This is a genomic window from Amycolatopsis mediterranei, assembly GCF_026017845.1.
Lineage (GTDB): Bacteria > Actinomycetota > Actinomycetes > Mycobacteriales > Pseudonocardiaceae > Amycolatopsis > Amycolatopsis mediterranei.
This window is the reverse complement of record NZ_CP100416.1, coordinates 8,022,112-8,078,149: the sequence shown is the minus strand read 5'-3', so window position 1 is coordinate 8,078,149 and position 56,038 is coordinate 8,022,112. Positions and strand designations below refer to the sequence as shown.

The following is a 56,038-nucleotide window of genomic DNA, read 5'->3' as shown; positions in this document are numbered from 1 at the left end:
AGGCGGCGATCTCCTCCAGCCTGCCCAGCGCGCCGAGCGGCTTGACCAGGCCGTCGAGCCGCTCCAGGGCGGCGGTGCGGGCGGCGGGGTCGGGCACGGGTACGTCGAACACGGGCGCCTCCTGGCTACAGGTCGAGCGCCCGGCCCGCGACGACCAGCACGACCCGGTCGGCGTCGGCGGACACCCGGTTGTTCAGTGCGCCCAGCACATCACGGAACAGCCGTCCGGACGACGTTGCGGGCACCACACCGCTGCCGACCTCGTTGCTCACCGCGACCACCGGCACACGCGCCGCGGCCCACGCGGCCAGGAAGTCCTCGAGCCGGTCGTCCAGGCGGTGCTCCCAGCCCGGCTTCTGCCGCCACGCGCCGACGTCGTCCAGCACCCGGGACAGCCAGGTGCCGAGGCAGTCGATCAGCAGCGGCTCGGTCGCCGCGCGCAGGACGCCGGCCAGGTCGGTGGTCTCGACGGTCTTCCAGTTCGCCGGCCGCCGCGCCTGGTGCGCGGCCACCCGCGCGGCCCATTCGGGGTCGTCTTCGCCCGCGGGCAGGCCGGGCGCGACGTAGACGAGGTGCGGGTGGTGGGCGACGAGCCGCTCGGCGTGCCGTGACTTCCCCGAGCGGACGCCGCCGAGGACCAGCACCTTGTCTTCGTCGCGCCCGTACCGGCGGAGGGCGCGAGCCAGGGTTTCGAGATACCCGGCGAGCCGGTGCGTCAGCCCCGCCGACGGACGTTTCTTCGCGGAGGCGGCATTGGGCACAGTCATACCCGGCATTCTGGTGCACGCGCTACCGTGCGCCACGTGCCACTCCGTCTAGGGACAACCGCGGCCGGACTCGTGACCGGATACGTAACCGACGCTCTGTTCGGTGACCCCCGAACGGGCCATCCGGTCGCCCTGTTCGGGACCGCCGCGGCCCGCCTCGAACACCGTCTGTGGGCTGATTCGAAGCCGCGCGGAGCCGCGTACGCAGCGCTGTGCACCTTCGGCGCCGTGGGCCTCGGCGCCGCGCTTCAGCTGGCGACAAGGCGACGTCCCTTCGCGCGCTTCTTGCTCACCGCCGCGTTCACGTGGGTTGTACTCGGCGGACGCGGCCTCGCCGCCGAAGGCACCGAAATGGCCCGCCTGCTCGAAGCGGGTGAAGTGCCCGAAGCACGTCAACGGCTCTCGCACCTCTGCGCGCGCGACGCGACAGCCCTCGACTCCGCCGAGCTGACCCGCGCGGCCACCGAATCGATCGCCGAGAACACCTCGGACGCCGTGGTCGCGCCCCTGTTCTGGGGAGCCGTCGCCGGGATGCCGGGCCTCCTCGGCTACCGCGCGCTCAACACGCTCGACGCAATGGTCGGATACCGCTCGCCGCGCTACCGCCGCTTCGGCTGGGCCGCGGCGCGCGCCGACGACGTCGTCAACCTGGTGCCGTCGCGGATCGGGGCGGCGCTCACGGCGTTGTGCGCGGGCGGCCGGGCCCGGGAGTCCTGGCGGGTGTGGCGTCGAGACGGCAGCCGGCACCCGAGCCCCAACGCGGGCCAGGTGGAGGCGGCGTTCGCGGGCGCGCTGGACATCCGACTCGGCGGCACGAACAGCTACGGCGGCGAAGTGGAGAGCCGCGCCCGGCTCGGCGAAGGCCGCCACCCGGAGCCGGTGGACCTGCGCCGGGCAGTGCGCTTGTCCCGGCTGGTGGGCCTGGCCGCGGTCGTCATCGCTGCCGGCGCAGCCCCCGCCACTCCCTGGGGGGCGTCCCCTGTCCAGTCTATCGGCTCCCGGTGGGGGCAAAGCCCCGCTCGGCGATCTGTGGACAACTCAGCTGTCGCCGGACTGGCTGTGCACAACTCCGCCGTCGCCGGCCTGGGTGTGGACAACCGGCGATGAGCGGGCTGCTCGTCGCCGGGACGACGTCCGATGCCGGGAAGAGCCTGGTCACCGCCGGGATCTGCCGGTGGCTTGCGCGCCGGGGGGTGCAGGTGGCGCCGTTCAAGGCGCAGAACATGTCGAACAACTCCATGGTCTGCGCCGACGGTGCCGAGATCGGCCGCGCCCAGTGGGTGCAGGCGCGGGCCGCCGGGGTGGAACCCGAAGCGGCGATGAACCCCGTGCTGCTCAAGCCGGGCAGTGACCGGCGCAGCCACGTCGTCGCGCTCGGGAAGCCGTTCGGCACCCTCGAAGCGGGGGAGTACGCCACCGGCCGGGCCGGGCTGGCCGAGATCGCCTTCGGTGCGTTCGAGGACCTCAGCGCGCGCTTCGACGTCGTCGTCTGCGAAGGCGCCGGTAGTCCGGCGGAGATCAACCTGCGTGGCGGCGACTACGTCAACATGGGGCTCGCGCGGCGGTTCGGGCTGCCGGTGCTGGTCGTCGGCGACATCGACCGCGGCGGTGTGCTCGCGGCGATGTTCGGCACCCTTGCGCTGCTGTCGGCCGAGGACCAGGCCCTGGTCGCCGGCTGGGTGGTCAACAAGTTCCGCGGCGACGTCGGCCTGCTGCGGCCGGGCCTGGACAGCCTCGAGAATGTCACCGGACGGCCGGTACTGGGCGTGCTGCCCTGGCTGGACCGGGTGTGGATCGACTCGGAGGACGCTCTCGCCGTGGCGGGCTGGCGCCGCGAAACGCCCGGTGGCCGCCTCGGTGTGGCGGTCGTCCGGTTCCCGCGCACGTCCAACGCCACCGACGTCGACGCCCTCGCCGCCGAGCCCGGGGTCACGGTGACGCTCACCGCCGACCCCGACGTCGTCGCGGCGGCGGACGTCGTCGTGCTGCCCGGGTCGCGCGCCACCGTGGCCGACCTGGCCTGGCTGCGGGAGCGCGGCCTCGACACGGCGGTGACGGCCCGGGCCGCGGCGGGCCGGCCGGTCCTCGGCATCTGCGGTGGCTACCAGATGCTCACCGAGTCCATTGTGGACGAGTTCGAATCCGGCGCGGGGGAGGTGGCGGGTCTCGGCCTGCTGCCCGGGCGGGTGACGTTCGCCGCGGAAAAGGTGCTCGCCCGGCCGGCCGGGACGTGGCGCGGGCATCCGGTGGACGCCTACGAAATCCACCACGGCTCGGTGATCGCCACGACCTCGGCGGAGTCCTTTCTGGACGGTCGGCGGGCGGGAGCGGTCTGGGGCACGATGTGGCACGGCGCGTTCGAGAACGACGCCTTTCGCCGCGCGTGGCTGACCGAAGCGGCCGCGCAGGCGGGAACCGGGTGGACGCCGGCGCCGGACGCGCCCGGCTTCGGAGACCTGCGCGAGGAAATGCTGGACAAGCTCGCGGACGCGGTCGACGAACACCTGGACACGGAGCTGCTGCGGACGCTGCTGGACCGCGGAGCGCCGCCGGACCTGCCGTTCGTGCCGCCGGGCGCGCCTTAGCGCGGCCGAAGCCCGAGTGTGGTCGGCCGGAGCTATGCCCGCCGGAGGTTGCCGACCAGAGCCTTGCCGACCAAGGCCTCGCCGCGCGGCGAGGTTGCCCAGGGCGCGCCCCGCCGTGATGCCGCCGATGGCCGGTCCGCGGCCGCGGTCGTCGGTCCGGTGGCTGCGGACCGGCTCGGCGATGCCGAAGCCCACCCGCGGCGCCGCCGTGATCCTGCAAGACCCACCCGGATCGACGGACGGGACCGCGAACCGGCCAAAACTCGGCCCGGTCAGGCGGTGATCGTGGTCCGGCGGTTCAGCGCCTTCTCCGCAAACGCGCCGAACGTCAAGCCCAACGCCAGCCACAGCGTCACCTGGGTGCCGACCGAGGCCGTCCGGAAGCTCCACAGCGTCGAGGCCGGGAAGGTGGCCGGGACCTCGTCGACCACCGGCATCAGCCAGGCCACGACGCCGATCACGGCGAGGTAGCCCGCCGCCGCGAGGAGGAAGCCGTTCCAAGCGCCCAAGCGGTCCGCCAGCTTGCGGCCGAACACCGTCGCGAAGATGCCGGCCAGCAGGGAGACCGCGACGAAGCCGAAGTACAGCTCGGTCCGCGCGCCGATCGTGCCCGGCTGGCCCACCGCGGGCGGGTTGGCCGGGTACTTCAGGAACGGGACCAGGAACACCACGGTGAACGCGCCCGCCGTGAGCAGCAGCGCCGTCAGCCGGGGGCGCAGCGAACCGAGCCTTCCCTGGGCGAACGCGAAGGCCAGTGACAGCAGGCCGCCGATCGCGACGCCGTAGACCAGCACGCCCGCCAGCAGCCCGAGCGTGCTCTGGATGTCGCGGGGGACGAGCTCTTCCGCAGAAGGAGCGGAAGCGTCGTGGGAGTGCGCGTGACCGCCGGACTCCTCGAGCCCGATGGCGGCGTTCACCGACGGCTCACCGAAGGTGTAGGCGAACCCGAACGCGAGCACACCGGCGATCAGGCCCGCGAGCATGCCGCGGACCAGCAGGGTTTTCATCATGGGAGTGCGTGCCCGCCGATCAGTGGCAGGGGAAGGCCAGCAGGTGCCGGCCGTCGTGCACGAACTCGTGCACGTAGGAGTTCGCGAACACCGCGGTGGCGCCCTGCTCGGCGCTCACGAAGTACAACGCGATCAGGGCGAGGAGCACCACGAACACCGCCCACGGCACGATCTCACGGATCGGGATGCGGATCGGGAGCGGAACGGCGGGAGCTGCCGTCTGGGTCATGGGGTGGCCTCCTCGGGCTTTCGCGGCCTCATCGGGGTCTGCACGAAGGGATCCGGGTCTGGCTTCCCCCTCGTCGGGGGTCACAGTGGCGCGACCGCGCGGACTTGCACCGCGTTCCGGAATCTCCTCGTCTGGCCGGTTGAGCGTAGGTCCGCCGTTTGGGCTGCGTCAATGTGACAATGCCGCGGTGACTCGAATGGTGGCCGCCCTCGATGTGGGCGGAACGACGATCAAGGCCGCGTTGCTCGACGAGCAGCTGCAGCCCAAGGCGGCATTGCGCGCGGAGACGGCCCGCAGCGCGGACGGGACGGCGCTGGCCGCGCAGACCGCGGACATCGTGGCCGCGCTGGCCGAGCAGGCGGGCACCGGGCAACCCGCGGCGGTGGGGGTGGTGGTGCCGGGGATCGTCGACGAGCAGACCCGCGTCTGCCACTTCTCGGCCAACCTCGACTGGCGTGAAGTCCCCTTCGGCGAGCTCCTGGAAGACCGGATCGGGCTGCCGGTCGCCTTCGGGCACGACGTCACCGCGGGCGGCATCGCCGAGTTCCGGGTGGGCGCCGGGCGCGGCGCGACGAACGCGGCGTTCATCCCGGTCGGCACCGGGATCGCCGCCGCGCTGCTGCTCGACGGCCGGATCCACCGCGCGCACGGGCAGGCCGGCGAGGTCGGGCACATCGACGTCGGCCACGCCGGCAAGTGCGGCTGCGGCGCGACCGGCTGCCTGGAGGCGATCTCGTCGGCGGCCGCGATCGCCCGCCGCTACACCGAGCGCACCGGCCGCCCGGCCGACGGCGCCCGCGAGGTCGTGGAGCTGGCTCGCCGCGGGGACGAGGTCGCGGTCGCCGTGGTCCAGGACGCGCTCGACGGGCTCGGCCACGGGATCCGGACGCTGCTGACGCTGCTCGGCCCGGAGGTGATCATCCTGGGCGGCGGCCTGTTCACCGCGGCCGACTACGTGCTGGAGCCGGTGCGCGAATGGCTGGCCGCGCACCTGACGTTCCAGACGATGCCGGAGCTGCGGATCGCCGAGCTGGGCGACGAAGCCGGGCGGCTCGGCGCCGGGCTGCTGGCGTTCGACCAGCTCGACGCCTGAGCCCTCCGAAGGCCACCACCGGGCGAACCCGGTGGTGGCCTTCGCCCCCAGCTCAGAGTGACCGCAGGAAGGCCAGCGACGGCATGAAGAAGTACTCGCCGCCCCGCAGCGTCACCGCCTGCGGCACCGGGCCGGCCGTCCGCTGCGCCGAGCCGCCCCAGTCCACGGTGTACTCCGACGACCCGCGCTCGCCCTGGCCGATCACCGGGTCCAGCCCCGGCGTGACGCCGTCGACGATCGGGAAGCCCGGGTTGTCCGCCCAGACCGCCTGGGTGAACTCGAACTGGTTGTCCAGTCGTGAGTTGAAGGCCATGAACAGCAGCCCGACGCCGCCGCTCGGCCGCGCCGCGGGCGGCACGTCGGCGTTCGGGTCGTCCGGGCGCTCACCGTACGTGACGCCCCGGCGGGCCATCAGGTGGCGCCTCTCGGCGGCCGGGTCTTCGGCGCCGCCGGAGCCGCGCGGGTTCGTCTTGCGGATGTGCGCCTGGACCGGGCACTTCAGCGCGGCGCGGTCGCTGTCGTAGGTGAAGTTGTTCGACACCGGGCTTTCCGCGCCGTCTTCCCGCTGCGTGGTCAGCGGCGTGCCGTCCTCGAAGCGGCCGATGATCATCGCGCCGGCCCGCTCGCGGTCTTCGCCGGTCAGGCCGAGGGTGTCGGCCAGATCCGCTTCGGCCTGCTTGAACCGCCGGACGTTCTGTTCCAATTTGCGGAATACGAAATAGCTGCCGAAATGCACGCCGGGATCCGGCGCCGCGGTGTCGGGAACCAGCACCTGCTCGAGCGGCGCCGCCGGATTCCACACGTTGATGCCGTCGGTGTTGTTCTTCTCCGCGTCGACGTCTTCGGTCAGGAACAGCGGCTGGCTGCGGCCGTCGACGTACCCGAAGTGCTCGATACCCTCGCCGCGCGCGTTGACGCGGCCGAGGCCGGTTTCCTCCGCGAGGACGGTGGCCGAATCCGGCAGCAGGCCGAGGATTTCGTTGCGGCGGGCGGTCATTGTTTTGTCGGTGGCGTCCCCGACGAGCACGACGGCGTGGATTTCGCCGCGGTAGCCCGGATCGAACGTCGAACGCGGCGGGTCGTTCAGCCTCCGCCGCGTGTCCGGTGTCGTCATCCCGCGCAGGAACGCCTCGTCCTGCGGCATGTTTCCGTCGACGCCGAGAGCGCGGTAGCCGGCCGCGGTGAGCCCGACGCCGACGTACGGCGTTCCCGCGCCGGTCGCGGCCTTGAACGCGCTCACCTCGTCGAGGTGTGCCTTGGCGGACTTCATCTTCCCGGTGACCGAGACGAGGAAAGCGCGCGCCTCCGCCGCGTCGCCGAAGGCGAGGAACAGGGCGGACAAGTGGTCGCGGACGTGGGCCTTGAGGATGTTCGGCTGCAGTTCGCCGAGCATCGTCGCGGCATCGCCGGTCGCCGTGGCCCAGGACAGCGTGGCGGACAGATCGACACTCATTTCGGGTCCCCTCCCGTGTGAAAAAGCCCGCCTCCCGGCGGGCACCCGGCCGGCCGAATCCCCCCACGGCCGACCGGGTCCCCTGAATACAGAGTGCAGTGCCGCAGGCGGCCGATGCCACCCGATTGCGGGTTTCACACGAAAGATTAAGTTGAGCGTGTAATAGTTTCGGGCCGGAAATAAAGGCCCGCGGAAAGAGGGTCAGCCGAGCGTGGTGGTCGCCGCCACGAGCTCGTCCAGCGCCTCGCGGACCAGTTCGGTGAACGCCCGCTCGCTGCCCGGCGCGATCCAGCGGGCGAAGCCCGTCGTGAACGCCAGGCCGCCGATTTCGGCGGCGAGGCCGGCCGTCGGGTCCGGCACTCCTCGCGCGCGCAGGGCGTCGGCCATCGCGGCCCGCAACGTCGCGAGCTTCAGCAGTTCGCGCTCGTGCAAGTCACGGTGGCCGGCGACCACCGCCTTGACCTGGCGCGCCCGCTCCCGGCGCTGCGGCCCGAACGGGGCCGTGGCGGCCGTCAGTGCCGCCGCGATCGCCTCCATCGGGGTCGCCGAGGCCGGGGCGTCCGCGATCGCCTCGGCGAAGATCCGGCTCAACAGCTCCTGGCCCGCGAAGAGCACTTCGCGCTTGTCGCTGAAGTGACGGAAGAACGTCCGCTTGGTCAGCCCGGCCCGCTCGGTGATTTCGGCGACCGTCACGCTGTCGTAGCCCCGCTCGCCGAACAGGTCGAGCGCGGCGTCGAGCAATCGCTCGCGCGTGTTCGGCTCCCAGCGGCTCATGGCCCCCAGCTTAGGCGATGACACCCGGTGTCATTGCGGTGCTATGGTGATGGCACCAGGTGTCATCACAAAGGGAGAACCTCATGCGTGTGTTCATCACCGGCGCGTCCGGCTGGATCGGCCGGGCCCTCGTCCCCGAACTCCTCGACGCGGGCCACGAAGTCCTCGGGCTGGCGAGATCGGACGAGGCGGCCGGCACCGTCGCCGCGATGGGCGCCGACGTCCTCCGCGGCGACCTCACCGACCTCGAAGTCCTGGAAAAGGGCGCGGACAGCGCCGACGGGGTCGTCCACCTCGCCTTCGGCCACGACTTCAGCCGGATGGACGCCGCGATCCGGACCGACGCGGCCGCGGTCGGCGCCATGAGCGCGGTGCTGGCCGGCAAGCCCTTCGTCGCCGCTTCGGGGACGCCGATGGTGCCCGGCCGCGCGTCGACCGAGCAGGATGATTCCGTCTTCGCGGGGCCGGTGGCCGGCCGGGGGGACATCGCCAGGGCCGTCCTCGCGACGGCGGAACACGGCGTCCGCGCGTCCCTGGTCCGGTTGCCGCGTTCGGTGCACGGCGAAGGTGATGCCCACGGCCTCATCGCCCGGCTGGTCGCCCTCGGGCGCGAGAAGGGCATCGCGGCGTACGTCGGCGACGGGACGCAGCGCTGGCCCGCCGTCCACGTCCTGGACGCGGCCCACCTGTTCCGGCTGGCGCTGGAGCAGGCCCCGGCAAAGACCGTGCTGCACGCGGTCGGCGACGAAGGCGTGCGGATCCGAGACGTCGCCGAGGTGGTCGGCCGCCGCTACAAGCTGCCGGTCGCTTCGGTAACCGCCGAAGAGCTCGGCTTCCTCGGCGCGATCCTGGCGCTCGACCAGCCGGCGTCGGCGGAAACAACCCGGGAGCTGCTCGGCTGGCGGCCCACGCAACCCGGGCTGCTGGCCGACCTCGAGCAGGGGTACTACGGCTGAGCAGTGGGACAGCGCCGGCGGAGGTGGCGACGATGACACCTCCGCCGGCGCCGGGTCTTACGCGATCGGCCGGTCCGTCGGCGCGATCGGGCGGGGCAGGACGTCGCGGCCGGTCAGGTAGGCGTCGACGCCGGCCGCGGCGCTGCGGCCCTCCGCGATCGCCCAGACGATCAGGGACTGGCCGCGGCCCATGTCGCCGGCCACGAACACGTTGTCCAAGCTCGTCTTGAACGCCTTGTCGCGCGCCACGTTGCCGCGCGCGTCCAGTTCGACGCCCAGGTCCTCGATGAGGCCCTTCTTCTGCGGCCCGAGGAAGCCCATCGCCAGCAGGACCAGCTGCGCCGGCAGCTCGCGTTCCGAACCGGGCACCGGGACGAACTTGCCGCCCTCGTTGCGCACCTCGACCAGCTTCAGCGCGCGCACGCGGCCGTCGGCGTCACCCAGGAACTCCTGCGTGTTCACCGCGTAGAGCCGCTCGCCGCCTTCTTCGTGCGCCGAGGACACCCGGTAGATCATCGGGTACGTCGGCCACGGGTGCGCGTCCGATCGCGCCTCGGGCGGCTTGGGCATGATCTCCAGCTGCGTCACCGAACGCGCGCCCTGGCGGTGCGATGTCCCGACGCAGTCCGCGCCCGTGTCGCCGCCACCGATGACCACGACGTCCAGGCCCGCGGCGTCGAAGGGAGACGACTCGAGATCCCCCGAAGCGACCCGGTTGGCCGGCGGGAGGAACTCCATCGCCTGGTGGATGCCGGCCAGTTCCCGGCCGGGGATCGGCAGGTCGCGCCAGTCGGTCGCGCCACCGGCCAGCACCACGGCGTCGTAGGACGACCGGAGCTCGGCGGCGGAGATGTCCACACCGACGTTCACCGACGTCCGGAACTCCGTCCCCTCGGCGCGCATCTGGTCGAGCCGCCGGTCGAGGCGCGACTTCTCCATCTTGAACTCGGGGATGCCGTAGCGCAGCAGCCCGCCGATCTTGTCGGCCCGCTCGAGGACCACGACGCTGTGGCCCGCGCGCGTCAGCTGCTGCGCCGCGGCAAGACCCGACGGCCCGGACCCGACGACCGCGACCTTCTTGCCTGTGAGGGCAATGGGCAGCTGCGGTGTCACCCAGCCCTCGTCGAAGGCCCGGTCGATGATCGAGATCTCGACCCGCTTGATCGTCACCGGGTCGTCGTTGATCCCGAGCACGCACGCGGTTTCGCAGGGTGCCGGGCACAACGTCCCGGTGAACTCCGGGAAGTTGTTCGTCGCGTGCAGCCGTTCGATGGCCTGCTGCCAGTCCTCGCGCCAGGTCAGCGTGTTCCACTCGGGGATGAGGTTCCCCAGCGGGCAGCCCTGGTGGCAGAACGGGATGCCGCAGTCCATGCACCGGCCGGCCTGCTTCTGCAGCTTCGTCGTGGCGAAGTCTTCGTAGACCTCTCGCCAGTCCATCAGCCGCAGGTCGACCGGACGCCGCTTCGGCTCTTCGCGGGTGGTGGTCAGAAAGCCCTTGGGGTCAGCCATGTGCGGCCTCCATGATCGCCTCGTTCACGTCGCGCCCGTCGCGCTCGGCCTGCACCTGGGCGGCGAGCACGCGCTTGTAGTCCTTCGGCATGACCTTCCCGAAGCGGTCGACGCCCGCGTCCCAGTCGGCCAGCAGTTCCCGCGCGACCGCGGATTCTGTTTCGTTGTAGTGCTTTTCCAGCGTTTCGCGCAGGAAGTCCGCGTCCTCGGAGTCGAGCGGGTCGAGGTCGACCATCTCCGGGTTGACGCGGTGCGCGGGCAGGTCCAGCACGTAGGCGATGCCGCCGGACATGCCGGCCGCGAAGTTGCGCCCGATCGGGCCGAGCACGACCATCCGGCCGCCGGTCATGTACTCGCCGCCGTGGTCGCCGACGCCTTCGACGACGGCCAGCGCGCCCGAGTTGCGCACGCAGAACCGCTCGCCGACCTTGCCGCGGATGAAGATCTCGCCGCTGGTCGCGCCGTAGCCGATGACGTTGCCGGCGATGATCTGCTCTTCGGCGGTGTACTGCGCTTCCCGCGGCGGCCGCACGATCAGCCGTCCGCCGGAGAGGCCCTTGCCGACGTAGTCGTTGCCGTCGCCGTAGAGCCGCAGCGTGATGCCCTTCGGCACGAACGCGCCGAACGACTGGCCTGCCGTCCCGGTGAAGGTGACGTCGATGGTGTCGTCCGGCAGCCCTTCGCCGCCCCACCGCTTGGTCAGCTCCGAGCCGAGCATGGTGCCGACGGTCCGGTTCACGTTGCGGACGGGCAGTTCCAGCCGCACCTTGTCGCCGGAGTTCAACGCACCCTCGGCCAGCTGGATCAGCGTGTTGTCCAAGGCCTTCTCGAGGCCGTGGTCCTGCTTCGTCTGCTGCAGGCGCAGCCCGGCCGGGGCCACGTCGGGCACGTGGAAGATCGGCGACAGGTCGAGCCCGGCCGCCTTCCAGTGCTCGACCGCCTTGCGCTTGTCGAGGAACTCGGCGTGCCCGACGGCCTCGGCGATCGACCGGAAACCCAGCTCCGCCAGGTACTCCCGGACTTCCTGGGCGATGAACTCGAAGAAGTTGACGACGTACTCGGCCTTGCCGCTGAACTTCTCGCGCAGCTTCGGGTTCTGCGTCGCGACACCCACCGGGCAGGTGTCGAGGTGGCAGACGCGCATCATGATGCAGCCCGACACCACCAGCGGCGCGGTCGCGAAGCCGAACTCCTCGGCGCCGAGCAGCGCCGCGATGATCACGTCGCGGCCGGTCTTGAGCTGGCCGTCGGTCTGCACGACGATCCGGTCGCGCAGCCGGTTGGCCAGCAGCGTCTGCTGCGTCTCGGCCAGGCCGAGCTCCCACGGGCCGCCGGCGTGCTTGATGGACGACAGCGGCGAAGCGCCGGTCCCGCCGTCGTGGCCCGAGATGAGCACGACGTCCGCGTGCGCCTTGGACACACCCGCGGCGACCGTCCCGACGCCGACCTCGGACACGAGCTTCACGTGGATGCGCGCGTTCGGGTTGGCGTTCTTCAGGTCGTGGATCAGCTGGGCGAGGTCTTCGATCGAGTAGATGTCGTGGTGCGGCGGCGGCGAAATCAGGCCGACGCCCGGCGTCGAGAACCGCGTCTTCGCGATCCACGGGTACACCTTCGCGCCGGGCAGCTGCCCGCCCTCGCCGGGCTTCGCGCCCTGCGCCATCTTGATCTGGATGTCGTCGGCGTTGACGAGGTACTCGCTCGTGACGCCGAACCGGCCGGACGCGACCTGCTTCACGGCGCTACGCCGCTCCGGGTCGTACAGCCGCTCCGCATCTTCGCCGCCTTCGCCGGTGTTGGACTTCCCGCCGAGGCGGTTCATCGCGATGGCGAGGGTCTGGTGCATCTCCATCGAGATCGAGCCGTAGGAGATGGCGCCGGTGGCGAACCGCTTGACGATCTCCGAAACCGGTTCGACCTCGTCGATCGGCACCGGCGCCCGCTTGCCGTACTTGAAGTCGAACAGCCCGCGCAGCGTCAGCAGCTTCTCGGCCTGGTCGTCGACGGCCTTCGTGTACTCCTTGAAGACGTCGTACTTCCCGGCCCGCGTGGAGTGCTGGAGCTTGAACACCGTCTGCGGGTTGAACAGGTGCGGCTCGCCCTCGCGGCGCCACTGGTAGTCCGCGCCCGTTTCGAGCTCGCGGTGGGCGGCCCGGACGCCGTCGGCCGGGAAGGCGTACTTGTGCCGCTTCGCGACCTCGTCGGCGAGCGTCTCGAAGCCGACGCCGCCGAGGCGGGACGTCGTGCCGGTGAAGCAGTTCTCGATGACCTCTTCGCCGAGCCCGATCGCCTCGAAGATCTGCGCGCCGGTGTAGGACGCGACGGTCGAAACGCCCATCTTCGACATCGTCTTGCGGACGCCCTTGCCGAGCGCCTTGATCAGGTTCTGCGTCGCCTGCTTCGGCGTCACGCCCGGGATCAGGCCCTGGTGGGCCATCTCCTCGACGGTGGCCATCGCCAGGTACGGGTTCACCGCGGCGACGCCGTAGCCGATGAGCAGCGCGATGTGGTGCACCTCGCGCGCGTCGCCGGCCTCGACGATGAGGCCGACCTGCGTGCGCGTCTTCTCGCGGACGAGGTGGTGGTGCACCGCGCCGGTCAGCAGCAGCGAGGGGATCGGCGCGTGGTGCTCGTCGACCCCGCGGTCGGACAGCACGATCAGCCGGGCGCCGTCCTCGATCGCCTCGGACACCTCGGCGCGGATCTCGTCCAGCCGCTTGATCAGCGCCTCGCCGCCGCCGTGCACGTTGTACCGGCCGAGCACGGTGACCGCCTGGAACTCCGGCAGGTCGCCGTCGTCGTTGACGTGCACCAGCTTGGCGAGCTGGTCGTTGTCGAGCACCGGGAACGGCAGCGCGATCCGGCGGCAGCTCGCGGCGTCGCCGAGCAGGAGGTTCGGCTCGGCGCCGATCTGGGTGCCGAGCGCGGTGACGAGCTCCTCGCGGATGGCGTCCAGCGGCGGGTTCGTCACCTGGGCGAACAGCTGGATGAAGTAGTCGAAGATCAGCCGCGGGCGGCTCGAGAGCGTCGCGAGCGGCGAGTCGTTGCCCATCGAGCCGATCGGCTCCGCGCCGGTGCGGGCCATCGGCTCGAGGATGGCCTCGAGCTCTTCCTCGGTGTAGCCGAACGCCTGCTGGCGGCGGACGAGCGCGGCGTGCAGCGGGACCTCGCGGTCGCGCTCCGGCAGGTCCTCCAGCTGGAGCAGCCCGGCCTCGACCCACTCGTCGTACGGGTGGGCGGTGGCCAGTTCGGTTTTGACCTCTTCGTCCTCGATGATCCGGCCTTCGACGGTGTCCACGAGGAACATCCGGCCGGGCTCGAGGCGTCCCTTCCGGACGATCGTCGCCGGGTCGATGTCGAGCACGCCGACCTCGGAGGCGAGCACGACGAGGCCGTCGTCGGTCACCCAGTACCGGCCGGGGCGCAGGCCGTTGCGGTCGAGGACCGCCCCGATCTGCGAACCGTCGGTGAAGGCGACCAGCGCCGGGCCGTCCCACGGCTCCATCAGCGTCGAGTGGAACTCGTAGAAGGCGCGTCGCGCCGGGTCCATCTCCTGGTGGTTCTCCCAGGCCTCCGGGATCATCATCAGGACGGCGTGGGGCAGCGAGCGGCCGCCGAGGTGCAGCAGCTCCAGGACCTCGTCGAAGCTCGCCGAGTCGCTGGCGCCGCGGGTGATCACCGGGTAGACGCGCTTGAGGTCGCCCGGGATCAGGTCGGTCTCCAGCAGCGCCTCGCGGGCGTCCATCCAGTTGCGGTTGCCGCGCAGCGTGTTGATCTCGCCGTTGTGCGCCACGTACCGGTACGGGTGGGCCAGCGGCCACGACGGGAAGGTGTTGGTGGAGAAGCGGGAGTGCACCAGCCCGATGGCGCTGGTGACGCGCTCGTCGGTCAGGTCGGCGAAGAACCGCTCGACCTGGGGCTCGGTGAGCATTCCTTTGTAGACGATCGTCCGCGAGGAGAGCGACGGGAAGTACACGTCGTCGTCGACGAGCTCGTGCTCCACGCGCTTGCGGACGCAGAACGCGCTGCGCTCGATGTGCAGCGGGTCCGAGTGCTCCGGCTTCGGGCGGCGCGCGGTGAGGAACAGCTGCGTGAAGTGCGGCATGGTCTCGGCCGCGGTCGGCCCGCAGTGCTCGGTGTGCACCGGCAGCTCGCGCCAGCCGAGGACGCGCATGTCCTCCTCGGCGGCGATGCGCTCGATGGTCGTCATGGCCCGGCCGCGGCGCTTTTCGTCCTGCGGCAGGAAAGCCGTGCCGACGGCGTAGGTGCCCGGCTCGGGGAGCTCGAAGTCCACGACCTCGCGGTAGAACTCGTCCGGGATCTGGATCAGGAGCCCGGCGCCGTCGCCGGTGTCCGGTTCGGCGCCACGAGCCCCGCGGTGTTCCAGATTGCGCAACGCAACCAAAGCCTTGGCGACGATCGCATGATCTCGGCGCCCGGTCAGGTCGGCGACGAAGGCGACACCGCAGGCGTCGTGTTCGTAGTCGCTCCGGTAGAGGCCCGCGGCCTCGGCGTTGCTGAGCTGCTCCCCGGACGGGGGCAGGGAACTGGCACGGTGGGTCACGGCTGGCCGCCTCCCAAGGCGTTGGCGCGGCCGGTACTCACCTCATCGAGTGGTTCGAGCTGAACCGGTTAACGAAGTGGTCCGGGATCGCGATGGTCAGTCGAGAACAGTGGCTGTTGTCGGCGTTGGTGTGTGCACGTGCAAGATGCCGCGAGGCACCGGCCGGGCGTCGCTGCTGGCCTGGTGACGCCGGAAACCGGACGCGGATCATCTGGGAGGCCGCACAACGCTGGGCAGCCGAACATGTCGGGTGCTGCAAGCGCGCACAAGCCGGCCAAGGTGGTGGGGGCCGTCCGGAGCGCGCGGTGTTACTCCCGGGTTCGCCGGGTCTTATGACGATAGTGTGAATTCGCTGTTATCGACATACGTCGTTGCGCCCGGGTGGGAAATGCCACGCTTGCGTTGACGAGTCACGGGGTAGTCCCATATGCCGGGCTGACTCTCCCGCAGAGCGGGCAATTACGCCTCTGACCTGCGGAAACGTCTGTCCGAAGTGGTCCAGGGCGGCCGTGGTACCCCCGGTCCGGGGTGGCAAGCTGGGTGCATGGCGGACTTGGCCGATGACTGATCGTTATCTCTCCGTGGCTCGGACGAGCGTCCACGAGATCGAGATCAAGCGCTCCCGGTTCCTCTGCGCGCTCGCTCCGGTGCCGTCGGAAGAGGCTGCGCGGGAGTTCATCGCGGCCCGCCGACGCGCGGAACCGGGTGCACGGCACCACTGTCACGCCTTCGTCCTCGGCCCGGACGGGCGGACGCAGCGGTCCAGCGACGACGGTGAGCCGGCGGGTACCGCGGGCACGCCGATGCTGGAAGTGCTGCGCCGTCGCGAGCTGACCGACACGGTCGCGGTGGTGACGCGGTACTTCGGCGGGGTGCTGCTCGGCGCGGGCGGGTTGATCCGCGCGTACGGTCAGTCCGTTTCGGACGCTGTGGAAGCTGTTGGTGTACTAGAACACCGGCGTCTCAGTCTCGTCGAGGTGGCGGTGAGCTACGACCGCGCGGGCCGGCTGGAGAACGACCTGCGCGCATCTCCGTACTTGCTCCGCGCGACGCGCTTCGACGAGCTGGCTCGCTTCGAGGTCGGCCTGGCTCCGGGCGAGGCTCCGGCGTTCGCGGGCTGGCTCGCGGATCTGACGAACGGCGAAGCGGCCACGACCCCGCTCGGCGACCACTGGGTGGCCAGGCGCCCCGGCAAAGGTCTTGAATGACTCATTCCTGGCGTCCGACGACATGAATGAGTCATTCAAGGCGTCTGCGGCCGGCCGGGTGGTCCACCGACCCTGAGTGGTCCGGTCGCGGAACCGGTTGGCGCACAACGAACTTTCGGTGCTTCCGCCGGCGGGTCCTGCCGTGCCACCATGTCCTGCCACCGAGTTCCGGTACCACTTCGATCCCCCTGGACGTTGACGACGCGGCGCAAGCCGCGCTGACAACGTTGTCATCACTCGTTCTGCTTGCCCGACAACGATGTCGCCCGGCGGAAGGTGCGACAAGGAGAGGAAGGGTCATGTCCAGACCATTGGCCGGCCGGGTGTTCGCGGTCGCGTTCGCCGCGGTTCTGCTGGGAGCGGGGCTCGCCGCCCCGGCGGCCGGCGCCGCGACGCTCGCCCTCACGCAGTACGTGAATCCCTTCATCGGCACCGACAACAGCAACTCGCCCAACCCGGTGCCCGGCGGCGCCGGCGGCAGCACCTACCCGGGTGCGGTCGTGCCGTTCGGCATGGTGCAGTTCAGCCCGGACACGCCGACCGCGTCCCCGTCCGGTTACCGGTACAGCGACAGCAGCATCGAGGAGTTCAGCCTCACCCACTTCAACGGGGCCGGCTGCGCCAACAACGAAGACCTCGGCCTGCTGCCGATCACCGGCGCGATCGGGACCTCGCCGGGCACCGGCTGGACCGGGTACGCGGGCCACTACACCAAGGAGAACGAGTCGGCCGCGCCCGGCTACTACAAGAACAAGCTCGACACCTACAACACGACGGTGGAGCTCTCGGCCACGCAGCGGTCCGGCTTCATGAAGCTGACCTACCCCGGCACGACGTCCGCGCGGCTGCTCGTGAACACCAGCCGCAGCGCCACCGGCAGCCGCAGCGGGTCGATCAGCATCAACGGCAGCCAGCTCACCGGTTCGGTGACCGGCGGCGGGTTCTGCGGCTCGTCGAAGACCTACCAGATCTTCTACGTCATCCAGTTCGACCGCGCGCCCAGCGGGTTCGGCACCTGGCTCGGCGGCACCGTGACCGCCGGTTCCGCGAGCACCAGCGGCACGAACTCCGGCGGGTACGTCACCTTCGACACCTCGAGCAACACCACGGTCCAGGCGAAGGTCGGCATTTCGTTCGTCAGCCTGGCCAACGCGCAGGCGAACCTCGCCGCCGAGAACCCCGGCTTCGACTTCGCCGGGGTCCGGGCCGCGGCCGACACGAGCTGGAACACCATCCTCAACCGCGTCCAGGTGACCGGTGGCGCCGCCGCGGACCTGCAGAAGTTCTACACGGCGCTGTACCACGTCTTCCAGAACCCGAACATCGCCAGCGACACGAACGGCCAGTACCGCGGGTTCGACCAGGCGGTGCACACCGCTTCCCACACCGTCTACCAGAACTACTCCGGCTGGGACATCTACCGCTCGTGGGCCGCGCTGATCGGGCTGCTCGCGCCGAACGAAGCGAGCGACATCGCGAAGTCGATGGTGCTGGACGGCCAGCAGGGTGGGTTGCTGCCCAAGTGGTCGCACAACAGCAACGAGCACTTCGTGATGACCGGTGACCCGGGGCCGATCATCGTCGGCAGCATGTACGCCTTCGGGGTGCGCGGCTTCGACACCGCGGCGGCGTTGACGCTGATGGACAAGAGCGCCGGCGGCGGCACCACGCAGGGGCAGGCGATCCGCGGCCGGGAAAGCGGCTACCTCAGCCGGCACTACGTCTACGAAGACCCGTCGGACTCGCTCGAGTACTCGGCGTCCGACTTCGCGGTGGCGCAGTTCGCGAAGGCGGTCGGCGACACCACGAAGTACAACACGTACATGCAGCGGGCCCAGTGGTGGCAGAACGTGTTCGGCCCCGATTCCGGCTACATCCAGCCGCGGGGCAGTGACGGGAACTGGGCGTGGCCGGTCGTGCCGTCGAGCAACAGCGGCTACACCGAGGGCAACCCCTCGCAGTACACCTGGATGGTGCCCTACAACTACCAGGGCGTGATCAACCTGATGGGTGGCCGCCAGACCGCCGTGCAGCGGCTCGACCACCACTTCACCCAGCTCAACGGCGGCCTCACCCAGCCGTACTTCTACATCGGCAACGAGCCGGAGCACGGCGTGCCGTGGGCGTACAACTACGCCGCCCACCCGCAGGGCACCAGCTCCGCGGTGCGGCGCGTGATGAACGAGTCGTTCACCACCGGCGCGGGCGGCGAGCCCGGCAACGACGACCTCGGCGCCACCTCGGCGTGGTACGTCTTCGCCGCGCTGGGGATGTACCCGGCGACGCCGGGCGCGGACGTGCTGGCCCTGCACGGCCCGCTGTTCCCGTCGGTGTCGATCGTCCGGCCGAGCGGGACCATCCGGATCACCGGCACCGGTGCCGGCCAGGGTGCCCAGTACGTGCAGAGCCTGAGCGTCAACGGCGTCTCGACGACGAAGTCGTGGATCCGCTACGGCGACATCGCGGGCGCGTCCACGCTGAGTTACACGATGGGCTCGTCGCCGAGCGGCTGGGGCACGAACGTGTCGGACGTCCCGCCGTCGTACAACGACGGGTTCACCCCGCCGGCCGCCGCGCCGGAGCTCGGGACGAACCTGGCGCTGGGCAAGGCGGCCACGGGTTCGGCGACGTGCAACTCGGCCGAGGGTGCGGCCAACGCGGTCGACGGCAGCCTGGCGGGCAACAGCAAGTTCTGCACCGCCGCCGCGACGAAGTTCCTGCAGGTCGACCTCGGGTCGGCGCAGAACGTGTCCGCGTTCGTGGTCAAGCACGCCGGCCTCGGCGGCGAAACCACGGCCTGGAACACCGGCGCTTTCACGATCCAGACGTCCACCGACGGCTCAGCGTGGACGACGGTCGCTTCCGTGACCGGGTCCCGGGCCAGCCGCACGTACCACCCGATCACCACCCGGTCGGCGCGGTACGTGAAGCTGAACGTCACCACCCCGGCCAACGACGGCAACGGTGCGTCACGGATCTACGAGTTCGAGGTCTACCGCTGATCGGGGGGCTCGTGAGCGCCGGACGCGGCGCTCGCGAGCCACTCCTCGCGGGTGATGCCGTACTCGACGTCGCCGTGCTCGCTGCCCGGCGCGCGTTCGTGCTCCGGGAACTCCTCGAAGTAGGTGCGGACGAGCGTCATCCCCAGTTTTTCCATCACGCGCCGCGAGCGCTCGTTCACCACCATGGTGGACGCCGTCACGCGCCGTACCCCCAGCTCGGTGAAGCCTTTGGCGAGCAGTGCCGCGGAGCCTTCGGTGCCGTAGCCCCTGCCCCAGGCCGTCCGGTGCAGCCGGTAGCCGAGCTCGGGCTCGTCCGGCGGGTCGCCCGGGCGGGGGCGGAAATGGAACCACCCCAGGAAGTCGCCGGTGCTCTTTTCGATCGCCGCCCAGAACCCGTAACCGGGGAAACGCTGGTAGTAACCGAGGAACGCGGGGAGATCCAGTGTGACGATCTCGGTGCGGTCCGCCGGCCGTCCCCCATTGAGGTACTTCATCACGGCCGGGTCGTCGTAGAGTTCGAAGAGCGCATCGGCGTCGTTCTCGGTGAACCGGCGGAGGATCAGCCGCTCGGTTTCGAGGAATACCTGCATCAGGTGATGCTGTCAGTGACCCCAGTGTGTGGCAAAGCGATTACGCGGCGGCCGCGAAGACCTCGCCCAGCGCGCGCGAGCCGGCCTCGGTGAGCAGCGCGGGCACGCGCTCGCCGCACTTGCCGGGCTGTGCGGGTGCGATCAGGCCGAGCCGCGCGAGCCGGTGCACGGTGGACTGGTCGCAGCAGCTCAGGCCGTCGATGAAGAGGTCGGGCTCGCAGCTGCAGCTGATCTCGGCGTGGCCCCCGGCCACGGCTCTCAATGTGGCCCGCTCACGATGGTTCAATGCGGTGATCATGGCGGCGCCTCCTTCCCGTCGTGCTCATTAGACGCCCCACCACCGACAGTTTCCGCCTCCGAGCGTGCGAATCCGGGTATTTCAGGGGTGCACGTAAGGGTGGCGTGTCGTGCCGCTCCGGGGTAGCCCCCGGATACCCCTAGGGAAGCGGTTCATGCGTCGTCTTCCGCAGCTGCCGGAAAACGATCGGACTACGGGGCGAGCACGGACGGGATTCTGTACACACTTTCGCGCGAGGCCCACGCGACCACCCCGCTCCACGAGGCGGCCGCGTCGGCCGGTCGAAGGCTCACTTCTGGTGCGGAGCCACGTACTCCTTCGCCTCGGGCGCTTCGAACAACGGCTTGACGTACTTGACGCCGCCCTCGGCGGAAGCGTCCGGGGTGGCCGCGTACACCTGGCGCGTCGCCGGCGTTCCCGGCTTGGAGAAGTCGAGCGCCGCGACCAGGTTGTCCGTGCTCGCCGACGTCGTCTGCTTCAGGGCCGCCGCGATGCCGTCGCGGGTGAGGTCCTTGTTGTCGCAGGCCTTCTTCAGCACCGCGCCCCAGACTTCGCCCACCGCGTAGCCGTAGGGGACGCCGCCGTTCGGGGTCTCCTTGTACGCGGCCTTGAACTTCGCCGCCACGTCCTTCGCCTTCGGCAGGTCCGCGGAGAACGGCACGCTGCTCGCGACCACCGTCAGCTTGTCGAGCGCCCCGGCCGCCGGGCTCTTCAGCAGCGCCGGGTCGAAGGTCGGGTTGTTGCCCAGTACCGGCACGTTCAGCCCGAGTGCCTTGTTCGCCGCGACCGCGGACCCGGTCTGGGCGGGCGTGGTGGTCAGCGCGATCGCCTTCACGCCGGCGCCCTTGAGCCCGGTGACGACGTTGGTGAGGTCGCTGTCGGTCGAGGTGATCTTCACTTCCTTGACCGTCAGGCTGTGCTTCTTCGCGTAGAACTGCGACCCGCGCAGGCCGTTCTTGCCGTACTCGCCGTCGATGTAGACGTGCCCGATCGTGTCGCCGTCCTTGATCAGGCCCTGCTCCTGCAGGTACGACAGGCCGTCGATCATCTCGAGGTCGTACGTCGTCCCGACGATCATCACGTACGGGTTGTCCAGCAGCTCCGACGACCACGACGCCGGCGCGGCGACGGCCTTGTCGGTGGCCAGGTTCTGCTTCAGCGCGGCCACCACCGGCGAGCCCAGCAGCTGCACGAACCCGAGCACCTTCGGCTCGATCTGCGGGTACAGCGTCTTCGCCGTGTCGGCCTTGTAACCGTGGTCGACCTCCTCGAGCTTCACCTGGCGCCCGCAGACGCCGCCGGCGGCGTTGAAGTCCTTGGCCCACAGCTCGTTGCCCTGCGTGACGCCGAGGCCGAGGTTCTTGAACACGCCGGACTTGTCGGTCATCACGCCGAGCGTCACCTCGGCCGCCGTCACCCCCTTGCCGGTTTTGACCCCCGAGCTGTCCGAGCCCGGCGAGCCCGAGTTGTTCGCCTTCGTGCTGCACGCCGAGAGCGCGAGGACGGCCACCAGCGCCGCCGCCAGGTGTGTGCGTTTCATGGTTCCTCCGGGGGTTGACGGCGAAGACGGGTGAGCCGGCGGCCGAGCGCGGCGAGCCCGCCCGGCTCGAACAGCACGACGAGGATGATCGCGGCGCCGTAGACGAACGAGCTGACGAGGACCGGGGTCAGCGCGCCGTCGCCGGTGCCGGAGAACCAGCCCAGGTCGGCCGAATACAGGGCGAGGACCTGCGGCAGGCCGTTGACGATCAGCGCGCCGACCAGCGCGCCGGGGACCGAGCCGAGGCCGCCGATGATGACCATCGCGAGGTAGGCGATCGACACGTTGATGCCGTAGGTGCCGAACTCGCTCTCGTCCGGCTTGAGGATGTCGAACCAGAGCACGGTCATCGCGCCGGCGAGGCCACCGTAGGCCGACGAGACGGCGAACGCGCCCGCCTTGGCGCGCATGACGCTGACGCCCATCACCGCGGCCGCGGCCTCGTTGTCCCGCACCGCCCGCCACGACCGCCCGACCCGGCCGCGGACGGCCCCGCGCGCGATCACGAACGCGAGCACGGTGAGCAGCAGGAACAGGTACCACATGCGCTCGGCCTGCCGGATCGGCACGCCGAGCAGGGTGATCTCGGGGCCGTCGTCGGTGAACGGGAAACCGAACAGCGAGAACGGCGCCGGCGCGCGGCCGGTCGACGTCCCGCCGGTGAGCTCCTCGGCGGACTGTCCGAAGTAGAGGCCCAGGAACACCAGCGCCAGTGAGGCGACGCCGAGGTAGATGCCGCGCAACCGACCGGCGACCGGGGCGAAGGCCAGCCCGAGCAGGGCCGCGACGACCACCGCACCCAGCAGCGAGAGGCCGGGATCGAGGCCGAAGCCGACCACCCGGTCGTCGCCGATCGGTCCGGACAGGACGGTGTAGGCGGTACCGCCGGCGAGCAGGAAGAACGCGTGGGCCAGGGAAAGCTGCCCGGCCTGCCCGACCACCAAGGTCAGCCCGATCGCGCCCACCGCGCCGATCATCATGTACTGCCCGGCCTTCAGCCAGGCCGCGTCGAGGTACAACGGCAGGGCGAGCAGGACGACCAGCAGCGCGAGCCAAGCGGCTTTGCGGACCAGGCTCGCCGGGCCGCGGCGCGGACGAGGGGCCGCGACCGGTTCGGACTCGGTGTCCACTTCGGACACGGCTTGCTCAGACACGCGTTCGCTCCCTCGTGCCGAACAATCCCGAAGGCCGCACCACCAGGACCACCAGCATCACCAGGAACACCGCGCTCTTGGAGAAGTCGAACGAGACGTATTGGGCCGACAGCGCCTCCACCAGCCCGACGACCAGGCCGCCGACCACCGCACCCGCCGTCGAGTCGAGGCCGCCGAGGATCGCCGCGGGGAACGCGGCCAGCGCGATCGAGTGCGTCCCGCGGGAAAGCCCGGCGCCGGAGAAGTCCTGCGTCGCGATGAACAGCACGGCCACCCCGGCCAGCAGCCCGGCGACCAGCCACGCGGTCGCGGTGACGCGGGAGCTGCGGATGCCCATCAGCGCGGCGGCCTCGCGGTTCTCCGCCTGCGCCCGCATGGCCACGCCCCAGTTCGAGTACTTGAAGGCCAGCCAGAACGCCGTGATCAGCACCGCGGCCACGCCGAGGGCGACCAGGTGCGTGCGGAACAGCGTGATCCCGCCGAGCTGGAACGGCTTCGCGTCCCAGGCGCCGCCGAGGAAGGGCAGCGTGACGCCGAGGCGGCGCACGATCTCCTCGGTGACGATCACGTCGACGCCGATGGTGAGCAGGGCCAGGCTGTTGGCGTCGGCGTGCCGGGAGCGCGACAGCAGCAGCCGCTCCACGAGCAGGCCGAGCAGCCCGGCCGAGACGATCCCGGCGAGCGACGCGCCGACCCAGCCCAGCGCGTCCCGCGTCACGACGACGAGGTAGCCGCCGAAGAGCACGAGTGAGCCGTGGGCGAAGTTGACCACCTCGGTGGCCTTGAAGATGATCACGAACCCCAGCGCCAGCAACGCGAACACCGCGCCCTTGCCGAGGCCGTTCACCACGAGCTGCAGGAAAGTGTTCACGCCGCCTCCGTACCGAGGTAGGCCTTGATGACGTCCGGGTCGGACTGGACCTGCGCGGGCGTGCCGTCGGCGATGCGCCTGCCGAAGTCGAGCACCGTGACGCGGTCGGCGATGCCCATCACCAGGCCCATGTCGTGTTCGACGAGCAGGATCGAGATGCCCAGCTCGGCGCGGATCCCGCTGATGGTGCCGGCCAGCTCGGCGGTCTCGGCCGCGTTCATCCCGGCCGCGGGCTCGTCGAGCAGGAGTAGTACCGGTTCCACGGCCAGCGCGCGGGCCAGGTCGACGCGCTTGACGACGCCGTAGGGCAGCGCGCCCACGGGGGCGTCCACGACCGCGCCGAGGCCGAGGAACGCGCAGATTTCCCGCGCTCGCTCGGCGTGCCGGCGTTCGGCCCGGACCGTCCACGGCAGCCGCAGCCCGGTCTCCAGGAACCCGCCGCGGGTCAGCGCGTGCCGGCCGAGCAGGACGTTGTCCAGCACGGTCGAGCCGGGGGAGAGGGCGGCGTTCTGGAACGACCGCCCGACGCCGAGCCCGGCGAGCTTGTGCGGCGCGAGCCCGGTGAGCTCGGTGTCCCCGAGCCGCACGTGGCCCGTGTTGGCCCGGTAGAGGCCGCTGATCACGTTGAAGCAGCTGGACTTCCCGGCGCCGTTCGGCCCGATCAGCGCGTGCAGCGAACCGGGGGCGACGGTGAAGCTCACGTCGTCGAGCGCGCGGATCCCGCCGAACCGCAGGGAAACGGCCTCGACGCACAGCTTTTCGGGGGTCCGGCGGCCCCCGGCCCGAGGCGAAGCCTCGGTGGTCGCCGGCAGTTCCGGCGGCGTCATCCGGCCCACCTCGACAGGCTCCGGCCGGCCAGGCGGGCCCGCGCGGTCTCGGCTTCGGCGTCGGCGGCCTCCTGCGACTCGGCGTGCCCGCCGAGGTAGAGCCGCTGGACGTCCTCGCTGGCCGCGAGCTCGGCCGCCGTCCCGGCCAGCGCGACCCGGCCGACCTCCAGCACGACCGCGTGGTCGGCGACGCCGAGCGCCATCACGGCGTTCTGCTCGACCAGCACCACGGCGGTGCCCTGGTCGTGGATCTCCCGGACGGTCCGCGCGATCTGCTCGACGACCTTCGGCGCGAGCCCCAGCGACGGCTCGTCGAGCAGCAGCAGCTTCGGTGCGGCCATCAGCGCCCGGCCGATGGCCAGCATCTGCTGCTCGCCGCCGGACAGCAGGCCCGCGCGCTGCTTGGCGCGTTCGGTGAGCACGGGGAACAAGGCGTCGACCCGCGCGCGGGCTGTTGCCCGCTCGGCCGCGGTCCGGGCGCCGATGCCGCCGGCCCGCAGGTTCTCCTCGACGGTCATCCGCGCGAAGATCTGCCGCCCTTCGGGCACGCCGGCGACGCCGAGCCGGACGATCTGCGCGGGATCGAGCTTGCCGAGGGAGTGGCCGTCATAGCGGATCTCGCCGGCGTCGATCGAGCCCCGGTGCATGCGAAGCGTGCCCGAGACGGCTCTGAGCAAAGTGGATTTCCCGGCCCCGTTGCTGCCCAGCACGGCCAGGACGCCGTCGGCGGAGACGTCGAGATCGATCCCGTGCAGGGCGGCCGTCGACCGGCCGTACCGCACCCGCAGGCCACGCACGGTCAGCACGAACTCACTCCGGAACGCAAGGGGCCTCCTCCACTCGTGTGACGTGAGTCACGGCCGGTGGCGGTCATCCTGCGTTCGGCGGGAGTGATCCGATACCCCCACCTGGAGAGGTAGGCGGCTACGAAACGGACACGGCGGACGCCCGGAGCGCCGCGAACACCTCGGGCGCGGTCGTGCACTCGCCGAGCCGGACCGGCTTGCGGTCGCCGTGGAAGTCGCTCGAGCCGGTCGCGCGCAACCCCAGCTCCGCCGCCACGGCCCGCAGCCGGTCGCGGACCTGGACGGGCTGCTCCGGGTGGTCCGCTTCGATCCCCGACAGCCCGGCTTCGGCCAGGGTCGCCAGCTGGGTGTCCGAGACCGCAGTGCGCCGCTTGACCGAGCGCGGGTGGGCCAGCACCGCCACGCCGCCGGCCGCGCGGACCAGCGCGATCGCGTCCACAGTGGACAGGACGTGCTTGGGCACGTCGGCCCGGCCGCCGTCGGCGATCCAATCGGAGGTGAAGGCGTCGGTGATGCCCACCGCGGCCAGCGCCGCGGCGATGTGCGGACGGCCCAGCGGCGCACCCGCGGCGATCGTCTCGACCTGGGCCAGGGTGATCGGCGCGCCGAGTTCCCGGCAACGCTCGACCATCCGCACCCCGCGCCGAACGCGGTCGGTGCGGATCAGCTCCAGCTCGGCTCCCAGCGGCTGGTGCCCGGGGTCGACGAAGAGGCCGAGCAGGTGCACCTCCGCGTCGTCGAGCCGGCAGGAGATCTCGACGCCGGGGACGATCTCCACCCCGGCGGAGGCGGCCAGCGCCGCCGGCAGGCCCGCGAAGGTGTCGTGGTCGGTGAGGGCGAGCACCGTCAGCCCGGCTTCGGTGGCCAGCCGGGGCAGCTCGGAAGGCGGGGTCGTCCCGTCGGAGGCCGTGCTGTGCGCGTGCAGGTCGATCGTCACCCGGGGGAGGATCTCACAGCAGCCCGGCTTCGCTGGCCTTCCCGATGGCCTCGACGCGGTTGCGGGCCCCCAGCTTGTGCAGGGCCGACTGCAGGTACGTCTTCACCGTGTTGCGGGCCAGGCCGGTCGACTCCGCGATCTCCGGGTTCGTCTGGCCCTGGGCGGCCAGCCGCAGCACCTCGTACTCGCGGCGGGTCAGGCCACTGCGGGCCAGCGCGTCCGAGCGTTGCCCGGCGTCGGGGAGGATCCGCGGGTCGACGACGCGCTCGCCGCGCAGGACCCGGCGCAGCTCGGTCACCAGCTGGGCGCCCGCGGCGTCCTTGAGCAGGCAGCCGTGCGCGCCCGACTCCAGCGCGGCCAGCACGCCCTGGTGGTCGCCGTGCGCGGTGAAGACCACGATCTTCCCCTCGGGGTGCACCCGGCGCAGCTCGGTGACGACCTCCGGTGCGAGCATGTCCGGCAGCCGCAGGTCGAGCAGGATCAGGTCCGGGGCCAGCGCCGCCACCCGCTCGATCGCCAGCCGCCCGGACTCGGCCGAGCCGACCACGCTCAGACAGGGGTCCGAGCGCAGCAGCAGCGTCACGCCGTCGCGGACCACCGGGTGGTCGTCGACGACGAAGACGGTCGCGGGGGTCGTGGGGGTCACCGTCGCACCAGCGGCACCCACGCGCGCAGGGTGCAGCCGTCGTCGTCGTCGCGGACGAGGCTGACCCGGCCGCCGAGCCGCGCGGCCCGCCTGGTGAGCGTCCGCAGGCCCATGCCGGTGCCGGGGACGGCGTCGGTGCCTGTGCCGTCGTCCGCGACGACCACCTGGACCCCGTCGTCGCTGGGCAGCAGGCTGACGACCACCGAGGACGCCCGGGCGTGCTTCTCGACGTTGAGCAGCCCTTCGCGGACCGCGGCCACCAGCAGCGCGGTGCGTTCGGCGTCCAGCGGCGGCACCGCCGCGAGCTGCACGAACCGGGCCGGCACGCCGCAGCGCGCCTGGAACGAGCGGCAGTGCTCGGCCAGCTCGACCGGCAGCGCCCGCTCCGGGCTGCACTCCGACAGCGCCAGCAGCGACTCCCGCAACGCTCCCGCGGCCGCCGAGACGTCGCCTTCCAGGCGCCGCAGCCGCGCCTCCAGGCCCGGGAGCTCGCGCAGGTCCTCGTGCAGGTCGCGCACCTGGACGCCGATGGAGAACAGCAGCGCGCCGACGGAGTCGTGCAGCGCGCTCTGCATGCGCAGGCGCTCGCCGGCCACCGCGGCCGTGCGGTCGGTCTCGGCGACCTTCGCCAGGTGCAACGCCGTCCCGGCCTCGCGCGCGACCTCTTCCATCCGCCGGACGGCGTCGTCGCCGAAGTCGGCGGGCTCGCGCATGGCCGCGTAGGCGATGGCGACGGTCTCACCGCGCGCGACGATCGGCACGGCGAGCATCGCGGCCAGGCCCTCGCCCCGGACCTGGGCGTCGAACTGGTGGGTGATCGCCGGCGAGCTGACGTAGTCGGCGACCTTCACCGGACGGCCCAGCGCGAGCACCCGGCCGCCGATGCCCTGGCCGACCGGCACCTCGAGGTCCTGCAGCGAGTCCGTCCGGGTGCCGGACATCCAGCGGATCACGGCCAGCTCGGGCCGGTCGAGCTCGGCGACGAACCCGGCCTTCGCGCCGACCGTCTCCCGGATCAGGCGCGCGGTCCCGTGCAGCGCGGCGACGCGGTCGAGCGTGCCGAGCAGTTTCTCCCGCTCGCGCAGCAGCTCGCCCAGCACCGCGCTGTACTCGGCGACGTGCTCCTTGGCCGTCACCCGATCACGATGGCACACCGGGTGTGGTTCCGGACATACCCGGCTGGAGACCTACGGCGGCGCCGGGTCGACTTGAATGGGGGCGTGGAGATCCTCACCGACGCCGCCACGCTCGCGCTGTACACGACCGACGCGTCCAACTACCGCCACGTGCCGCGCGGCGTGGTGCTGCCGCGGACCGTCGACGACGTGGTCGCGGCGGTCGCGGCCGCCCGGAATCGTGACCTGCCGGTGATCGCGCGCGGCGGCGGGACGAGCGTCGCCGGCAACGCGTGCGGGCCGGGCCTGGTGATCGACACCTCGCGCCACCTCGGCGGGGTGCTCTCCCTGGACCCGGACGCGCGGCTGGCGCGCGTGCTGCCCGGCACGGTGCTCGACGACCTGCAGGCGGTCGCGGCCCCGCACGGCCTGCGGTTCGGCCCGGACCCGTCGACGCACAGCCGCTGCACGCTCGGCGGGATGATCGGCAACAACGCGTGCGGCTCGCACTCGGTGGCGTGGGGGCGCACGGTCGACGTCGTCCGCTCGCTGGAGGTCCTGCTCTACGACGGGACGCGGCTGCGGGTGGGCCCGGACGAGCCTGCCGAGGGCCGGATCTTCGACGAGCTGCGCGCGCTGGTGCGCGACAACCTGGCGTTGCTGCGCCGCGAACTCTCGACGTGGCCGCGCCGGGTGTCGGGCTACGGGCTCGAGCACCTGCTGCCCGAGAACGGTTTCGACGTCGCGAAGGCGCTCGTCGGCAGCGAGGGCACCTGCGTGACCATTCTCGAAGCGACCGTCTCGCTCGCCGAGCTGCCCCACCGGCGCGTGTTGGCGGTGCTCGGTTTTCCGTCCGACATCGCGGCGGCCGACGCGGTGCCCTCGATCCTGCCGTGGTCCCCGCTGACCGTCGAAGGCGTGGACGCCGAGCTCGTCGCGATGCTCCCCGGCCGCGTCGGCGACCTGCCGCCGGGCGGGGCGTGGCTGTTCGTCGAGCTGGCCGGCGACGACCCGGCTTCGCGGGCCCGGGAACTGGCCGCGTCGCTCGACCTGACGGGCTTCGCGATCGTCGACGACCCGGCCGCGCAACGCGGGCTGTGGCGCATCCGCGAGGAAGGCGCCGGGCTCGCGACCCGGCTCGCGGACGGCTCGGAAGCGTGGCCGGGCTGGGAGGACGCCGCCGTCCCACCCGAGCGGCTCGGCGCCTACCTGCGCGAGTTCAAGTCCTTGATGCGTGCGCACGGCCGCCGCAGCGTGGTCTACGGCCACTACGGCGAAGGCTGCCTGCACCTGCGACTCGACTTCGACCTGCTGTCCGCGTCCGGCGTGGCGGACTTCCGGCGGTTCCTGGAGGAGGCCGCGGACCTCGTCGCGGCGCACGGCGGGTCGCTGTCCGGCGAGCACGGCGACGGCCAGGCGCGCTCCGAGCTGCTGTCCCGCATGTACAGCCCGGAGATGATGGACGTCTTCGCGCGGTTCAAGGCGATCTTCGACCCGGCCGGGCGGATGAATCCCGGCATCCTGGTGGCGCCGCGGCCGGTCGACGCCGATCTGCGGGTGCGATCGACGCCAGCGTCCTTTGAGGACAGTGTGTTCCTCGGCTATCCGGAGGACCGCGGGAACTTCGGCCAGGCGATGCGGCGCTGCGTCGGCGTGGGGAAGTGCCGCAACACCAGCGGCGGCGGCGTGATGTGCCCGAGCTACCGGGCCACCCGCGAAGAACAGCACTCGACGCGCGGGCGCGCCCACCTGCTCGCGGAGATGCTCAACGGCGAGGTGATCAAGGACGGCTGGCGGTCCACCGAGGTCCGGGAGGCCCTCGATTTGTGCTTGTCCTGCAAGGGATGTCTGTCGGACTGCCCGGTCGACGTCGACATGGCGACGTACAAGGCCGAGTTCCTGCACCAGCACTACCGGCGGCGGCTGCGCCCGGCGTCGCACTACTCGATGGGCTGGCTGCCGCTGTGGCTGCGGCTCAGCGCTGTTGCTCCGCGCTTGGCCAATGCCGTCGGGCGGTCGCGCTGGGCGGGCTTGGTGAAATGGCTCGGCGGGATCGCACCGGAGCGTTCGTTGCCGTCGTTCGCTTCTTCCCCGTTTACGTCGTCGCGTGCGGATCTTCGGCGGAAGGCGTCAGGGGAGCGGCGGGTGGTGCTCTGGCCGGACTCGTTCAACAACTACCTGACGCCTTCGGTGCTCGACGCCGCCCACGAGGTGCTCACCGCGGCCGGGTACGACGTCGTGCTGCCGGACCGTGGCGTCTGTTGTGGACTGACGTGGGTGTCGACGGGCCAGCTCGGCGTCGCGCGGCGCGTCCTGGACCGGACGCTGTCCGTGCTGGCGCCGTACCTGGAGGCCGGCTACGAGGTGGCGGGCCTGGAACCGAGCTGCACGGCCCTGTTCCGCGGCGACCTGCCCGCACTGATGCCGGGCGACGCGCGGGCTTCGCTCCTGGCGTCGCGGACGTTCACCTTCGCCGAGCTGCTGGCCCGGGCGCCGATCCCGTTCGCGGCGCTCGACGTCGACGCGATCACGCAGGTGCACTGCCACCAGCATGCGGTGCTGGGTTTCGGCGCCGACGAGTCCGCGCTGGCGGCCGCGGGGGTCCGCAACATCACTTTGGACTCGGGCTGCTGCGGCCTGGCGGGCAACTTCGGCTTCGAGCGCGGCCACTACGCCGTCTCGAAGGCGGTGGCGGAGGACCGGATGCTGCCCGCGATCCGCGCGGCTTCCCCGGACACCGTGGTGGTGTCCGACGGCTTCAGCTGCCGGACGCAGATCGCCCAGGAGTCGGGCCGGACACCGGTGCACCTGGCGGAACTGCTGCGGCGCGCGCTCCCGTGATCATTCGGCGCGCTCCAGCAGCGTCCGGACGGCGGTGAGGACGAGCCGGACGATGGCGTCGGGATCGGCGCCGGCCAGCGGCTGCTTGCCGGTGAGCTCGCGGACCACCCCGATGCCCAGCAGCCAGGCGAGCGCGAGGTCGGCACGCAGCTCGGCGTCCGGGGCGTCGGTCAGCGTGGCCAGGATCCGGGCGTACTGGTCGCCGATCTCCGCGCGCAGCACCGCCCCGACGTCGCCGCTGCCGGACGAGCGCAGGTACGTCTCCAGCGTCCGGTTCCGGTCGCCGCCCGGCTCGAGCATGCTGCGCAGCGACGCGCTGAGCAGCCGCTCCGGCGGGTGGGATTCGAGGTGCTCGCGCCCGCTGCGGGCGATGACCTCCTCGAACAGCGCCTCCTTGCTGCCGAAGTAGCGGAAGAGCAGCGACTGGTTGACCCCGGCCAGGTCGGCGATGTCCCGCACGGTCGTCCGGTCGAACCCGCGCTCGGCGAACAGCTTCGCGCCGGCGTCGAGCAACGCCTGCCGCGTCGCGGCCGCGTCCCGCTTGCGGCCACGCTGCTCCGGCGTTTCGCTCATCGAAGCAGGCTAACCGGCAAACCGGACGCGGGCGCGACGGACCCTAGGCGCCGGAGAGGCGGATCGCGGCGGCCGGGCAGGTCAGTTCCGCCTGCCGGACCGCCTCTTCGGCGCCGGCGGGCGGCTCCTCGGCGAGGAGGACGACCGTGCCGTCGTCCTCGTTCTGGTCGAACGCCTCCGGGGCCAGCAGCACGCACTGGCCGGACGAGACGCAGCTTCCCGTGTCGACGGTGATCTTCATCGGTTCACCACTCCACGGGCACGCGCTCGACACCGCCGGCCACGCGGTTGGTGCGCACCGGGATCTCGTCGAGCCCGACGGCGAGCCGCAGGCCCGGGAAGCGGCGGAACAGCTTCGGGAACACCGTGCGCAGCTCGGTGCGGGCGAGGTTGGCGCCGATGCAGACGTGGGCGCCGGTGCCGAAGGCGAGGTGCACGTTCGGCGTCCGGTCCGGGTCGAACCCGTCCGGGTCGGCGAACACCGACGCGTCCCGGTTGGCCGCGTCGCTGGAGATCAGCACGGCGTCGCCGCGCATGATCCGCGTCCCGGCGATCTCGACGTCTTCGTGCGCGTACCGCAGCAGGCCGGTGCCGCTGGTCGCGGTCAGCCGCAGGATCTCCTCGACGGTCTGGTTCACCTGGCCGTCGGGGTCGGCGGCGAAGCGGTCGCGGCGGGCGGTGTCGCTGAGCAGGAACAGCGTGCCCATCGCGATCCGCGTCGACGTCGTCTCGTGGCCGGCGAACAGCAGCCCGGCGCCCATCCGGGCGAGGTCGTCGTCGGTGAAGGTGGGGTCATCGGCCTGGACCGCGACCATGTCGGAGATGACGTCGGGCTGCGGGTCCGCGCGCTTGGCGTCGGCCAGCTTCGTCATGTACGCCATGAACTCCGCCATCGCCGCCTGGGCGTCTTCGCCGCCGTTCATCACCGCGATCCGCTCGGACAGCCCGCGGAAGTGCTCCCGGTCGGCGTAGGGCACGCCGAGCAGTTCGCAGATCACCAGCACCGGCAACGGGAACGCGAGGAAGTCGGTCAGATCGACCGGCTCGCCGGGGTGCGCGTCGCGCGCGGCCTGGAGGTCGTCGAGGCAGCGGTCGGTCAGTTCCGCGATGCGGTCGCCGAGGGCGCGCATCCGGGGCGCGGAGAAGGCGGGCGCCAGCATCCGGCGCATCCGCTTGTGGTCGCGCTCCTCGGTGTCGAAGTCCCCGTTCGGGCCGTTCTGCAGGGCGGCGTGGGAGATCCGCGACGCCTGTTCCGGCGCCGGGTGCGACCGGCCGAAGCGGCGGTCGCGGAAGACCTCCTTGGCCGCCTCGTAGGACGTCACCAGCCAGGCCGGGTCGCCGGCCGGGGTGAGCACCCGGCTCACCGGCGCCTGCCGGCGGAGGACGTCGTAGTCCGGGGCGATCGCGAGCGCGTTCGCGCGGGTGAAGGGGAGGCGGGGGGTCTCTTCGGTGGTGGTCATGCGTCTTCCCTCGGATCGGTGGTGAGGCCGGCGAGCCAGCGGAGTTCGGCGGCGAACTTCCCGAGCACGTGCTCCAGCGCGGCCCGGCTCCACGGATCGGCCTGCCCGGCGGCGAGCCGGGTGAGCCGCGCTTGCTCGGCGGTCAGCGCGTTCTTGCGGGTCTCGAGCACCCGCAAGCGTTCCGGTGGCCGCAGCCAGGCGAAGTTCCCGACGCGGGCCAGGAACTCGGGCTCGTTGAGCGCCAGGTCGGGCGGGAAGTCCGCGAGCATGTCGTGCAGCAGTTCCCGTCCGACTTCGGTGATCGTGTAGACGTGCCGCGGCGGTTTGGCTGCCTGCTCCTCCGCGCTGCGGCTCACCGCGCCCGCGTCGACGAAGCGCCGCAGGGTCGGGTAGAGCGAGTTGTTCGACAGGGTGTGGCCGGTCGACGCCTCCACGGCCTTGCGCAGTTCGTAGCCGTGCATCGGCTCGACGGCCAGCTTCGACAGCAAGAGGATTTCGATCCACACCTAGGTCACCGTAACCTAGGAGTTGGTGACCGGGCAATGCCTTGCGGTGACAAGTGGACGGAAACTTTCCGTTGCGATGATGACCTTGAGTGAGCAAGGTGCCGCTCGACGTGAGCATGATCGATGTGTAGCGTTGTAAGCGGATGCTTACAAATCTTGGAGCACGGGGGTTCCGCATGACTGCCACCCACACCGAACCGCTCTCGTACCCCTTCAACGTGGACGCCGGGCTCGACCTCGACGAGGCTTACGCGGCCGCCCGCGAAGCCGAGGGCATGATCCGGGTGAAGATGAGTTACGGCGAGCCGGCGTGGCTGGCCACGCGCTACGCCGACGCGCGGCTGGTGCTGGGCGACCGCCGGTTCTCGCGGGCGATGGAGAAGGAAAAGGACGCGCCCCGCCTCACGCCCCTGGTCCGCGACGGCGGCATCCTGCAGATGGACCCGCCGGACCACACGCGGCTGCGGACACTCGTGGCGAAGGCGTTCACCACGCGGCGCGTCGAACTGCTCCGGCCGCGCGTCGCGACCCTCGCCGCGGAACTGATCGCGGACATGAAGGCGGCCGGCCCGCCCGCCGACCTCGTCGACGGCTACGCGCTGCCCATCCCGGTCGCGGTGATCTGCGAGCTGCTCGGCGTCCCGGCCGTCGACCGGCCGAAGTTCCGCGTCTGGAGCGACCGGGCGCTGTCCACCAGCGGGCTGACGCTCGAGGAGTTCGAGCGCAACCGCGAAGAACTGCGTGACTACATGCGTGACCTGATCGCCGAGCACCGCGTGCGGCCCCAGGACGACCTGATGACGGCGCTGATCGAAGCCCGCGACGTCCGCGACCGGCTGACCGAGCTGGAACTGGTCGACCTGTGCGTCGGCATCCTCATCGCCGGGCACGAGACCACCGCCAGCCAGATCCCGAACTTCGTCTACGCGCTGCTGGACCAGCACGAGCAGTGGGAACGGCTGTGCGCCGACCCGGACCTGATCCCGGCGGCCGTCGAGGAACTGATGCGGTTCGTGCCGCTGGGCGCCGGCGCCGCGTTCGCGCGCTACGCCACCGAAGACGTCCAGGTCGGCGACGTGCTGGTGCGAGCGGGCGAGCCGGTGCTGGTCGCCATCGGCGCGGCCAACCGCGACGGGCTGCAGTTCGACGGCGCGGACAAGCTGCGCTTCGACCGCTCCGAAAACCACCACCTGGGCTTCGGCCACGGCGTCCACCACTGCCTGGGCGCGCCCCTGGCCCGGCTGGAGCTGCAGGAGGCGCTGCGCGCGTTGGTCACCGAAATGCCGGGGCTGCACCTCGCCGGCGATATCGTGTGGAAGACGCAGATGATCGTCCGCGGACCGCGGTCGATGCCGATCGGATGGTGATGCATGAGCTGGCACGTGGAAGTCGATGAACACACCTGTATCGGGTCGGGGATGTGTGCGGCCCTGATGCCGGAGGTGTTCACCCTCGACGGCCCGGTGGCGCACCCGGTGACCTCGTCGGTCGACGCCGACGAGACCGTGCTCGACGTGGCGGACTCCTGCCCGGCCATGGCGATCACGGTGACCGACGGCGGCCGCGAGATCGGCCCGCGGCCGTAACGAACTGGTCCGTTCAGGTGGCGTCCCGAGGGAGACCCAACCGGGCGCCGGGGACCGGCGTGAGGGCACCGTCCTTGTGTGAGAACGACGGAGGGTGCACTTCATGCGGAAAATTCTGTCCTCGGTGCTGGCTGTGCTGAGCCTCGTGCTGACGGTGGGCGTGGTGTCGGCGGCGCCGGCGAGCGCGGCGGTTTCGTGCTCGGGAACGATCACCTACGACCACACGATCGACGGCATCGGTGAGTTGACGATCTACTACAACTCCACGAACGGCGGCACGAACAGCGCCTGCTTCTACCACCGGGGTGCGGCCTACGGCGTGGCCGCGCCGACGTACGTCCGGATGTATCGCTGCGTCGAGGCCAGCGGCGAAGGCCAGCCGTGCACGATCGACGTTGCGTCCAGCGAGGATTTGGGCAACTACGCCTACTACGCGGGGCCCCGGGGCGTCACCGGCACGGCCCACCGCTGCGTGGCGGCGGTCGGCTACATCACCTGGGGCGGCACTACCCACGTGACCGGCAGCGGGCGGCAGGGCTGCTGAGGCCTGTCCGGCCTGCTCGGTGGTCTAGCCGGCCTGGCCGGCCTCTCGGCCGGGGTAATACCGGCCGTGCTCGGTGACCACGGCCGTGACGAGTTCGAACGGGGTGACGTCGAAGGCGGGGTTGAAGACCTGCGCGTCCGGCGGCGTGATCGGCACCCCGGCGTATCCGGTGAGCTCGCGGGCGTCGCGTTCCTCGATGGCGATGCCCGTGCCGTCCGCGAGTTTGCTGTCCACTGTGGACGAAGGCGCGACCACGACGAACGGGATCCCGTGGTACCGGGCGGCGATGGCGAGGCCGTAGGTGCCGATCTTGTTGGCGACATCGCCGTTCGCGGCGATCCGGTCGGCGCCGACGAGCACGCAGTCGACCATCCCGCGAGCCATGGCGGCCGCGGCGGCTCCGTCGGGCTGCACGCGGTAGGGGACGCCCTCCTGGGCGAGCTCCCACGCTGTCAGCCGGGCGCCCTGCAGCAGCGGGCGCGTCTCGTCGACGAGGACTTCTCCGACGAGCCCGCGTTCGTGCAGGTGCGAGACGACACCGAGGGCGCTGCCCCAGCCGACGGTGGCCAGGCGCCCGGCGTTGCAGTGGCTGAGCAGCCGAAGGGGGCGTCGCGGGCATTCGGCGAGCACGATCTCGGCGGCGTGCTTCGAGGCGGTCTTGTTCAGTCGTTCGTCCTCGTCGAGGACGGCCAGCGCCTCGGCGAGGACGGCGTCTTTGCCTTGGCCGAGCTTCCCGAGCGCGCGCTCGACACCCCAGGCGAGGTTGACGGCGGTGGGCCGCGCGTGCGCGATGAGTTCGGCATCTTTCCGGACATCGCTGTTCAGCTGGGCGGACAGGGCAACACCGAGCGCCCCGGCGCCCCCGAGCGCGGGCGCACCCCGGACGGCGAGCCGTTTGACGGCGTCGACGAGCTCCCCGACGGTCCTCAGCTCGAGGAGCCGGTACTCGCCGGGCAGCGCGGTCTGGTCGATGACGACGATGGCGCCGTCGGCCCAGTCGATGGTCCTGCGCACGAGCCCTCCCGGGGGTCTTCCGCTTGCCCGGCCGGTGAAGACGGGGCGGTGACCATTGAACGCCAGAACCCGCCCGGCCTGCACCCGGCACCGGGCTACGCGGGCCGGCTGGCGGAGCTCGACGTGACGGCCGCCCTCACTTGACCCGAGAAGCCCGCCCAGCCACGCGAGATGCGCGCCCAATCACGCGAGTCACGCCTCCGATCATCTGAGTTCGGCGTACCTGGGCGGACGACTCGCGTACCTGGGCGGACGACTCGCGTACCTAGGCGGACGACTCGCGTATCTGGAGGGTCGGTTGGCGTGCTCGGGCCGGATCTCGCGTGATTGGGGGGCGATCTCGCGTGATTGGCGGGGCATCATTCGTGATTGGCGGGGCAACACAGGCCGGCCGATCACTCGCGCCGGCTGATATCTCCCCTCCCGGCCCCCGGCCCCCGGCCCCCGGCCCCCGGCCCCCGGCCCCCGGCCCCCGGGTGGGTCAGAGGCCGGCCATCAGGTCTGTTTCGGTGATTCCCGGGCCCTCTCCCCAGCGGATGAACCACTCCGTGCCGAAGGCGAAGGTGAACGCCTCGTCCGGCATCGCCAGCATGAACATGTCCTCGCTGATCTGGCTCGGGTGCGCGCGCATCGCCGCGCGCTTGACCGCCGCGTACTTCGACACGTCGACCGCCGCCGTGATCTCCGCCTCCGGCTTGCCGAACTCCACGTTCTCCGGTGGCTTCGGCGCCGCCTCGGGGGGCATCAGACCCTGCTCCACCGCCGCTTCGAAGCCGCGCTGCATGAACTCGCGGTTGAACGTCGCCTGGAACACGCGGGCGGTGCCGGCCAGCTCGGCCGCGCGGAGGCCGACGCGGTGGACCTGGATGTGGTCCGGGTGGCCGTAGTCGCCGTTGTCGTCGTACACCGTCAGGACGTCGGCCGATTCCTCGCGCAGGATCGCCGCGAGCTGCTCGGCCGCCTTTTCGACGTCGGCGCGCCAGAAGCACGCCGGGTCGTCGTTCGTCGGCTCGCCCATCATCCCCGAGTCGCGGTAGCCGAGGAATTCGACGCGTTCGACGCCGAGGATCGCCGCCGCCGCGTGCGACTCCTGGACGCGCCGGTCCTCCAGCTTCTCGCCCTCGGCGAGGAATCCGTCGGGTACCTCGCCGACCTCGCCCTTGGTGGCGACGACGAGCACGACCCGGTGCCCGTCTTCGACGGCTTTGCGCATGACGCCCGCGGTGCGGAGGCACTCGTCGTCCGGGTGGGCGTGGAAGGTGACCAGTGTTGCCATGTCTGCGACGTTACCGGCAACCCCCGACAAAAACCGCCCGCCAGGATGCGCTCCCGCCCGCCAGGGTCCGCGACCGTGAGCGAGAAGAACACGTTGCCGGCGTTCCTGCGGGCCCAGCGCGCCGGCGTCCTGGCGATCCTCGACGGCCTCGGCGAGGAAGCCCTGACGACCGCGGTCCTCCCGTCCGGCTGGACCCCGCTGGGCGTGGTGGAACACCTCGGGGACGCGGAATGGCACTGGTCCCAGGAGATCGTCACCGGCACCGCGGGTCCGCCGACCGGCGAACACGCGCCGCGGACCCCGGCGGCCGCCTTCGCCTACTACCGCGAACAGTGCCGCCGGTCCGACGAAATCTTCGCCGCGACGCCGCTGTCCGCGACGCCGCGAGGGCGGCATCCCGACCCGCTCGGCGACGAAATCACCGATCTGCGCGGAGTCGTGCTGCACCTCATCGAGGAGACGGCGCGGCACATCGGCCACCTGGACGTGTGCGGGAGCTGCTCGACGGCCCCACCGGGCTGGGCCCGCGCTAGGACTGCTCCTTCGAACACCACCAGGTCGACCGGCCGCCGACCGTGCCGTGGCTCATCTCCGCGCCGCAGCGCGGGCAGTGCTCGCCCGCCCGCCGGTGGCCGATGATCTCGCCGGTGTGCACGCCGCCGTGGCGGATCGCCGCGCGCAACGCCTTCCGCAGCGCCTTGTGCAAGTGACCGAGGTCGTCGGAGCTCATTTCGTGCACCGGCCGCGCCGGGGAGAGTGCCGCCTGCCAGAGGGTTTCGTCGGCCAGCAGGTTCCCGATCCCCGCCACCACCGACTGGTCCAGCAGCCGCGCCTTCAGCGGCGCCCGGCCGCGGCCGACGCGCTCGGCGAAGTCACGGCGCGAGATCTCCCCGGCGTCCGGGCCGAGCGCGTCGAGATCCGGGTCGAGCCGCACCCGGCTGAGCCGCCGCGTGTCGAACAGGCGCAGCTGTTCGCCATCGGCGAAAGTGATGCCGAAGCGGAACCACTCGGGTTTCTCGTCCCGGTCGCGGATCCGGCCGGGCGGTCCGCTCTCGCCGGCGAACCGCAGCTGCCCGGCCATCCCGAGGTGCAGGCCGAGGTTCGGGCCGGGCCGCCCGTCGCCGCCTTCCGTTTCGCACCACAGTGTCTTGCCCCGCCGGTGCGCTTCGGTGAGCCGGCCGCCCCGCAACGCGGTGGCGATGTCCCCGGGTGCGTGGGGGCGGCAGACCCAGTCGTCGTGGTCGTCGACCGAGCGGATCTTCCGGCCGAGCGCACCGGCGAGGACCTGCCGGGCGAGTTCCACTTCGGGAAGTTCAGGCACGCGGACCAGTTTGCGTCAGGGACGCCGGTCGCGCCGCGCCAGCAGCAACGCCGGCAGGATCGCCACGGCGGTGAGGGCGAACGTCGCCGGGTACCCGGCCGAGCTGATCACCAGCCCGGCGCCCAGCGCGCCGGCCGCCATGCCGAGGTCGTAGGCCGCGTTCCAGATCGCGCTCACCGCGCTCTCGCCGCCGGCGGGCACCCGGGCGTACATCAGCGACAGCGTCGCGTTCTGCAGCGCGCCGAACCCGGCGCCGAACACGAACGCCCCGCCGATCACCGCGGTGGGGGTGCCGGTGAAGGCGAGGCCCGCCATGCCGGCCGCGGCCAGCAGCAGCCCCGGCACCAGCAGCCAGGCCGGCCTGTGGCGGTCGCCGATCCGCCCGGCGACCCAGCGCGCCGCGGTGGCCGCCGCGGGCTGGGCGAGCAACGCGCTCGCGGCGACCCAGGCCGGCTGGTCCGCGGCGGCCAGCGGGAGGAACGTGACCAGGACGCCGACCGCGGCGGCCGACACCGCGAAGAGCGTGGCGGGCCGGGTCAGCACCGGGTTGCGCAGGCCGGCCAGGACGCCTTCTTCCTTCGCGGAGGAGGCGGAGAGGGAGTGCCGCGGCAGGCCGGGCACCGACAGCAGGGCGAGCAGGGTCGCCACGGTCGTCACCACGAACACCGGCGCGTAGCCCCAGTGCGCCGCCGCCCACACCCCGGCCGGCAACGCGAGCAGGCTGGGGATCCCGCCGACGATCCCGACGAGCGCGAGGCCCTCGCCGCGCCGGTCCGCCGGGATCAGCAGGGCGGTGACGGCCCCGCCGGCCACCACGGCGATGGCGTACCCGATCCCGCGCACCACGCTGACCGCGATGATCACGCGGATGTCGTCGCTGAAGGTCAGGACGAGTGTCGGCACCCCGAGCAGGACCAGCCCGGCGGCCAGGGCCCACCGGTAGCCGACGCGGGCGACGAGCCGCGGCGTCACCAGTTCGGCGGCCACGGTGGCCAGCAGCAACGCGACCGTCGCGAACCCCGCGCCGGCTTCCGAGCCGGCCTGTTTCGCGAACAGCGGCACCACCGACAACGGCAGGAAGAAGCCGATCGCCGAGCCGACGATCGAGACGAAGCGCACCAGCAGGGCGCGGGACACCAGCCGGGGACGGAGCTGCAGGTCGAGGGTCATGCCGAGAACGCTAGAAGCGAACCGGGTCACCGGTAAGGTCCAGTTCCATGCCTGTGGAGTGGGCCGGTTCGGGCCCGGAGCTGCTCTTCACGATCGACCGCGAGAGCGGGGACGGGCTCCGCGCGCAGCTGGAGCGGCAACTGCGTGACGCGATCTGCGGCGGCCGCCTGGCGGGAGGGGAGCGGCTGCCGTCGTCCCGCGAACTCGCCCGCGCCCTCGGCCTGTCCCGCGGCCTGGTCCAGGACTGCTACGCCCAGTTGCAGGCCGAGGGCTACCTGACCAGCCGCCCCGGATCGGCCACGCGCGTGGCGGCGGTCGCCCGCCGGGCCGCGCCACCCCCGCCGAGCCCGCGGACGCCGCCGCGGCCCGCGATCGCCGACTTCCGCCACGGCGTGCCCGACCTCCGCCTGGCGCCTCGCGAAGACTGGGCGTGGGCGGTCCGCGAGGTCTGCCGCACCGCGCCGAACACCGCGTTCGACTACGGCGACCCGATCGGCGAGCGGCAGCTGCGGGAGGTGCTCGCGGCGTACCTGCGCCGGGTGCGGGCGGTCGCGGCCTCGGCCGAGCAGGTCGTCGTCTGCACCGGGATGGCGCAGGCGCTCGGCCTGGTGCTGCGGGTGCTCGCGGCCGACGGCGGCACCTTGGCCTTCGAGGACCCCGGCGCCGTCCGGTCGACGACGAGCCAGGCGGCCGCCGCCGGCCTGGCCGTGGTGCCCGTCCCGGTCGACGAAGACGGCCTGGACGTCGAGGCGCTCGACCGCAGCGGCGCGCGGGCCGTGCTGGTGACCCCGGCGCACCAGTGGCCGACCGGCGTGGTGCTCGCCGGGCACCGCCGTCAGGAACTGCTCGCGTGGGCGCGACGGCGCGACGGCCTCGTCATCGAAGACGACTACGACGCGGAATTCCGCTACGACCGCGACCCGGTCGGCTCGCTGCAGGGCCTCGACCCCGGCCACGTCGTCTCGCTCGGCACGGTCAGCAAGTCGCTCGCGCCGGCCCTGCGCCTGGGCTGGCTGGTCGCCCCCGAACGGCTCGTCCCGGCGCTGGCGCGCGACAAGCTGGTCACCGACCGCGGGAGCCCCGGCCTCGACCAGCTGGCGCTGGCGCTGCTCATCGAATCCGGGCGCTACGACCGGCACCTGCGCCGCGCCCGCGCGGAGTACGCCGCCCGGCGCCGGACGCTCGTCGACGCGCTGGCCGTCCACGCGCCCGGCCTGCGCGTCACCGGGCTCGCCGCCGGGTTCCACGCCGTCCTGCACCTACCGCCCGGGGCCGACGAACAGCGGGTGATCGACCGGGCCCGGCAGCGGGGTGTCGGGCTCTACGGCCTGGCCGGGCTGCACGCGACGCCCGGGCCGTGGCCGCCGCGGCTGATCCTGGGGTTCGGCGACACCCCGGACCACGCGATCGGCCCCGGCATCGCCGCCGTAGCCGACCTGTTGCGCGGCTGAGCAGTGCTCAGGAGAGGCTCGCCGAAGCGGTGGTCTCCCAGGCGAACCCGTCCGGGTCGGTGAACGCCGCGGCCGCGCCGCCGACGGCGATCCGGTGCGAGCCGCTGCCCTCGGGGGCGACGCCGGCGTCCTTCGCGAGCGCCTTGCGGCGGTAGAGCGCGAGCTTGACGGGGCTATCGCCCGCGTCGAACTCGACGTACATCTTGCCGAAGCTCTTCCCGACGGTCAGGCCGTGGCCGACGTAGAACTTCTTGCTGGCGGCCACATCGCCGGCGCCCAGCAGGAGCACGACGGAGTCGATCTTGCGGGTGGCCGGGCCGGTGTTCTTCTTGGCGGAGGTCGCGACCTTCCAGATCGCCCCGTCCGGCGCCCGGACGGTGCCGCCGTAGCCCCACATGGACTTGGTGGCGGGCTTGATCGTCGTGGCCCCGGCCTTCAGGGCGGTCTCGATCAGGGAGTCGACGTCGGCGGGCTGCGGCACGGTGACGGAGAGGGTGTACCCGCGGAAGCCGTCGCTCGGCGCGTCCGAGACCCGGAACCGCAGCTGGGTGGTGAGCCCGAAGGCATCGGCGTAGAAGCGCTCGGCGGCGGCGGTGTCGGCAACTTCGAGGGTGATGGTTTCGATGTTCGTCATGCCGGTAACGCTAGGTCCGGGCCGCTGACCGGCGCTTCTCGATTCCTGACCGGTCTGCGCGGCCGGCTCCGGAAAAGGAGTGGGCGGGACGCTCGCGGGGCTGATAGCTTGCCCTCGACCGTGACCCGGCCCGAGGAGGTGAGACCCGTGAACGTTGTACGCAGTGGGTGCTCCCCCTCGTCGTCACGGGCGGGCGGCTGACGCAGGTGTCGCCGGGAGCGCTTCGACCGTCTCCCGAAAGGCGACACCATGGATTATCTGCACCAACGGCCGGACGTCGCCGGCCGCGGGGAAGCGTTCCGGCGACCGGACGGACGCCTCTTCCTCAGCATCGACACGTGGGACCAGGCGGACTTCGCGCTGCTCGCGGCCGACATGCTGCCGAAACTGCCGAGGCCGCTGTACACAGTGGTCGACGAAGCCGACACCGAGCTCCGGTCCTGCTGGGAATCGGCCGGTTTCACCCCGCGACGCCGTGAGTGGGAGTACGTCGTCCCCACGGCACCGGGCACGGTTCCCGATGTCCCGGGGGTGACGATCGGGCCGCCGTCCGACGAGCCGGCCCTGCGCTCGCTCGACGACGCGATCCGCGCCGAAGTCTCGGCGACGGTGGGCTGGCCGGAGATGCCGGCCGAGATCCTTCCCCGTCCGGATGTTCTGGACCTCACGAAGTACACGGTGGCCGCGGCCGAGGACGGTTACGTGGGCCTGCTCAGGCTGGCGGCGGTGCCGCGGCAGCCGCGGATCGGCCTGCTCGCGGTCCGCGCGAACCGGCAGCGGGCCGGGATCGGCCGCGCGTTGCTGACCCACGTGCTGGATGTGTTGCACCGCAAGGGAGTCCAGGCGGCCACGGCCGAAGTGAGCGAAGCGAACCCGGCGGCCGTCGCGTTGGTCGAGGGCGCCGGAGCCCGCCGGGTGGGCGGCAACGTCGAGCTGGTGCTGCGCTGATGGCGAACACGGCTGGCATCGAAGTCGAGGGCACGGTCGTCGAGTGCCTGCGGAACGCGACGTTCCGGGTGGAGCTGGAAAACGGGCACAAGGTCCTCGCGCACATCAGCGGGAAGATCCGGAAGAACTACATCAAGATCCTCCCGTTCGACCGGGTCCTGGTGGAGCTGAGCCCGTACGACCTGAACCGGGGACGGATCCTGTTCCGCTACCGGACGTAGTGCGTGGCCGCCGTCGCCGGGTCTCCAGGCCTGGCGACGGCGTTCCCGGCGGAGGTTTCTCGAGGCGTGGAGACGAACCCGGCCATCACCCCGCGCTGGGGCCGCGGCTGGGCCTCGCCGGTGAAGGGTCAGTATTCGTTCTTGATGACGAAGTAGGAGCCGCGGATGGTGCCGGCCAGCTTCGACTTCTGGCGGGCGAACTTGAACGACGACAGTTCTTCGGGGATCTCCATGCCGTCGGAGAGCTTGAACCCGACCGCCCGCTTCCCGCCGTCGTCCACGGTGTACAGGACGTTGATCGACAGGCCGTTCTCGTAGAACACGTACGTCCACCGGATGTTCTCGACCTGGAACGCGGTCGCCTCGAGCGGGCGCGAGCCGATGACGATGCCGCGCTCCTCCTCGAGGATGCGGTGCACCCAGTCGATGGTGGGCTGGACGTCGCCGGCGGGCTCGACCGTGAAGACGTGGTCGTACTTGTTCTTGAAGTACCGCGCCTCGTTGGCCCGCAACCCGGCGAGCGCGTCCGCAACCGGCGACGACTCCAGGCCGGCCGTCGATACGGTCTCGAAGTCCACGGTGTGGGGCATGGCGATCCTCCGCGTCGGTGTCCGGGTCGGACTCAGCCTAGGCCGTTGTGGCGGTTACGGCCTCCGGACGCGCAGGACGCCGGTCAGCAGCGGGAGGACGAACTCGTCGCGCACGTCCGCGAGGTGCGCGACGGCCAGGTCGAACCAGCGCAGCGCGTTCCCGGCCCCCAGGTCCAGCACCCGCGGACCGGATGCCGCCTCGAGGGCCCACCGCACCGCGGCCGGCGAGTAGTCCGGGCGGTGCTCGGCGTAGTCGGCCGCCGCCGTGCCGAAGGACGCAGCGTGCCGCCGTCGCGCGTCGTGTTCCACGAGGCACCGTAACCCTCGAAAATAATCCGGGCGAGGTTGTCGGATCGGGCCGGCGGCGTTCGTAGCGGAGATGAAGCCACCCACGAGGGGTGGCCGCCCAGAGAGGATTTCCGGATGCAGTACCTGGTTTCCGTGATCGACGACAAGAGCAACCCCGGCAGCACGGACCGGCAGCCCGCCATCAGCGAGTTCAACGACCGGCTGATCGCCGAGGGCTACTGGGTCTTCGCGGGCGGCCTCGCGGACACCGACGCGGCCACCGTCGTCGACCACCGGGGCGAGCAGGCGGTGATCAGCGACGGGCCGTTCGTGGAGTCGAAGGAGTACCTCGCCGGCTTCTGGGTGTGGGACGTCCCCGACCTCGACGTGGCGCTCAAGCTCGCCGCCGAGGCGTCGAAGGTCTGCGACCGGAAGATCGAGGTGCGACCGTTCCGGTGAGCGACGTCGAGCAGGCGGTGACCCGGGTGCACCGCGCGGAGTGGGCCCGGGTGGTGGCCGCGCTGACCAGGCGGTTCGGCGACCTCGACCTCGCCGAGGAGGCCGCCGCCGAAGCGTTCGCGATCGCCGTCGAGCGGTGGCCGGCCGACGGCGTTCCCCCGAACCCCGGTGCCTGGCTGACCACCACCGCGAACCGCAAGGCCATCGACCGGATCCGGCGCGAGAACAAGCGCGACGACAAGCACCAGGAGGCCCGGATGGTGTACGACGACACCCCGTCCGAGCCGTCCGGCGCCATCGACGACGACCGGCTGCGGCTGATCTTCACGTGCTGTCACCCGGCGCTGGCGACCCAGGCCCGGGTGGCGCTGACGCTGCGCATGGTCGGCGGCCTGACCGTGCCCGAAATCGCCCGCGCCTTCTTGGTGCGGGAGTCCGCTTTGGAGCAGCGGATCACCCGCGCGAAGGCCAAGATCAAGGCCGCTCGCATCCCCTACCGCGTGCCGTCCGCCGAGGACCTCCCGGCCCGCGTGTCGGGGGTGCTCACCGTCCTTTTCCTCGTCTTCAACGAGGGCTACCTGGCGACCGGCCCCGGCACCGACCCGATCCGGCAGGAATTGACCGCCGAGGCGATCCGGCTCACCCGCCTGATCCACGCTCTCCTCCCGGACGACGGCGAGGTGACCGGGCTGCTGGCGCTGATGCTGCTCATCGAGGCCCGCCGCGCGGCCCGGGTTTCGGCGGGCGAGCTGGTCGCGCTCGGCGAGCAGGACCGCGGAACTTGGGACGCGGCGCTGATCGCCGAGGGGCACCGCCTGGTGCGCGAGCGCCTCGCCGCCGGGGTGGCGCCGGGCCGCTACCAGATCCTCGCGGCGATCAACGCCGTGCACACGTCCGCCCGCGACATCCGCGACACGGACTGGTCACAGGTCGTCGCGCTCTACGACCAGCTGGTCCGCGTCGACGCGTCGCCGGTCGTGGCGCTCAACCGGGCGATCGCGGTGGCGGAGCTCGACGGCCCGGAGGTGGCACTGGCGGCCGTCGACCGGCTCGAGGAGCAGCTGGCCGGCTACCACGCCTACCACGCGACCCGCGCCGACCTGCTCAGGCGGCTGGCCCGCAGCGCGGAGGCCCGCGCGGCGTACGGCAAAGCCATCGAGCTGGCGGGCAACACCGCCGAGATCGCGAACTTGACGCGCCGGCGGAATCAGCTGGGGTAGCCGGGAACCGGGCGCACCGCACCCCGACCCGATCCGGGGCCGAGCCGTGTCGTGGTCGTGATCACCGCACCGGAGGCTGTACCAGATGCGAACTGGGGTCTTCCTGCGCTGGGCGGCGCATCCGCTGACCGTCGGCGCCACGACGGTACTGCTGCTGAACGACCACCTGCTCAAACCGGTGTGGCCGGGCCTGGTCACCGGGAAGCTCAGTGACGTGGCCGGGCTGATCGCGGCTCCGCCGGTGCTCGGGCTGCTGCTCGGCCTGTTCCTCGCCCGCCGGCTCGCCGCCCCGGCCGCGGTGGCGGTGACGGGCGCCGCGTTCGCATTCGTCAAGCTGACCACGGCCGGCGCCGCCGTCGCTTCGGCGGCGTGGTCGGTCGTCAACGGGCCTTCGGTGGTCCTGGCCGATCCGACCGACCTGATCGCGCTGCCCGCACTGGGGCTTTCCTGGTGGGCCTGGCGCCGGGTGACCGCGGCCCCGCCACTGCCGGCGGAGCTGGTGTTCCGGGTGCGGGTGATCGTCGCGGTGCCGTTCGCGGTGCTGGCGATCACCGCGACGTCGGCGGCCCAAGACAACACGCCGGCGGTCGAATCCGTGCAGAGCGAGGGCGCGGAAGTGGTGATCGAGGCGGCCGGGGGGACTTTCAGCTCCTCCTCGGGCGTCGACGGTTGGAGGTTCGTGTCGGATGTGCCGCCGACGAACTGGTCGTCGACGGGGCCGACGCCGGAGCGGCAGCTGCAGGCCCAAGCCTGCGTGCCCGACGTGGCCGCACACTGCTACCGGGTGCGCGGTACCGCCGATCTCGACGACCACGGGTTGCTGCCGAGCGGTGGCCGCCCGCCCGGCGTCGACGAGTCGGCCGACGCCGGCCGGACCTGGCACACCGCCTGGGAGGTACCCGCCGCCCGGTGGGATTTCATCTCACGCCAGCACCCGTTTCCGGCCGGGGTGGTCAACCTGCCCAAACTGTCCAGCGTGGAAGTCGTCGTCCGCGCCGTCCCGGGCGGGCACGAGGTGTTCGTGGCCAACGGGGTGGAAGGGCTGGTGGTCCGCGGTGCCGACGGTGCCTGGCGCCGGATCCCGGTCGTGGTCCCCGAAACCGGGCTGGCCATCCGGCCGGCGCCGCTCACCGCCTTCGGCCGGTGGATCGGGGACGACGTCGAATACGCCGGCTTGCTCACCGTGCTCGCGCTGCTGATCGGGACGACGCTGGCGGCCGCCCGGGTCCGCACCCGGCTCGGCCGCGGCCTCACCGCCGTCGTTCCCCTTGTCCTGCTCATCGTGCTGGGTCTCCCGGTCCTCGGCGCGGTGGCGTTCTTCATCGAGAACTCCGGGACGTCGACCGGGCCGTGGCTGGTGGCTTCCCTCTGCCTGGTCGGCACCGGCGCCGGTCTCGTGCTGGCTCAGCCGCTCCTGTACCGGCCGCGCATGACCGTCGTCGTCGTGGCCGCTGTCCTGACCGGGCTGGCGTACGTCGCGCCCACGCTGGGCTGGACGGTGGGTTACCCGGAGGAGCACGCCCCGGCGGTCGAACTCGGCCTGATCCTCGCCGCGGCTTGCCTGCCGGTGGTCGCCGCGGCCGGCTGGTGGGCCGGCGCGCGCCACCCGGCCGTGCTGCCGGGACCACCCTGGCCGCCGGACCCGCCCTGGCCGCGCCGGCCGTCCGGGCCGCCTTGGCCGGTGGATCCGCCCGTCCCGAGGCAGGAGTCCTAGCGCGGTCGTCCTGGCGTTCCGCACTCGACGCCGCGTCGCGGTGTCAGCCGGACTTCGCCTGGTGGACGATCGCGGCCGCGGCGTGGGGTCGGGGACCGTGATCGTCACGCTGCGGCCGGTGCGCAAGGTCAGGCGCAGGGCGGGTCCGGTCCGGAGCGTGAAGCAGGTGTGGCGTGGGGTCCACCAGAAGCCGAGGGACAGGCGCCACAGTGACGGCCGCAGGTCGGTCACCTCGGCACGCTCGATTCTCGTCCAGGCGGTAGGTGTGGCGTGGCCGGCTGAACGCTCCACAGTGGACCGAGACGCCGTCGGCGCTCGCGGCCGTCCGGACCCGCAGCCCGGTCAGCACGATGACGAGCGCCACGGCCACGGCGCCGAGCAGCGGGTTAGCGGGGCCGGCCGGGTCGAGCCAGCCGCCGTGCGACAGGCCGCCCAGTGACAGCAGCAATAGCACCATCCGGGCACATGAGCGTCGGCGGCCGCGAAGTCCTGGCCCACCGCCGCGTCGAGACGCGCGAAAAGCAGGAACCACAGCAGGAGGAAGACCAGCTCACCGGCGCCCCGGAAGAGCGCGGCCGCCTTCACGCCGGCAGGGTCCGCCGCAGGAACTCCGTCGTCAGCTCCCACGCCCGGGCCGCCGCTTCGGGGTGGTGGAACATCGGGGCCACGTGGTTGTGGAACGCGTGCCCCGCCTCCTCCTGGACGTGGATCTCCGCCCCGGGGTGCGACGCCACCGCGGCCTCCACCACGGCCACATCGGAACGCGGGATGTACGGATCCGTTCCGCCGAAGTGGAACTGGATCGGGCATTCGACGCGGGACAGCGCGTCGATCTGCTGCGCCACCGTCGAGCCGTAGAACGACACCGTCACGTCCGGATCGCCCTCGGCCGCCGCCGCGAAGGCCAGCGAGCCGCCCAAGCAGAAACCCAGCACACCCACGCCGCCCGTCACCGACGGCAGGGACCGGAGGTGGGCCACCGTGGCCAGGACGTCCGACAGTCCCGACGCCGGGTCGAAGGAGGCCATCACCGCCATCGAAGCCGCGACACCCGCTTCGTCGTGGGTCGACGACCAGCCCGGTGCCGTGCGCCAGAACAGCTCCGGGACCGCCACCACGTAGCCCGCGGCGGCCAGGTCCGACGCCACCGAGCGCAGGTAGTCGTCCAGCCCGAAGATTTCCTGGACCAGCACCAGGCCCGGACCGCGGCCGGCGGGCGGGTGCCACAGCGGGATGTCGTTCAGGACTGAATTCTTCACCCGGACACCGTACTGGCTCCGCGGCCGGGTGCGTCCTAAGTTGAGGTGCCGACCAAGGAGGCGTGATGGCTGAGCAGACCAAATACGTCCTGGACGAAGCCGATCTCCCCGCCCAGTGGTACAACGTCATCCCCGACCTGCCCGAGCCGCCGCCACCGCCGCTGCACCCCGGCACGCGCGAGCCCGTCGGCCCGGACGACCTCGCGCCGCTGTTCCCGCAGGCGCTCATCGCCCAGGAAGTGACGACGGATCGCTATGTCGACATCCCGGACGAAGTGCGGGAAGTCTACCGGCTCTGGCGCCCGTCGCCGCTGTTCCGGGCGCGACGGCTGGAGAAGGCGCTGGGCACCCCCGCGCGGATCTACTACAAGTACGAAGGCGTCAGCCCGGTCGGCTCCCACAAGCCGAACACCGCCGTGCCGCAGGCGTTCTACAACGCGGCCGAAGGCGTCCGGCGGCTGACCACCGAGACCGGCGCCGGCCAGTGGGGGAGCGCACTCGCTTTCGCCTGCGCCCAGTACGGGCTGGAGTGCGAGGTCTGGCAGGTGCGCGCGTCCTACGACCAGAAGCCCTACCGCAAGCTGATGATGGAGACGTTCGGCGCGACCGTCCACCCGAGCCCGTCGGAGCTGACCGAGTCGGGCCGGGCGATCCTCAAGCAGCACCCGGACTCGACGGGCAGTCTCGGCATCGCGATCAGCGAGGCCGTCGAGCAGGCGGCGCAGGACCCGGACACGCGGTACGCGCTCGGCAGCGTGCTCAACCACGTGCTGCTGCACCAGACGGTCATCGGTGAGGAAGCGCTGAAGCAGTTCGAGCTGGCCGGCGACACCCCGGACCTCCTGGTCGGCTGCACCGGCGGCGGCTCCAACTTCGGCGGGCTCGCTTTCCCGTTCCTGCGCGAGAAACTGGCCGGCCGGATGGACCCGGTGATCCGCGCGGTCGAGCCGGCGGCGTGCCCGTCGCTGACGCGCGGCAAGTACGCCTACGACTTCGGCGACACCGCCGGGCTGACACCGCTGCTGAAGATGCACACGCTCGGCCACGAGTTCATCCCGGACCCGATCCACGCGGGCGGTTTGCGCTACCACGGGATGTCCCCGCTGATTTCGCACATCCACGAGCTCGGCCTGATCGAGGCGATCGCGATCGGCCAGCAGGAGTGTTTCGCGGCGGGGGTGCGGTTCGCCCGGTCCGAGGGCATCATCCCGGCGCCGGAGCCGACCCACGCGCTCGCGGCGTGCATCCGGGAAGCGTTGCGGTGCAAGGAAACCGGCGAGGAGAAGGTGATCCTGACGGCGCTGTGCGGTCACGCCCACCTCGACCTGCCGGCGTACGGTGCTTACCTCGCCGGGGACATGGTGGACGACGAGCTTTCCGATGCGACGCTTGAGGAGTCTCTGGCCGCCTTGCCCTGACGCGAGCGCTCCGAGGTGGCCTTCGGGGCGCTCAACGCATCTGCCCCACGTAGCGAACGGCGCCGACCCGCGTAGGGCGGCGCCGCCCCTACGTAGCGCCGGCGCGGCCCCTACGTAGCGCCGGCGCGGCCCCTATGTAGCGACAAGCGCCGGCCCTACGTAAAACCCCCAATTGACAAGGCGCATCGGTGACGCGACCATCTTTTCGGCCCCTTCGAGCATGACCTTTGCTCTTAAGGATGGGGTAGGTCCGTGTCGATAGGTCTCTCGCTCGCGCTGCTGGCATGCATCATGGTGCTGGCGGGGGTGGGCCTGATATCCCATCTGCTCGTCAAGCTCGACGCACGCAAGTCGCTCCGGCAGATAAAGCTTGACGCGCACGTCGGCCGGTGGTTCGGCCTGGCGATTCACATCGACCGGGAAGCTGAGCAGGTGGCCAAGCCGGCACCGGCGGAACCTGGTGAACCGCGCGCGGCCGACCTGTTCAAGGTTGATCCTTGAAACCGCAAGCTCGGCTGGTGGAATCGCCGGAGTTTCGTACAGACCGCGAGGCTTACAGCGCGTCCGGGATTTCCGGGCGGGTCAGCTCGCTGCGGGCGGTCGCCAGGACCACGCGGTCGCGGCCGCCCGCCTTGGCCTCGAACACCGCGTCGTCGGCTGCCTGCAACAGGATCGTGTACTCCGTGGCCGTTTCCGGGTACACCGCCGCGCCGATCGAGGCCGTCAGGCCGCTGATCACCTCCGGCTTGCCCGGGCGGACCACCGGGACCGGCACCTCGAGGCGGGCGATCGCCGTGCGAATGCGGTCCGCGACGGACGCGATCTCCGCACTCGTCATGCCCGGGAGCAGCACCACGAACTCGTCGCCGCCGAAGCGGCCCACGTAGTCGCCGCCGCGGACGGCCGCCTGGATCGCCGCCGCGACCGCGCGCAGGACCTCGTCGCCCGCCAGGTGGCCGTTGCCGTCGTCGATGGCCTTGAAGTGGTCGATGTCGATCATCAGCACGCCGGCCGTCGAGGACAGCTCCGCTGCGCGGACCAGCTCGTTGCGGGCCAGCTGGACCCAGAACTCCGGCGCGAGCAGCGCCGTCTTGGAGTCCGTGCGCGCGGCCGCCTGGAACTGCGGCAGCAGCAGGCCGATGTGCAGCGCCACCGGCGTCACCATGAGCACCGGTAGCAGCCACGGCCGGACCGTCATCACCAGCGCGATACCGCAGCCGACTCCGACCGCGGCCAGCACGATCAGCACGTCGGACGCGTTGCCGAACGCCTGCCGCGGCGGCTTTCCCGGGTTGCTCATCAGGATCGCGACGATGACGAGCGCGTAGTTCAAGCCGAAGTAGACGATCCCGGCCGCCAGCAGCGCGGTCATCCCGCCGAACCCGTCCAGGTAGGGCACGTACGGCGCCACGTGCCCGGTGCCCGCCCACAACACGGCCCCCGCGGCGGTGCACGCCAGGATCACCGTCGCGCCGGAAAACACTTTCCGGTGAATTACGCCTCGCCGTTTGTAGACGCGGACCCAGGAATGGGCATAACTCACGACGATGACGAGCGTGGCCAGCGGCGGGGGCAGCAGGAGCAGCCCGGCGAAGATCCAGATCGACTGCAGGTGCATGTGCGGCCGGCCGTCGGCGGCCAGCTCGCGGATGCGCTCGATGCGTTGCGCCGCTTCGAGGTGCACGACCTCACCGGCGAGGATCAGTCCACACCAGAGCAGCGATGGGGTGGTGATCGGCACCAATGCGGCCGTCGAGAGAATCGCGATCAGCGCCAAGGCGTCGACGACGAGGACGTAGCCGAACACCGGAGTGGCCAGCTTCCACATCGCCCACGTTCGGATACCCGATCGTGGACGTTCTGAGCTGGGCTTTCGCCCTGGGGACCCGGACAATCCCACGAAACGCCCTTCTGCTCAGGACGGATTTCTTCGCGGAAATCGTCAATGTAACCGAATGAACGCGGTGTGTCACTAGGCCGGTCGGGCTACGGTCCGGTCACGCACCGTGTCACTTCCCCATAACAAGGAGAAATCATGTCGCACTTCCTGAACGGCAGCAACATCGTCCCGTCCCGCCGCCGCGCGCAGCGGCCGACCGACTGGACCCGGCAGCTCCCCACCGACTGGACCCGGGCGATCCCGACCGACTGGACCCGGGCGATCCCGACCGACTGGACCCCGCGGCAGCTGCCGACCGACTGGACCGCCCGCGAACTGCCCACCGACTGGACCGTCCGCGAGCTGCCGACCGACTGGGCCGTCCGCGAGCTGCCGACCGACTGGGCCCGGCCGGGCGTCTCGCCAGCGCTGCCGCAGTGCCCGACCGACTGGACGCAGTCCTGACCTCGCTGCGATGCCGTGAATGACTCATTCCTGGCGTCAGACGCCAGGAATGAGTCATTCACGGCGTTCGGCGCGGTCGGTCACCGGGGATCCGGCTGTGCCCGCCGCCACAGCCGGGCGGCGCCGAAGGCCGCCACCACGCCGATCGCCCCGGCCCCCGCGACGACGCCGTGCGGGGCCACGCGTTCGGCCACCAAGCCGGCCAGCACCACGCCGAGCCCTTGCGACACCCGCAACGCCGTCAACGCGAAGCCGAACGCCTGGGCGCGCTGGGCGTCCGGTGTCAGCTGCACGAACGTCGTGTTCGCGATCAAGTTGTACGAACTGGCCACTCCGGAGAGTGTGAACAGCGCCAAAGTGGCCACCAGGTCCGGTTCCAGCGCGCAGCCCAGCAAGGCCGCGCAGGCCAGCACGGCGAGCGGCCCCAGCAGCCGCGCCCGCCGCGCGGGCGGGATCCGTGACAGCACCGCCATGCCGAGCACGTTTCCCAGCGCGAACGCCCCGAGCAGCAGGCCGACCACGACCGCGCCGCCGCCGAGCTCGGCGGCGTACGGCGCGGCGACCGCCTCGCCCGCGATGTAGACCCCCGACACGCAGCCCAACGCGACCAGGGCGAGCCGCCGCCGGTCGCCGGCCACCACCGTCCAGCCGGCCCGGACGTGCCGCCACCACCGGATGCCGGAGGTTTCCCGCGCCGGCCGCGGCTGGACGCCGGCGACCAGGAACAGCGCCGACACCGCGAAGCTCGCCGCGTCCGCCATGAGGGCGCCGCCGGTGCCGAGGCCCGCCACGAGCAGCCCGCCGAGGGCGAACCCGGCGACCTGGCCCGCCTGCACCAGCATCATCAGCAGGCCCATCCCGGGCACGAACGTCTCGCCCGGCAGCACCTGCGGCAGCAGCGCGGCCCGCGCCGAGTTCCAGACCGGGTTGAACAGCTGAACGCCGACCAGCAGCGCCGCCACCGCGGGCAGCGGAAGGCCCGGCGCCGCCATCACGGCCACCGCGAGTGCCCGCAGGACATCCGCCAGGACCATCACCGTCCGCGGCGGGTACCGGTCGGCCAGCCCGGACAGCAGCGGCCCGCCGATGAGATCCGGCAGGAACGTCAGCGCGTAGGTCAGCGCGGCCCAGCCCGGCGAATTCGTGCGGTCGTACACCAGGATCGAGAGCGCGACCCGCGCCAGCTGGTCCCCGGTGACCGAGACCAGCTGGGCTGAGAACAGCGCCCGGAATTCGGTCACGGAGAGGACGTCCCGGAAGCCGGCCGCGCGCGCTGTCATGGGCACTCAGGGTACCGCCGCGGACGCCCAGCGTGAACGGCCGTTAGGAGGTCACTGACCCTCGCCGCAGACGATTTTCGGCTGCGGGTTGTAGTGGACGGTCCGGGTCGAGCGGCTGACCTCGCGGCCGGTGGCGGCGTCCTTGAGCACGCGGGTGTTGCTGGTGGTGAACCCCGGGGCGCCGTTCGAGGCGTGGCAGTTCTCCGCCGGCCCCGGCTTGGGCTGCGGGTCGCTCGGGTCGGTCCGCTCGCCTTCGATCGACTCGACGGTGTAGCGCTTGGTGCCCCACAGCTTCACGGTGATCGACGACGGCGTCCAGATCGTCTGGATCGCGATGCCGGTCGGCGAGTCGTTGGTGAACTTGAGGTCGATCACGCTGGACCCGTTGGGGTTCTGGAACACCGTGGCCTCGCGCGCGGCGGGGTAGCGGCTGATGTAGTAGCTGTGCTCCTTGTGCCCCGCGTCCTTGAGGCCCGCGAAGTAGGACGCGTTGTACAGCGTGGTCGCGAACTGCGAAATGCCGCCGCCGACCTCGCGCCCCGGAGCGCCGTCCTTGATCACGCCCGCCTCGACGTAGCCCTGGGCTGTGCCGCGCGGGCCGGTGAAACCGTTGAGGCTGAAGGTTTCCCCGGGCTTGACGATGGCGCCGTTCACCTTCTGGGCGACGGTCCGGATGTTCACCCCGGAGTCGGCCGCGAACTTCTCGGTCGTGAACTCGCCGACGACTTCCTTGATGCCCAGCTGGTTCGCCTGCTCGGTGGTCACCTTCGCCGGGCTGTCCTTGTAGACGGCCGGGAGCTCGCGGCCGTCGGTCTTCTTGAGCACGTCGGGCAGCGGCTTGAGGCTGGGGTCCCAGTCGACGGTCCGGCCGTCGGTGGAGGGGTCGACCGCGGGCTTGCCGCCCTCGAAGACGACGGTCGCGTCCTTGCCCTCCTTCTCGGTGGACTTCAGCTGCGGTCCGGCGGCTTCGGCGATCTTCGCGTTGTCGATCTTCGGGGTCAGCCCGCCGCCCTCGGCCGGTTCGAAGGTGATCGCCGCGGCGATCACCTCCGGCTTCACGGTGGCGACCTTGCCCTCGCCCTTGACCAGCAGCGGGCCGGACACGGCGGGCCGCGCGAACCCGTCGAGCGCCGCCTGGACGCCTTCGGCCGTGGTCCGGACCGGCGTGCTGGTCACCGGCAGCGCCAGGGTCTCCCCGCTCGCCCACTTTTCGACGACGGCGGCGGTCGCGGCCGGCACGTCGAGCTTCTGCCCCGTCTTCGGCGGCACGGCGACCGGCCGGGCGCCCTCGAACTTGACGGTGCCCTCGACCGGGTCGCGGTCGACCTGGCCGCGCAGTGCCTCCAGCGCTGCGGTGAGCTTCGCGTCGTCGGCGTGGCTGACGACGCCGACCTCGCGGCTGGAGAACAGCGACGACAGCCGTGTGAACGGGTTCAGCGGCTGCTCGCCGGCCTGGTCGAGGGTCTGCGGCCAGTCGAGCTTCAGCCCGGCGAGCGTCGGCGCCAGCGTGCCCTGGTACTCGCCCGCGGTGACGGCGAGTGGGCGGGTCAGCCGCGGCTCGATCTTCCCGCGCAGTTCCTGCTCGGCCGCCTCACGGCCCATTCCGCCGACGTCGACACCGGCGACGGTCACCCCGCGCGGGACGCTGCCCTGGCTGACCAGGAGGTCGATCCCGTAGACCGCGACGAGCACGCCGAACACCCCGCCCGCGACCAGGCCGGCCGTGCGGAAGGAGCGCTTCGCGACGGCGGGGGCGGGCTCCGGCTCGGGCCGGACGACCGGCAGGACGTCGGTCTGCTCGCCGTGCGAGTCGGGCCAGTGCGGTTCGTACGGCAACTCTCCACCCCTTCAACGCGGCACCGGGTTGCGACGGTGACGGGAACAGCGTACGGGGCACCCGGACAAGCCGTACGACTCGCCCTAACGGGGGATGAAACGGTCACGGATCGGCGTCAGCGCGCGTCCGGTTCGGGGTTGCGGCCCGCCC

General features: G+C 71.7%; 55 protein-coding genes (2 of these 55 running past the window's edge). 20 read left to right on the top strand and 35 right to left on the bottom strand.

Annotated features, from left to right (window positions below; all coding sequences use genetic code 11):
* Together cobT and ISP_RS36175 are read right to left on the bottom strand one after the other, a co-directional pair.
* A protein-coding gene (gene cobT, locus ISP_RS36180) for a nicotinate-nucleotide--dimethylbenzimidazole phosphoribosyltransferase (protein WP_013228810.1) crosses the window boundary here: on the bottom strand, positions 1–112 show its 5' portion. Its footprint begins 902 nt before the window's first position; the window shows 112 of its 1,014 coding nt (coding positions 1–112); the start codon lies at positions 110–112; the stop codon falls past the left edge of the window.
* Positions 113–125: 13 nt separating this feature from the next.
* Positions 126–767 (bottom strand): bifunctional adenosylcobinamide kinase/adenosylcobinamide-phosphate guanylyltransferase, encoded by a 642-nt coding sequence (locus ISP_RS36175; protein ID WP_013228809.1) that lies wholly within the window; start codon positions 765–767, stop codon positions 126–128.
* A gap of 36 nt (positions 768–803) precedes the next feature.
* Between ISP_RS36175 and ISP_RS36170 the strand changes: the two genes are divergently transcribed.
* Together ISP_RS36170 and ISP_RS36165 are read left to right on the top strand one after the other, a co-directional pair.
* A complete protein-coding gene (locus tag ISP_RS36170) occupies positions 804–1,874 on the top strand; it encodes a cobalamin biosynthesis protein (RefSeq protein WP_071831696.1) in 1,071 nt (356 codons plus the stop codon).
* Complete coding sequence (locus ISP_RS36165; RefSeq protein WP_013228807.1) at positions 1,871–3,352, top strand: cobyric acid synthase; 1,482 nt, start codon at positions 1,871–1,873, stop codon at positions 3,350–3,352. The genes ISP_RS36170 and ISP_RS36165 overlap by 4 nt, the downstream gene beginning before the upstream one ends.
* 272 nt (positions 3,353–3,624) lie before the next feature.
* Here the strand turns inward: ISP_RS36165 and ISP_RS36160 are convergent, their stop codons facing one another.
* Together ISP_RS36160 and ISP_RS36155 are read right to left on the bottom strand one after the other, a co-directional pair.
* Positions 3,625–4,362, bottom strand: a complete 738-nt coding sequence (locus ISP_RS36160) for a CbtA family protein (protein WP_013228806.1) — start codon at positions 4,360–4,362, stop codon at positions 3,625–3,627.
* Positions 4,363–4,381: 19 nt separating this feature from the next.
* Positions 4,382–4,591, bottom strand: coding sequence for a CbtB domain-containing protein (locus ISP_RS36155; protein WP_013228805.1), 210 nt, complete (start codon positions 4,589–4,591; stop codon positions 4,382–4,384).
* Between the two features lie 196 nt (positions 4,592–4,787).
* Here ISP_RS36155 and ISP_RS36150 point away from each other — a divergent pair, with 196 nt between their 5' ends.
* Positions 4,788–5,684 carry an ROK family protein gene (locus tag ISP_RS36150; protein ID WP_013228804.1) on the top strand — a complete coding sequence of 299 codons (897 nt, stop codon included), beginning with the start codon at positions 4,788–4,790 and terminating at the stop codon, positions 5,682–5,684.
* A gap of 52 nt (positions 5,685–5,736) precedes the next feature.
* On the opposite strand, the gene ISP_RS36145 is transcribed toward ISP_RS36150, so the two are convergent.
* Both ISP_RS36145 and ISP_RS36140 read right to left on the bottom strand, forming a co-directional pair.
* A complete protein-coding gene (locus ISP_RS36145; protein ID WP_013228803.1) occupies positions 5,737–7,137 on the bottom strand; it encodes a Dyp-type peroxidase in 1,401 nt (466 codons plus the stop codon).
* Positions 7,138–7,338: 201 nt separating this feature from the next.
* Entirely contained in the window at positions 7,339–7,911 is a 573-nt protein-coding gene (locus ISP_RS36140) for a TetR/AcrR family transcriptional regulator (RefSeq protein ID WP_013228802.1), read from the bottom strand.
* An 83-nt stretch (positions 7,912–7,994) separates the two neighbouring features.
* Between ISP_RS36140 and ISP_RS36135 the strand changes: the two genes are divergently transcribed.
* Positions 7,995–8,867, top strand: coding sequence for an SDR family oxidoreductase (locus ISP_RS36135; RefSeq protein ID WP_013228801.1), 873 nt, complete (start codon positions 7,995–7,997; stop codon positions 8,865–8,867).
* Between the two features lie 57 nt (positions 8,868–8,924).
* On the opposite strand, the gene ISP_RS36130 is transcribed toward ISP_RS36135, so the two are convergent.
* Together ISP_RS36130 and gltB are read right to left on the bottom strand one after the other, a co-directional pair.
* Positions 8,925–10,376 carry a glutamate synthase subunit beta gene (locus tag ISP_RS36130; RefSeq protein WP_013228800.1) on the bottom strand — a complete coding sequence of 484 codons (1,452 nt, stop codon included), beginning with the start codon at positions 10,374–10,376 and terminating at the stop codon, positions 8,925–8,927.
* Complete coding sequence (gene gltB / locus ISP_RS36125; RefSeq protein WP_013228799.1) at positions 10,369–14,940, bottom strand: glutamate synthase large subunit; 4,572 nt, start codon at positions 14,938–14,940, stop codon at positions 10,369–10,371. Before gltB ends, ISP_RS36130 begins: the two co-directional genes overlap by 8 nt.
* A 560-nt stretch (positions 14,941–15,500) precedes the next feature.
* Here gltB and ISP_RS36120 point away from each other — a divergent pair.
* Together ISP_RS36120 and ISP_RS36115 are read left to right on the top strand one after the other, a co-directional pair.
* Entirely contained in the window at positions 15,501–16,148 is a 648-nt protein-coding gene (locus ISP_RS36120; protein ID WP_034283908.1) for a YigZ family protein, read from the top strand.
* A gap of 299 nt (positions 16,149–16,447) precedes the next feature.
* Positions 16,448–19,150: a GH92 family glycosyl hydrolase gene (locus ISP_RS36115; RefSeq protein WP_013228797.1), complete on the top strand. Its 2,703-nt coding sequence runs from the start codon at positions 16,448–16,450 to the stop codon at positions 19,148–19,150.
* Here ISP_RS36115 and ISP_RS36110 read toward each other — a convergent pair.
* The 10 genes from ISP_RS36110 to ISP_RS36065 all read right to left on the bottom strand — a co-directional run bounded on the left by ISP_RS36110 (position 19,141) and on the right by ISP_RS36065 (position 27,955).
* Positions 19,141–19,740, bottom strand: a complete 600-nt coding sequence (locus ISP_RS36110; RefSeq protein ID WP_013228796.1) for a GNAT family N-acetyltransferase — start codon at positions 19,738–19,740, stop codon at positions 19,141–19,143. The two genes, ISP_RS36115 and ISP_RS36110, sit on opposite strands and share 10 nt — an antisense overlap.
* A gap of 40 nt (positions 19,741–19,780) precedes the next feature.
* The gene (locus tag ISP_RS36105) at positions 19,781–20,038 is read right to left on the bottom strand and encodes a hypothetical protein (protein WP_176742211.1); all 258 of its coding nucleotides are present in this window, start codon (positions 20,036–20,038) and stop codon (positions 19,781–19,783) included.
* A gap of 289 nt (positions 20,039–20,327) precedes the next feature.
* Entirely contained in the window at positions 20,328–21,578 is a 1,251-nt protein-coding gene (locus ISP_RS36100) for an ABC transporter substrate-binding protein (RefSeq protein ID WP_013228794.1), read from the bottom strand.
* Positions 21,575–22,717 carry a branched-chain amino acid ABC transporter permease gene (locus ISP_RS36095; protein WP_013228793.1) on the bottom strand — a complete coding sequence of 381 codons (1,143 nt, stop codon included), beginning with the start codon at positions 22,715–22,717 and terminating at the stop codon, positions 21,575–21,577. Before ISP_RS36095 ends, ISP_RS36100 begins: the two co-directional genes overlap by 4 nt.
* 7 nt (positions 22,718–22,724) lie before the next feature.
* A complete protein-coding gene (locus ISP_RS36090; RefSeq protein ID WP_013228792.1) occupies positions 22,725–23,603 on the bottom strand; it encodes a branched-chain amino acid ABC transporter permease in 879 nt (292 codons plus the stop codon).
* A complete protein-coding gene (locus ISP_RS36085) occupies positions 23,600–24,430 on the bottom strand; it encodes an ABC transporter ATP-binding protein (protein ID WP_378250284.1) in 831 nt (276 codons plus the stop codon). Before ISP_RS36085 ends, ISP_RS36090 begins: the two co-directional genes overlap by 4 nt.
* The gene (locus ISP_RS36080) at positions 24,427–25,236 is read right to left on the bottom strand and encodes an ABC transporter ATP-binding protein (protein WP_013228790.1); all 810 of its coding nucleotides are present in this window, start codon (positions 25,234–25,236) and stop codon (positions 24,427–24,429) included. Before ISP_RS36080 ends, ISP_RS36085 begins: the two co-directional genes overlap by 4 nt.
* Positions 25,237–25,354: 118 nt before the next feature.
* Complete coding sequence (locus tag ISP_RS36075; RefSeq protein ID WP_013228789.1) at positions 25,355–26,173, bottom strand: PHP domain-containing protein; 819 nt, start codon at positions 26,171–26,173, stop codon at positions 25,355–25,357.
* Positions 26,174–26,186: 13 nt separating this feature from the next.
* Positions 26,187–26,819 (bottom strand): response regulator, encoded by a 633-nt coding sequence (locus ISP_RS36070; protein WP_013228788.1) that lies wholly within the window; start codon positions 26,817–26,819, stop codon positions 26,187–26,189.
* Positions 26,816–27,955, bottom strand: a complete 1,140-nt coding sequence (locus ISP_RS36065) for a GAF domain-containing sensor histidine kinase (protein ID WP_013228787.1) — start codon at positions 27,953–27,955, stop codon at positions 26,816–26,818. Before ISP_RS36065 ends, ISP_RS36070 begins: the two co-directional genes overlap by 4 nt.
* An 84-nt stretch (positions 27,956–28,039) precedes the next feature.
* On the opposite strand from ISP_RS36065, the gene ISP_RS36060 reads away from it, so the two are divergent.
* Positions 28,040–30,775: an FAD-binding and (Fe-S)-binding domain-containing protein gene (locus tag ISP_RS36060; RefSeq protein ID WP_013228786.1), complete on the top strand. Its 2,736-nt coding sequence runs from the start codon at positions 28,040–28,042 to the stop codon at positions 30,773–30,775.
* Here the strand turns inward: ISP_RS36060 and ISP_RS36055 are convergent, their stop codons facing one another.
* Genes ISP_RS36055 through ISP_RS36040 form a run of 4 tightly spaced genes read right to left on the bottom strand, consistent with a single transcriptional unit; the run spans position 30,776 to position 33,314 of the window.
* Entirely contained in the window at positions 30,776–31,348 is a 573-nt protein-coding gene (locus tag ISP_RS36055) for a TetR/AcrR family transcriptional regulator (RefSeq protein WP_013228785.1), read from the bottom strand.
* Positions 31,349–31,391: 43 nt separating this feature from the next.
* A complete protein-coding gene (locus ISP_RS36050; RefSeq protein ID WP_013228784.1) occupies positions 31,392–31,589 on the bottom strand; it encodes a ferredoxin in 198 nt (65 codons plus the stop codon).
* 4 nt (positions 31,590–31,593) lie between these two features.
* Positions 31,594–32,808 carry a cytochrome P450 gene (locus ISP_RS36045; RefSeq protein ID WP_013228783.1) on the bottom strand — a complete coding sequence of 405 codons (1,215 nt, stop codon included), beginning with the start codon at positions 32,806–32,808 and terminating at the stop codon, positions 31,594–31,596.
* Positions 32,805–33,314, bottom strand: a complete 510-nt coding sequence (locus ISP_RS36040) for a PadR family transcriptional regulator (protein ID WP_013228782.1) — start codon at positions 33,312–33,314, stop codon at positions 32,805–32,807. The genes ISP_RS36045 and ISP_RS36040 overlap by 4 nt, the downstream gene beginning before the upstream one ends.
* Positions 33,315–33,490: 176 nt before the next feature.
* Between ISP_RS36040 and ISP_RS36035 the strand changes: the two genes are divergently transcribed.
* The 3 genes from ISP_RS36035 (at position 33,491) to ISP_RS36025 (ending at position 35,444) form a co-directional block, all read left to right on the top strand.
* Positions 33,491–34,681 carry a cytochrome P450 gene (locus ISP_RS36035; RefSeq protein WP_013228781.1) on the top strand — a complete coding sequence of 397 codons (1,191 nt, stop codon included), beginning with the start codon at positions 33,491–33,493 and terminating at the stop codon, positions 34,679–34,681.
* A 3-nt stretch (positions 34,682–34,684) separates the two neighbouring features.
* Positions 34,685–34,900 (top strand): ferredoxin, encoded by a 216-nt coding sequence (locus ISP_RS36030; protein ID WP_014467553.1) that lies wholly within the window; start codon positions 34,685–34,687, stop codon positions 34,898–34,900.
* 103 nt (positions 34,901–35,003) lie between these two features.
* The gene (locus ISP_RS36025; protein WP_013228780.1) at positions 35,004–35,444 is read left to right on the top strand and encodes a hypothetical protein; all 441 of its coding nucleotides are present in this window, start codon (positions 35,004–35,006) and stop codon (positions 35,442–35,444) included.
* Between the two features lie 24 nt (positions 35,445–35,468).
* Here ISP_RS36025 and mtnA read toward each other — a convergent pair whose 3' ends face one another.
* The gene (gene mtnA, locus ISP_RS36020; protein ID WP_013228779.1) at positions 35,469–36,458 is read right to left on the bottom strand and encodes an S-methyl-5-thioribose-1-phosphate isomerase; all 990 of its coding nucleotides are present in this window, start codon (positions 36,456–36,458) and stop codon (positions 35,469–35,471) included.
* A gap of 481 nt (positions 36,459–36,939) precedes the next feature.
* A complete protein-coding gene (locus ISP_RS36015) occupies positions 36,940–37,734 on the bottom strand; it encodes a PIG-L family deacetylase (RefSeq protein ID WP_013228778.1) in 795 nt (264 codons plus the stop codon).
* Positions 37,735–37,809: 75 nt separating this feature from the next.
* Here ISP_RS36015 and ISP_RS36010 point away from each other — a divergent pair, with 75 nt between their 5' ends.
* A complete protein-coding gene (locus ISP_RS36010) occupies positions 37,810–38,373 on the top strand; it encodes a DinB family protein (protein WP_014467551.1) in 564 nt (187 codons plus the stop codon).
* Here ISP_RS36010 and ISP_RS36005 read toward each other — a convergent pair.
* On the bottom strand, positions 38,264–39,055 hold the full coding sequence (locus ISP_RS36005) for an Fpg/Nei family DNA glycosylase (RefSeq protein WP_034283913.1): 792 nt from the start codon (positions 39,053–39,055) through the stop codon (positions 38,264–38,266). The two genes, ISP_RS36010 and ISP_RS36005, sit on opposite strands and share 110 nt — an antisense overlap.
* A 15-nt stretch (positions 39,056–39,070) precedes the next feature.
* Positions 39,071–40,225, bottom strand: coding sequence for an MFS transporter (locus ISP_RS36000; protein ID WP_013228776.1), 1,155 nt, complete (start codon positions 40,223–40,225; stop codon positions 39,071–39,073).
* A 47-nt stretch (positions 40,226–40,272) separates the two neighbouring features.
* Between ISP_RS36000 and pdxR the strand changes: the two genes are divergently transcribed.
* Positions 40,273–41,676 (top strand): MocR-like pyridoxine biosynthesis transcription factor PdxR, encoded by a 1,404-nt coding sequence (gene pdxR / locus ISP_RS35995; RefSeq protein ID WP_034283916.1) that lies wholly within the window; start codon positions 40,273–40,275, stop codon positions 41,674–41,676.
* Between the two features lie 7 nt (positions 41,677–41,683).
* On the opposite strand, the gene ISP_RS35990 is transcribed toward pdxR, so the two are convergent.
* The gene (locus tag ISP_RS35990; protein WP_013228774.1) at positions 41,684–42,310 is read right to left on the bottom strand and encodes a VOC family protein; all 627 of its coding nucleotides are present in this window, start codon (positions 42,308–42,310) and stop codon (positions 41,684–41,686) included.
* 249 nt (positions 42,311–42,559) lie between these two features.
* Between ISP_RS35990 and ISP_RS35985 the strand changes: the two genes are divergently transcribed.
* A complete protein-coding gene (locus ISP_RS35985) occupies positions 42,560–43,258 on the top strand; it encodes a GNAT family N-acetyltransferase (RefSeq protein WP_013228773.1) in 699 nt (232 codons plus the stop codon).
* The gene (gene infA, locus ISP_RS35980) at positions 43,258–43,479 is read left to right on the top strand and encodes a translation initiation factor IF-1 (protein ID WP_013228772.1); all 222 of its coding nucleotides are present in this window, start codon (positions 43,258–43,260) and stop codon (positions 43,477–43,479) included. Before ISP_RS35985 ends, infA begins: the two co-directional genes overlap by 1 nt.
* Positions 43,480–43,607: 128 nt before the next feature.
* Here the strand turns inward: infA and ISP_RS35975 are convergent, their stop codons facing one another.
* Together ISP_RS35975 and ISP_RS48175 are read right to left on the bottom strand one after the other, a co-directional pair.
* The gene (locus tag ISP_RS35975) at positions 43,608–44,069 is read right to left on the bottom strand and encodes a hypothetical protein (RefSeq protein ID WP_013228771.1); all 462 of its coding nucleotides are present in this window, start codon (positions 44,067–44,069) and stop codon (positions 43,608–43,610) included.
* A 54-nt stretch (positions 44,070–44,123) separates the two neighbouring features.
* Positions 44,124–44,378, bottom strand: a complete 255-nt coding sequence (locus ISP_RS48175) for an rRNA methyltransferase (RefSeq protein WP_013228770.1) — start codon at positions 44,376–44,378, stop codon at positions 44,124–44,126.
* 114 nt (positions 44,379–44,492) lie between these two features.
* Between ISP_RS48175 and ISP_RS35965 the strand changes: the two genes are divergently transcribed.
* The 3 genes from ISP_RS35965 (at position 44,493) to ISP_RS35955 (ending at position 47,750) form a co-directional block, all read left to right on the top strand.
* On the top strand, positions 44,493–44,816 hold the full coding sequence (locus ISP_RS35965) for a YciI family protein (protein ID WP_013228769.1): 324 nt from the start codon (positions 44,493–44,495) through the stop codon (positions 44,814–44,816).
* A complete protein-coding gene (locus ISP_RS35960) occupies positions 44,813–46,036 on the top strand; it encodes an RNA polymerase sigma factor (protein WP_013228768.1) in 1,224 nt (407 codons plus the stop codon). The genes ISP_RS35965 and ISP_RS35960 overlap by 4 nt, the downstream gene beginning before the upstream one ends.
* Before the next feature lie 85 nt (positions 46,037–46,121).
* Positions 46,122–47,750 (top strand): hypothetical protein, encoded by a 1,629-nt coding sequence (locus tag ISP_RS35955; RefSeq protein ID WP_013228767.1) that lies wholly within the window; start codon positions 46,122–46,124, stop codon positions 47,748–47,750.
* A gap of 43 nt (positions 47,751–47,793) precedes the next feature.
* On the opposite strand, the gene ISP_RS35950 is transcribed toward ISP_RS35955, so the two are convergent.
* A complete protein-coding gene (locus tag ISP_RS35950) occupies positions 47,794–48,207 on the bottom strand; it encodes a hypothetical protein (protein ID WP_141748515.1) in 414 nt (137 codons plus the stop codon).
* Positions 48,208–48,331: 124 nt separating this feature from the next.
* Entirely contained in the window at positions 48,332–49,009 is a 678-nt protein-coding gene (locus ISP_RS35945; protein ID WP_013228766.1) for a dienelactone hydrolase family protein, read from the bottom strand.
* 65 nt (positions 49,010–49,074) lie between these two features.
* Between ISP_RS35945 and ISP_RS35940 the strand changes: the two genes are divergently transcribed.
* Positions 49,075–50,427 carry a TrpB-like pyridoxal phosphate-dependent enzyme gene (locus tag ISP_RS35940; protein WP_013228765.1) on the top strand — a complete coding sequence of 451 codons (1,353 nt, stop codon included), beginning with the start codon at positions 49,075–49,077 and terminating at the stop codon, positions 50,425–50,427.
* Between the two features lie 252 nt (positions 50,428–50,679).
* The gene (locus tag ISP_RS35935; protein WP_013228764.1) at positions 50,680–50,928 is read left to right on the top strand and encodes a hypothetical protein; all 249 of its coding nucleotides are present in this window, start codon (positions 50,680–50,682) and stop codon (positions 50,926–50,928) included.
* 52 nt (positions 50,929–50,980) lie between these two features.
* On the opposite strand, the gene ISP_RS35930 is transcribed toward ISP_RS35935, so the two are convergent.
* Complete coding sequence (locus ISP_RS35930; protein ID WP_013228763.1) at positions 50,981–52,255, bottom strand: diguanylate cyclase; 1,275 nt, start codon at positions 52,253–52,255, stop codon at positions 50,981–50,983.
* A 207-nt stretch (positions 52,256–52,462) separates the two neighbouring features.
* On the opposite strand from ISP_RS35930, the gene ISP_RS35925 reads away from it, so the two are divergent.
* Positions 52,463–52,771, top strand: coding sequence for a hypothetical protein (locus tag ISP_RS35925; RefSeq protein WP_013228762.1), 309 nt, complete (start codon positions 52,463–52,465; stop codon positions 52,769–52,771).
* Between the two features lie 80 nt (positions 52,772–52,851).
* Here the strand turns inward: ISP_RS35925 and ISP_RS35920 are convergent, their stop codons facing one another.
* From ISP_RS35920 to araD, 3 genes are all read right to left on the bottom strand, one after another.
* Positions 52,852–54,051: an MFS transporter gene (locus ISP_RS35920; protein WP_013228761.1), complete on the bottom strand. Its 1,200-nt coding sequence runs from the start codon at positions 54,049–54,051 to the stop codon at positions 52,852–52,854.
* Positions 54,052–54,102: 51 nt separating this feature from the next.
* Entirely contained in the window at positions 54,103–55,887 is a 1,785-nt protein-coding gene (locus ISP_RS35915) for a VanW family protein (protein ID WP_013228760.1), read from the bottom strand.
* A 116-nt stretch (positions 55,888–56,003) separates the two neighbouring features.
* Positions 56,004–56,038 carry the end of an L-arabinonate dehydratase gene (araD, locus tag ISP_RS35910; RefSeq protein WP_013228759.1) on the bottom strand. It continues 1,678 nt past the right edge of the window, so 35 of the gene's 1,713 nt are visible here — the last part of the coding sequence; the start codon falls outside the window, past its right edge; its stop codon occupies positions 56,004–56,006.

Bases quoted from the DNA above. Each gene is read 5' to 3' on its own strand.
- ISP_RS36175 (WP_013228809.1), bottom strand. From the start codon at position 767: ATGACTGTGCCCAATGCCGCCTCCGCGAAGAAACGTCCGTCGGCGGGG.
- ISP_RS36165 (WP_013228807.1), top strand. From the start codon at position 1,871: ATGAGCGGGCTGCTCGTCGCCGGGACGACGTCCGATGCCGGGAAGAGC.
- ISP_RS36160 (WP_013228806.1), bottom strand. From the start codon at position 4,362: ATGATGAAAACCCTGCTGGTCCGCGGCATGCTCGCGGGCCTGATCGCC.
- ISP_RS36155 (WP_013228805.1), bottom strand. From the start codon at position 4,591: ATGACCCAGACGGCAGCTCCCGCCGTTCCGCTCCCGATCCGCATCCCG.
- ISP_RS36150 (WP_013228804.1), top strand. From the start codon at position 4,788: ATGGTGGCCGCCCTCGATGTGGGCGGAACGACGATCAAGGCCGCGTTG.
- ISP_RS36145 (WP_013228803.1), bottom strand. From the start codon at position 7,137: ATGAGTGTCGATCTGTCCGCCACGCTGTCCTGGGCCACGGCGACCGGC.
- ISP_RS36140 (WP_013228802.1), bottom strand. From the start codon at position 7,911: ATGAGCCGCTGGGAGCCGAACACGCGCGAGCGATTGCTCGACGCCGCG.
- ISP_RS36135 (WP_013228801.1), top strand. From the start codon at position 7,995: ATGCGTGTGTTCATCACCGGCGCGTCCGGCTGGATCGGCCGGGCCCTC.
- ISP_RS36130 (WP_013228800.1), bottom strand. From the start codon at position 10,376: ATGGCTGACCCCAAGGGCTTTCTGACCACCACCCGCGAAGAGCCGAAG.
- ISP_RS36120 (WP_034283908.1), top strand. From the start codon at position 15,501: ATGACTGATCGTTATCTCTCCGTGGCTCGGACGAGCGTCCACGAGATC.
- ISP_RS36115 (WP_013228797.1), top strand. From the start codon at position 16,448: ATGTCCAGACCATTGGCCGGCCGGGTGTTCGCGGTCGCGTTCGCCGCG.
- ISP_RS36110 (WP_013228796.1), bottom strand. From the start codon at position 19,740: ATGCAGGTATTCCTCGAAACCGAGCGGCTGATCCTCCGCCGGTTCACC.
- ISP_RS36105 (WP_176742211.1), bottom strand. From the start codon at position 20,038: ATGATCACCGCATTGAACCATCGTGAGCGGGCCACATTGAGAGCCGTG.
- ISP_RS36100 (WP_013228794.1), bottom strand. From the start codon at position 21,578: ATGAAACGCACACACCTGGCGGCGGCGCTGGTGGCCGTCCTCGCGCTC.
- ISP_RS36085 (WP_378250284.1), bottom strand. From the start codon at position 24,430: ATGACGCCGCCGGAACTGCCGGCGACCACCGAGGCTTCGCCTCGGGCC.
- ISP_RS36055 (WP_013228785.1), bottom strand. From the start codon at position 31,348: ATGAGCGAAACGCCGGAGCAGCGTGGCCGCAAGCGGGACGCGGCCGCG.
- ISP_RS36050 (WP_013228784.1), bottom strand. From the start codon at position 31,589: ATGAAGATCACCGTCGACACGGGAAGCTGCGTCTCGTCCGGCCAGTGC.
- ISP_RS36045 (WP_013228783.1), bottom strand. From the start codon at position 32,808: ATGACCACCACCGAAGAGACCCCCCGCCTCCCCTTCACCCGCGCGAAC.
- ISP_RS36035 (WP_013228781.1), top strand. From the start codon at position 33,491: ATGACTGCCACCCACACCGAACCGCTCTCGTACCCCTTCAACGTGGAC.
- ISP_RS36030 (WP_014467553.1), top strand. From the start codon at position 34,685: ATGAGCTGGCACGTGGAAGTCGATGAACACACCTGTATCGGGTCGGGG.
- ISP_RS36025 (WP_013228780.1), top strand. From the start codon at position 35,004: ATGCGGAAAATTCTGTCCTCGGTGCTGGCTGTGCTGAGCCTCGTGCTG.
- ISP_RS36015 (WP_013228778.1), bottom strand. From the start codon at position 37,734: ATGGCAACACTGGTCACCTTCCACGCCCACCCGGACGACGAGTGCCTC.
- ISP_RS36000 (WP_013228776.1), bottom strand. From the start codon at position 40,225: ATGACCCTCGACCTGCAGCTCCGTCCCCGGCTGGTGTCCCGCGCCCTG.
- pdxR (WP_034283916.1), top strand. From the start codon at position 40,273: ATGCCTGTGGAGTGGGCCGGTTCGGGCCCGGAGCTGCTCTTCACGATC.
- ISP_RS35990 (WP_013228774.1), bottom strand. From the start codon at position 42,310: ATGACGAACATCGAAACCATCACCCTCGAAGTTGCCGACACCGCCGCC.
- ISP_RS35985 (WP_013228773.1), top strand. From the start codon at position 42,560: ATGGATTATCTGCACCAACGGCCGGACGTCGCCGGCCGCGGGGAAGCG.
- infA (WP_013228772.1), top strand. From the start codon at position 43,258: ATGGCGAACACGGCTGGCATCGAAGTCGAGGGCACGGTCGTCGAGTGC.
- ISP_RS35975 (WP_013228771.1), bottom strand. From the start codon at position 44,069: ATGCCCCACACCGTGGACTTCGAGACCGTATCGACGGCCGGCCTGGAG.
- ISP_RS35965 (WP_013228769.1), top strand. From the start codon at position 44,493: ATGCAGTACCTGGTTTCCGTGATCGACGACAAGAGCAACCCCGGCAGC.
- ISP_RS35955 (WP_013228767.1), top strand. From the start codon at position 46,122: ATGCGAACTGGGGTCTTCCTGCGCTGGGCGGCGCATCCGCTGACCGTC.
- ISP_RS35950 (WP_141748515.1), bottom strand. From the start codon at position 48,207: ATGGTGCTATTGCTGCTGTCACTGGGCGGCCTGTCGCACGGCGGCTGG.
- ISP_RS35940 (WP_013228765.1), top strand. From the start codon at position 49,075: ATGGCTGAGCAGACCAAATACGTCCTGGACGAAGCCGATCTCCCCGCC.
- ISP_RS35930 (WP_013228763.1), bottom strand. From the start codon at position 52,255: ATGTGGAAGCTGGCCACTCCGGTGTTCGGCTACGTCCTCGTCGTCGAC.
- ISP_RS35925 (WP_013228762.1), top strand. From the start codon at position 52,463: ATGTCGCACTTCCTGAACGGCAGCAACATCGTCCCGTCCCGCCGCCGC.
- ISP_RS35920 (WP_013228761.1), bottom strand. From the start codon at position 54,051: ATGACAGCGCGCGCGGCCGGCTTCCGGGACGTCCTCTCCGTGACCGAA.